Source organism: Vibrio sp. H11 (assembly GCF_004804295.1).
GTDB lineage: Bacteria > Pseudomonadota > Gammaproteobacteria > Enterobacterales > Vibrionaceae > Vibrio > Vibrio ostreae.
On sequence record NZ_SSHN01000007.1, the window covers coordinates 57,672 to 115,342 of the forward strand.

Sequence of the window (57,671 nt, forward strand, 5' to 3'; positions counted from 1 at the left end):
TTCATTAAAGAGCCAATTTTAAAAATATGTAATAATGAGATATTCGATAGTCATGAATGTTTAAAAGATGATCAAGTTCCGATTTATGATCAAGATATGGCTCTAAAATTATTTTATTCTCAGAGTGTTCCAAGTGGTTTTGTGGTTTTTCAAGATAGAATTGAAGATGAAGTTTCTAAGTTTTCTTTAAATGAAAGCTATGATGAGGCCGAGAATTATATAAATGATGTTACTCAGTATCGAACTAAGATATTTAGTGATTTAATGGTAAAATATAGAAAGAAAAAAGTAAAAAAAATAAACAATAAAAGTGAGGACTTTTACTTCGAAGTAATAGATGATTTATACTATATAATGAAAATGTTATCTATTCAAAGATATATAATTGGTTTTGATGAAAATAGCTTGTTAGAAAGGTTTTATGATGTGATCTGTACAGGCTATTTTCCATGTGGGTTGACACAAGAAAATAAATTGTGTGTTTTTGATTTTAAAAATATAAAATAATACCCATTTAAATTTTTGGTGATTACTATTTTCTTTAACTTTTATATTAAGTGCTAAGTATTATTTTTCATGAAGTACAGAGTATAAAAATCACTACGGCTATAATATTAGAAAGGAGCCATTAGGCTCCTTTACGCTTTGTTGTTTCTATCACGAACAGGCTCAGCAGAATAACTGAGCCTGTGTGAGTATCGCAATCAACGCTCTGTTGCTAAGCGGGACTGCGCAGTGAATTTGTGCAGGCGAATTGCCGCAGCGAGAACGACGATGGTTGGGATAATCCAACCCGCGTAGTAGCTGTACAGCGGCAGCCACTTGGTCAGAGTTGAGTCCGCTTGTTCAGGCATGCTGCCCAGGATGTGCAATGCATCCAGGCTGCCAAAGATCAGTGCAGTGGCTACGGTCACCAGAACGCCGGATACGGAAATGAAGCGCTTCAGCGGCGCAATCAGCAGCAGTGCGATCGCGATTGGGTGCAGTGCCACAACCGCTGGCAGGGTGATTTTCAGAAGCTGTTCCAGGCCCACGTTAGCCACCAGAGCAGCGATCACCATGCTGACAATCACGCTGTTACGGTAAGAGACTGACGGGAACGTTTTGCTGTAGAACTCACTACCGGCTGTCGTTACACCAATGATGGTGGTCAGACAGGCCAGAACCATGACCGCGCCCAGCAGAACCGTACCGAACACACCAAAGTGCATGGTCGTGAAGGCTGTCAGAATATCGCCGCCGTTGGTGAACGTGGTTGCACCGCCAGCGCTGGTTGCACCGATGTAGGCCAGCGCAATGTAGACTAAGGCCATCGCCACCGCGTACATACCGGCTGCAATCAGGGTGTATTTGGCAATCGCTTTCGGCTGGCTGACGCCCATGCTTTGAATCGCGCGGAAGATAACCCAGCCAAAGCCAATCGAACCTAGAGCATCCATGGTCATGTAACCCTGTGTGATACCTTCAGAGAACGCGTTATTAACGTACGTGCCGGTTGCCGTGCCAATTTCATGGGCAGGGAACAGCAGAGCGACCACAGACATCACAACCAGAATCGCCAGCAGAGCCGGCGTCAGCCATTTGCCCAGCGTGTCAATCAGTTTGCCTGGATAGAGCGAGAACAGAATCGCTGCGATACAGAACAGAACAGAGAACGGGATCAGGGCGCTGTCACCAAAGAACGGGCTGATGCCGAACTGGTAAGCGACGGTAATGGCGCGAGGTACCACGAACGCCGGACCAATTACGATAAATACCAGAATCCAGAAAGTGGTCGCAATCGGGCGTGGCAGTACAGAAGTCAGGTTATCAGAGCCGCCGACCAGCGCGACGATGACCAGAGCAAAGGCAGGTAAACCTACACCTGCCAGCAAAAAGCCAGCCATGCCCTGAAACAGATGTTCACCGGCCTGATAGCCCAAAAATGGTGGGAAAATAAGGTTGCCCGCGCCTAAATACATGGCGAAGGTCATAAAGCCCAAAGCGGCAATGTTGCGTGCACTTAACATACTCTTCCTCAACATGTCGGATGGGAAGCGGCTGCTGAGTGAGCGTGGAGGCGTCTCTGCCAGCAACTTCGACCGACAGAAAAATAAATGGCCTGTCAGCTCCGGTGTAATAGACCCAGAGAGAGCAGGAGGAGCCGATCAGACGCAATCGCTTGTTTGCAACGGTGCAACAGACAAATTGTGGTAGCGGCGAATGACATACTCAGTCCTGGCTGACAGTAAGTTCCGGAGAGTTAATCTCTCCTGTGTGGCGCCGTTATAAACGTATACCCTATAACGTGGCAACCCTTTAACCAGTAAATGGTGGATATTTCTAATTATTTGATTTTGGTTGGAATAATTAACTGATTATCGACTAATTAACCAAAACGAACAACTTAACACTTTTGCAATATTATCTACTTTCCATTCACGCCTGTGCGCAGCAAAAGCAACAGATATTGCTAAGCTTGTGTGATTACATCGGGTTTTATTCTCGAAATGATGAAATTAGGTGCATGTTTTATCGTATTGATTGTAGTCTGTTTTTTGGGCAAAAGGACGTTACCATGACAGAAAAGGTATTCTGGACCAATCCCTATTTAGCTGAGCTCACCTCGCATGTGTCGCGGGTGGACGGCAGTGAAGTAGAGCTGTCACACACCATTTTTTATGCAGAATCCGGTGGTCAGGAGAGTGACCAGGGCACCATCGGCGGTATCGATGTGGTTAAGGCAAGTAAATCCGGCACGCGGATTATTTATCAGCTAGCGTCGCAGCCGACCTTTACTGTCGGTGACAAGGTTGTGACCGTAATTGACTGGCCAAGACGTTATGCGTTGATGAAGTTACATTTTGCGGCTGAAGTGGTACTTGAAATCTTCACGCAGCGTTTTGCTGATTTCGATAAAATTGGCGCTCATATTTCAGCCGATAAAAGCCGGATTGATTTTGCCTGTCCGCACAGTATCACGCCATTGCTGAACGACATTCGGGCCGAGGCACAGCAATTGATTGATGCTGATCTGGCTATCGAAAGTCAGTTTTCCGATCCTCTGGTTGAACGTCGGTTTTGGAAAGTCGCGGGATTCGCCCAGGTTCCTTGTGGCGGAACCCATCTGCGCCGTACATCAGAAGTGGGTAGGATTGCTCTTAAACGTAAGAACGTCGGTAAAGGCAAGGAGCGGGTAGAGATCCTGCTGGCCGATTGATTTCGACCGAAAAAAACAAAGCCAGCGTGGTTGCGCTGACACGGCGGTGTTTATTTGCTGCAGTGAAGAGTACTCTTTGTTATGCACAGTGTTTACTGTGCATATTTTTTTTCAATGCTGAAGGAAAGCCATGATGAACATGAAACAGTTCTCGCATCAGGTCGGGCTGTCGCCGCATACCCTGCGTTATTATGAAAAAATCGGTCTGCTGAAAAACATCCGGCGCGACGCAAGCGGACACCGGAGCTACACTGCCAAAGATATCGACTGGATAACCTTTATCATCCGCCTCAAAGTAACCGGCATGCCGCTGGAAGGCATACTCGAGTATGCCAATTATCGTGACCAGGGATCTGCCACGGTCGGCGAGCGTCAGCACCTTCTAGAGCAGCACCGCAGCGCGCTGCAACAGCATATCGAGCAACAGACTCAACACCTGTTGGCGCTGGAAGCCAAAATTGAATTGTACAAAAACGGAAAAGTAGCTTGACTTAGAGTTCTCTCTAACTTGTAAGGTGCCTGGGTCGTTAACCACAGGAGAAGGCCTTAATGGAAACCACACGATTTGAACGCGGACTGCAACAACTGACCAAGATCGACGGAGAAGCCGGGCAGAAGGTCATTGAAAGCCTGCAAGACATTTGCCCGGATCTTGCCCGCTACACCATTGAGTATCCGTTCGGTGATATTTACTCACGCCCGGGACTGGATCTGAAAACACGTGAAATCGCTACCGTGGCTGCGTTAACCGCGATGGGTAACTGCGCGCCGCAATTAAAGGTGCACTTACATGCGGCACTCAATGTCGGGTGCAGTGAAGAGGAGTTGAAAGAGGTGATTATCCAGATGTCAGGTTACGCAGGTTTCCCGGCAGCACTGAACGGGATGTTTGCTTTGAAAGAGGTTTTAAAGTCCTGAGCGTTAGACGTTCTGTTTTTGTGGAAGTGGGGTGATATGTCCCGCCTTGGATCTCTGTTTTTGGGGAAGTGGGATAGTATGTCCGTATGTCCCGCTTTTACTTTCGATGTTCTTTCTGGGTTGGTGCAAGCGGTCCAGTCCCTCTTTGCTGGCATTAATGATTTCGTGGCGTTGTATGTCACGCTTTTGCTTTCTCGGTTTCTATGAGCTTAGTGTCAGCGTGCCAGTCACTCTTTGTCTTGCCAAAGAGTAACCAGAAAGGCGCTTGGTTACTTTGATGTGGTCCGGCCGGTTTTAGGCGTTCCCGACGCCGAAAACCTAAAAAATCGTCCTGATTTTTTGCCTATGATATTGATTTTCTGAGATTGGTGAGATCGTTGTTGATTTAAACTCATTGATCAAAGTGATACCTTGATGCTTTAGAAATTAGGACAGAACCCGTTAGTGGTTGAGTCTTAGCGTGCGTCACTATTTCTGCCTTATACTTGTGGTAGCATTCAGGCTTAAATTGCAATTAGATATGTAACCATGTCATCAGATTACTACGGCAGCAGTGCCAGTTATGCTCGCAAAGAGGCGGGCTATCGTGAGAAAGCGCTCAAGCTTTATCCTTGGGTGTGCGGCCGCTGCGCCCGTGAGTTTGTCTATTCCAACCTGCGTGAATTAACCGTTCACCACAAAGATCATGACCATACCAATAACCCGGAAGACGGCAGCAACTGGGAGTTGTTGTGTCTTTACTACCATGATCATGAGAACAGTAAATACCTGGAACACGAACGTTACGGCAGCGAAATCAAACCGGGTGAGGATGAGCATCAAGGCGCGACCTACAATCCGTTTGCTGATTTAGCCAAGAAGATGAAGAAGTGAGTTTCGCTTGTGGCGGGTTTCGGCTCGCCGCTATTTTGTGATCCATATTTTATTATTTGGCGCTGGTCGTTAAAAAAGTTCACTCATATAAAAAACTGAGTATGTTCTAGTGATAAGTTACCTCTGAATATTTTCACGATATCTAATTCTTGGGTAGGTATAATCTTAGCGTTAGTAAATAGTGAGAATTATCGCATAATTTGAAATTTAGTAAGCAAATGGAGTGATTATGAACTAAGTATAATAAAAGTTCTCCAAAAGTGAGTAAGATAATGACGGAAAATCGTAAAAACCCATTTGATATTTTAGTTGAGCAGAGAAGTGATTTTATTGTGCTAGGTTTGACTGGAAGAACCGGTAGTGGATGTACAACCGCTTCAATGCTACTTAGTGGAAAGGGAAAGAACTTCCCTTCTTTAGAATCCTTGACGCATGTAGATGGATATAAGTTATCATCTCTTAGCCAAAAGAGATATAGCATTGCAAAATTTTATGCTCAGAAACATTTTCCATCGTTTCTTTCTATTAAAATTAGTGACTTAATTAGTGCTGTGATTTTAGAATCCTCTAAAAAAGAGTTAATTAATTTTATTTCTAAGGTCCTTTGCGTAGAAAAGTCAAAAGTAAGAACTGCTTTAGATGCAATTAATTTTAAAAATCGTGCTAAGAGAATCAGAAGATGGGAAGAAATTGTTTCTTATTGGCTTAAAGGTACGAAAATGCCGTCTCCCACGGGAAGGGATATTCAGAAGCTTTTACTAAAATACAAGCTGTTCTCGAAAGCGTTTAAGACTCAACTACAACTTGAATTTGGTGAGGGTGCATATACGAAGCTTTATCAACATGCCGGTAACTCCTTACGGATGCAAGGTAAACTTAAGCCAGCTCTAGAGAAGTCTTTCGATGTCAATAACCTACTAGAGATTCCTAGAGTTATTGATAGAGTGATCAAATCTGTCCGACGAGCGGATAAGTTAATAAGAAGACCAACTTGCATCGTAATTGATGCCTTTAGAAATCCATACGAAGTAAGATATTTCAAAGATCGATATGCAGCGTTTTATCTTATGTCTATAAATGCGAGTAATGAAGACCGTGTCGAATACTTAACTAATGTACATAAATACACTGCTCAACAAATAAAAGATCTTGACTCGAAAGAGTCAGGGAACTGGGATTTATTTCATGATAGACAGCAAGAAGATATGTCAAAGGCACAGAAATTATTCGTCCAAAATGTACCTGCATGTTTAGAGTTGTCAGACATACATCTGTATAATCCGAGAAAAGAACCCGAGAACCATAATGCACTGTTAGCTCAATTAGCGTGGTACATTAGTTTGATGCAACATCCAGGGTTGATAACTCCAACATCTATGGAAAGAGTTATGCATATAGCCTATTCAGCAAAACTTAATTCAGGATGTGTTTCACGACAAGTAGGAGCTGTTATAACCAATCGTGACTATTCAGTTCAAGCAATTGGCTGGAATGATGTGGCTGAAGGACAGTTGCCGTGTAATTTACGTTCGCTAAGAGATCTAAATAATAATTTTGATAAAGTCGCTTATAGTGTATATGAGAGAAACAATAGAGAATTTAGACATATAGCTAAAGAGGAATACAAAAAATTAAAATCATTAGAAAATGAAGGTATTAATCCAACTTATTGTTTCAAATCGCTACAAAACGTTGTGGAGGGGGAAAGAAATCAGGTACATACTCGTTCTTTACACGCAGAAGAAAATGCCTTTATGCAATTAGCAAAATACGGGGGCACTGGTATTAAGGGAGGGAAACTATTTACCACTGCTAGCCCATGTGAACTTTGTGCGAAAAAAGCATATCAACTTGGAATAGAACAAATAGTATTTATTGATCCATATCCAGGAATAGCAAGAGACCATATTCTTTCAATAGGAATGCACCAACCTACCGTGACCCAATTCATAGGAGCTGTAGGTGATGCATATCACAGACTCTATACGCCTTTGATGCCAATGAAAGATGAACTAAGTCTAAGGAAAAACTAGGTATTTGAGTTACTGATTTTTTTAAATCAAATTCGAGATTAATTCCTTAAAGGAATAATGTTTTCGAACGATACTCAATCTTAACACTCAGCTATTCGCCAACAACTTAACACCCATAAACGCCATTAAGCTGCTGGAGCAGCGGCAGATGTGCTTTTTGAAGCGGGAGAATGTGGCTGGGTGGAAAGACCAAAAGCCACAATCGCGTACCATACCGTATCAATCAAAAATGCAGCCAGAGTGATCAATGCGAACGAATAGTCCGGAGTCGAGTGGGGAAGAAAAGTGGCGAATGCACTAGTAAAGACGATGGCGGTTTGTATATAACGGCGACTATGAAAATTGTTCAATCATCCTTAAAAAACAAAAAAAGAAGCCAACCCACTACAGGTTGGCTTCTTCACTTTACAACAACTCTCCATTCAATCAGGAAATCATCAGTTCATTTCCTGCAGTGCGGTTTGCCCTGCAATCCGGCCAAAGGTAAAGATATCGGCCAGCGCGTTACCGCCGAGGCGGTTACCGGCGTGGATACCACCGGCCACTTCACCTGCGGCGTACAGATGCTTGATTGGCTGGTTGTTGTCATCCAGTACGCGAGTTGCGGTGTCAATCTTGAGGCCGCCCATGGTGTGGTGAACGACTGGCTGTCTTGGGGTCGCGTAGAACGGCGCTTTTTCCACTTTTAAACTGAAGGTATCTTTGTGGAATTCAGGATCGAAACCGGCTTCAACATAGCTGTCGTATTTGTTGACGGTATCGACCAGCACGGCAGGCTCCATGCCGACTTTCAGCGCCAGTTCTTCCAGCGTATCGGCTCTGAACAGCGTCCCTTCGGCGACCTGACGATCAATTTTCTCCTGGCTGGTGTTGGCCGCGGTTTTCTTGATCTCGTCATCAGCAATCAGGTAGAACAGGCCGCTTTCAGCTCATCGCTGACCCTCACCGCGGATCAATCACTGGCTTGTGATTTATACACCACTAAGCTGTTTGGCCTCGATGCGAGAGAGATTCTGCAAACCGTCAATCGTATCGAGGGGATGGAAGCCATCGTCATAACCCAGGACGGGCAATTTGCCACCACGCCCAATCTGAGAGACAGGATTACGATGGCTTAGGTTTTAGGCGTTGCATACTATGACCCGAGTAACTGCTGCGAGTTATATATCACGCCGCCGCCAGCCACCAGCAATAAGAATCCGGCACATAACCCTTCAATCCAGCGTGAGCTGAAGGCTTGCGTCCACCATTTTGCGCCGAGGATATACAGCGACAGAATGGTCAGATCAAACAGCACCCAGATTGCTGACAGCGTCATCACGCTGGTGGAGAAATTGTGTGTCACGGCAATGAACTGTGGAAAAAACGAGACAAAAAACAGGATGTCTTTCGGGTTCGCAATGCCAATCACAAAGCCTTTGACCAAGCCGCTACGGTGAGCGTTTTGCCTGGCCGGATGTGTGGCTGCTGCGTTCCGGGCGCCTGCATTGTCTATCATTGCCAGCAAGTCACTGATGGCGGTATAGCCAATGTACAGCGAGCCGAGAATACCCAGTAAGTACAGGTAAGCGGGAGACAAATGAACCACGCCAGCCAGCATTAATACCGCGGTGGTCAGCAACAGCAGTGACGCGCCATTGGTGCCAAGCATGGTCATAAATGCTTTGCGCTGACCATGACGTGCCGCGGTAGAGGTGATTAAAGCCACTACAGGGCCGGGGCTGAGAATTAAAAGCAACACGGCCAGGCTGTAACTGGCGAGCAAAGAAAGGTTCATCGGGCGTGGTTTCCTGTGACTGAATCGGGCCGGGCGTACTTTTTATGAGCACATCTGTATGAGCAGCACTCACGATTATCAAGTGTGAGTACTAATCGGCTTGGGAATTAATGGGCTGATTATCCTCAATCAGTCCATTGGTGAAAAACGGAAAAATCTGTATATTATTGTGAGTTAAACTCACAATGGATGATTGCAGTGACCTTACCTCCACTGTACGCGCTGCGCGCATTTGAAGCGGCAGCCCGTTTAGGCTCGTTTTCTAAAGCTGCACAACTGCTCAACGTAACGCCAGGCGCGGTCAGCCGCCACGTGCGCACACTGGAAGAGTGGTTTGAATGTGAGCTGTTTCAGCGTCACGGCCCGAAAGTCACCATCACACCGGCTGGTAATACGCTGGCAACCCAACTGGCTGAAGGATTCCAGAGCCTGGAAAATGCCTGTTATCACTTTGGAAATAACAACCGCAAGCTGCGTTTAAAAGCGCCGTCTACACTGACCATGAGCTGGCTGCTGGATGTGTTGAGTCGTTTTCGTGCGCAGCACTCGGCGCCGCTGATTGAAACTGCCAGTGTGTGGATGGATGTCGACACGGTCGATTTTGTCCGTGAACCTTATGATTGCGCGATTTTGCTCGGTCAGGGCAGTTTTGGCGCCAATACCGAATGTCTGCCACTGTTCGCTGAATGGTTGATCCCGGTTTGTGCTCCGGATCTACTCACTGCAGCGCAGCAGGATCTGACCCGTTGCGAACTGATTCACCCGACCACGGACCGCCGTGACTGGCGGCGCTGGATTGCCCGTACCGGTCAGGTTAAATCTCTCAATCTCAATCAGGGCAAGGTGTTTGACACACTCGAGCAAGGCAATCTGGCCGCCATCAGTGGTCACGGTATCTCAGTCGGTGATTTGTTACTCAGCCTGAAAGCGATTGAAGCGGGGCTGCTGACATTGCCATTTAAGGAAGCGGTATCTACCGGAGAAAGTTATTATCTGGTGTGGCCGAAAGGCAGCGCCAAACGGCAAAACATCGATCTGCTGTATCAGTGGCTCAAGCTGGCAGTGCCGGGGCCGATGCCAGCTGAGGTTGTTTGTCTGGATTAAAAATGCCAGCGCGAACGCTGGCATTTTTGTATTTGCAGGACTACTGATCAGGTAGTGGCAAACTTATAGGTGCGGTAACCGCCAATCAGGTTGCGCGCTTGGTAACCGTTATTCACCAGTTGGCGGTAAGCCACGTTGCCGCGCAGGCCGACCTGACAATAGATGATGATCTCTTTATCTTTCGGCAATTCGTGCATGCGCTGGCGCAGCTGGTCGACCGGGATATTGACCGCGCCCGGCAGGTAGCCGACGTTGCTCAGTTCGCCCGGATTGCGCACATCCAGCAGCAGTTGATCTTCAGTCAGGTTGTCGATTTCATCAAAATGAATCGCTTTGCCGTCACCTTTCATCAGGTTGGTGGCAACAAAGGCGGCCTGGTTGATGACATCTTTTGCGCTGCCGTAAGGTGGCGCGTAGGTCAGTTCCAGATGTTGCAGTTGCTCGACGGTCATCCCGGCGCGCTGGGCGACCGCGAGAATATCAATGCGTTTATCCACGCCATCTTTACCGACCGCCTGAGCGCCGAAAATTTTGCCGTTTTGCGGATCAAACAGCAGCTTGAGTGACACGGTTTCCGCGCCAGGGTAGTAACTGGCGTGGCTCGCGGTGTGGACATACACTTTTTCATAAGTGATGCCGTCACGTTTAAGCTGCTTCTCATTTTTGCCGGTGGAAGCGACCGCCAGGTCGAATACTTTACAAATTGCGGTGCCTTGTGTGCCCTGATAGCTTTCGCTGCGTCCCAACATGTTGTCGGCGGCCATACGGCCCTGACGGTTGGCAGGACCGGCGAGGGGAACCAAAGTCGGTTGGCCGGTCACGAAATCTGTTTCTTCGACTGCATCGCCGACGGCGTAGATACTCGGATCGCTGGTCTGCATCATGGCATTGATTTTGATGCCGCCCAACTGACCGATTTCCAGCCCTGCTAGCTGCGCCAGGCGAGTTTCCGGTTTGACACCGATGGCCATGATTAGAATATCTGTGGTCAGGGTTTCACCATTGCTGAGAGACAATTTCAGCTCACCTTCAAGGTGTTGGTGTTCATCGCTTTCGCCCGCACCAAAGCTGGCGATGTGGTCATTCGGCACGTACTCGACCGCGCTGAGTGCGGTGCCCAGTTTGAGGTCGATGCCTTGGTCACGGATTTCAGCATGGACAAAACCTGCCATCTCACGGTCGACCGGTGTCATCACCTGGTCAGCCATCTCAAGCAGGGTCGTTTTAATGCCCAGTTGCTGGAATGCTTCCATCATCTCCAGGCCGATGAAGCCGCCTCCGACCACGGTCGCGTGCTCGGGTTTGTTCATCTGCAGGGTTTTAATGATGCGATCCATATCCGGAATGTTACGCAGTGAATGGGTCAGCGGGTTATTGATGCCCGGAATTGGGGGTACTACCGCGGCTGCCCCCGGGCTGAGCAGCAGAAAGTCGTAGCTTTCTGTGTATTCACTGTCATCGAGCAGGTTTTTTACTGTCACTGTTTTGTCCTGGCGGTTGATGGCAATGACTTCATTCATCACCCGCACATCGACATTAAAGCGTGCCAGGAAGCTTTCTGGGGTTTGCAGCAGCAGTTTGCTTCTGTCCTGAATATCGCCGCCGATATGGTAAGGCAAGCCACAGTTGGCGAATGAAACAAACTCGCCGCGTTCAAACATGATGATCTGTGCTTCTTCACTTAAACGGCGCGCACGGGCTGCGGCCGATGCACCGCCCGCGACGCCGCCGATAATCACAATTTTAGTCATCATTTCACTCCAATTTTTAGCCCAACTGACAGTTTATACTGGGCGTACTATTTAAAACCAAGCTTTTTCAGCACGTAAGCTGCCGGACAGATGCCTGTGTAAGCACTTTGTATAAGGTTTGCACCGATAAATACGGTTAACCAGATGAAATTAGGATGCACCAGTGTGGTTAATATTACAGAGAGTAACACCATTGCCCCTGCCACTACTCGAACGCCATTGTCGACTGTCATGACCGTTTCCTCCGTCAATAAACTGTTGTTACTATAGAACCATTATTTAGGTAAGTCTAATATTGTTTTATCTAAATAAGTTTTGACTAATTTATGTTTATTAGTATTATCTGATTTAAGTGGTTTTGAGATTGGTCTCTTTGAGGGGGAGTGATGGCAATGGTTGATATAGAGCAGATGAAATCCAGTGCGCTGGAAGTCTCTGAGCTGCTGCGCATTATGGCGCACCCGGAGCGCTTGATGGTGTTGTGCCAACTGACGCAGGGTGAGATTGGTGTCGGGCAACTTCAGAAAAATTCATCACTCAGTCAGTCGGCATTCTCACAGCATTTAACGCTGCTGAGAACGCATCAACTGATCAAAGCCCGTAAAGAATCACAACAAGTGTTTTACTCCCTGGCCGATGGCCGGGTTGCACAGTTGATCGGTAGCCTGCAGCACATTTTTTGCGGCGCGTGAGCAACTCATTGGAATAAGAGGACAATATGACATTTTCCATACCATGGGCGTCTCTGTTGGGAGGCATGTTACTCGGTATTTCTGCCACTTTATTACTCCTGATGAACGGTAAAATCGCCGGTATCAGCGGGATTCTCTCAGGACTGCTCAAGCCTGAGCGGGGCGATTTTTCGTGGCGGATGCTGTTTGCGGCAGGGGTTGTCGCCGGCGGGGTACTCGGTGCTCTGACGCTGTCGGATAATCTGGTTATCGACTATCCGCCGAACGGAGGACTTCTGGCCGCGGCCGGTCTACTGGTCGGTTTAGGAACCCGCTTGGGCAATGGCTGTACCAGCGGCCATGGTATTTGCGGCATCGGCCGTCTGTCGCGTCGCTCACTGGTCGCCACGGCTGTTTTCATGCTGGTTGCGGTGCTGACCGTTTTTGTGCGTTTACATCTGATTTAGCGGGCTGAGCAGGATAGAAAAATGAATAACGTATTGTTTCGGTTAACGTCTCTGGTTTGTGGCCTGCTGTTTGGCCTTGGCATGGTGATCTCCGGTATGGCTGACCCGGCTAAGGTCATCGGATTTCTGAATGTGGCGGCACTTTTTGATGCTCAGACTTCGTGGGACCCAAGCCTGCTGTTTGTGATGGGCGGCGCCTTGCTGGTGTTTATGCCGGCGTATTTCTTGGTGATCAGGCCCCGTCGCCGGCCGGTGAATGCGCAGCAGTTTAGTCTGGCGAGTTCGCTCCAGATCGATGGCCGTTTAATCGGCGGCGCCGCACTGTTTGGTCTCGGCTGGGGCTTGGCGGGAGTCTGCCCGGGCCCGGCATTGGCAAGTCTGGCGCTCGGAAACGCTGATGTGTGGGGATTTTTTATCGCCATGCTGGCCGGACTCGGAGTAGGTAATGTATTTATATGGGCCAAAAATGCTCGATAGAGTAAAACGCATGCCCGCTAACCTCGTTACGCTTTGTTGATGCGGATGTCAACGATCATGTCAGTCAGGGGCAGATGTTATTAGAAATCAGTGCAGCCAGGGGGCAGAGTTTGGCGAAGCTGTCATACAGTCAGCGGCCGTACGGGCCAAGCCCATCATGCTCACTGCATTGGCTGCGATGATCGGCGCGATGTTTATACTCGACGATCCTATCTTTAATGGCTTGGCTATCAGTCTGATTTTCGGAATTTTTATTTCAACAATATTAACCTTGTTGGTTATTCCGGTTCTATACTATGTAGTGATGAGAAAACGCTTGGTACCCGCCGTTAACGATAAGACCGAATGACGCAAGCGTTGACACGATAAATCATAAAAACAGAGTACACTTCTTTTACTTGTGTCTGCCCCGCCATTCTGGCGGGGCTTTTTTTCACCTTAGTATCTCGTCGCTCAGTTTGTTGCGATGCTGAGGGTTAGCTCATCTGCGACTTAGCGGGTTAACACCGCCCGCACCGGACAGTGATCACTGAGCTTGTATGTCAGGACCAGCTGCGGGTCAAACGTGATCTGTTGTGGTTGCGGTAGCGCAAGATCCGGGCTGGCGATGACGTGATCGATCAGTGAGCGGAACTGATGCAGCTTGTTGGTTTGGTTACGTGAGCGCACTTTGCACTCTGCGCGCGTTTGCCTGGTGGTCAGTTGTGGTGCTTGTGGTAGCCCGGCTCCGATTTCCTGCCAAAGCCAGTCACCCTGATAGGCCAGGTTGTGGTTGAAATCACCGACGATCAGGTAACTTTGTTGGAGCCCTGCTCGGGCGCTCAACCATTGATTGAGCGCTTCGCCCTGCTGCCGTATGGTGCGGCAACTGCGGTTCGATGCGGAAAACTTGCCGCTGCAACCGGCTTTGAGGTGCACATTAAGAACATGCAGCGGCTGTTTGCTGTCTGGATACAGCACGATATAAGTAGCAAAGCGTAATTTGTTGTGTTGCTGTGGCGTCAGGTCGATATCGGCCGGATCGGCAAACGGCACACCACGGCGTATTGCAAATCCGGTGTATTGATTGCTATCTGAAAACTGACGCTTCTGATTGCGAGCCAGGCTGCGATCCGACATGACTATCTGGTAATGATTACCGGCGATGCGCTGCATCGCTTGCGCACTGTCGACTTCCTGAAAGGCAACCACGTCGCTGTTGAGTCGTGAAAAATGGCCGGCCAGAGCGTCGAGATCCTGCGCGGTTCGTTTACCACGATTGGCAGAAACGGCCGGGTTAAGCGTCAGCCACTCCAGATTCCAGCTGCTGATCACGGTATTTTCGGCCTGAGCGGTTACTGAGGATCCCAACAATATCAGTGCCAGCAGGCGTGATGTGACAAGTTTTAGTCTCATATCGGTCGGTTATCGGAAGAATGATACGTTGAGTGTTTCACATAAAAGTCACGCAAGGGGGCATAAATTTGCTTTCTTAGCGGTTTTTTTCTCTCTTTGCGATCGGTTCTACAGATCGATTTGTTTCTGCTCATAGACGGATTTTGCTTGATCCAAATCAATACGGATATGTAGGGCATCTCGTTTAATACCGTACTATATATAGTGTTGTTGGTCGCTAGGTTGACCCAATATGGTGTATTTGCAGATAACTCTGTGAGTATGCTGGGTAAGGAGAAAAAGTGAAACCTGTCGTAATCAAGCGTGACGGCTCCAAAGCCCCGTTTAGCCGTGATCGTATCCAGTCTGCAGTAGAAAGCGCTGCACAAGAAGTCAGCAGTGAAATGGCTATATACGCGCTTAATGTGGCGCTGGCCGTCGAGCTGAAGCTTAAAGAGCACCAAGAAGTTCACATTGCCGAGATCCAGACTCTGGTAGAGAACGAGCTAATGCAAGGCCCATATAAAGCATTAGCTCGTTCATACATTGAATACCGCCATGACCGCGATATTGCGCGTGAAAAGCAAAGTAAGCTGACGCACGAAATTGAAGGTTTGATTCAGGAGAGCAACGCCGACTTACTCAATGAAAACGCCAATAAAGATGGTAAGGTGATCCCGACCCAGCGTGACCTGCTGGCCGGTATTGTCGCCAAGCATTATGCCAAAACCCGTATTCTGCCACGCGATGTGGTGCAGGCCCATGAAGAGGGCGATCTGCATTATCACGATCTGGACTACGCACCGTTCTTCCCGATGTTTAACTGCATGCTGATTGATCTGCAGGGCATGCTGACTCACGGTTTCAAGATGGGGAATGCGGAGATTGATACACCGAAATCCATCTCTACTGCCACCGCGGTTACTGCCCAGATCATTGCTCAGGTTGCGAGCCATATTTACGGTGGCACGACTATCAACCGCATTGATGAAGTGCTGGCACCCTATGTCACCGCCAGTTACCTCAAACACCTTAATGTTGCACGTGAGTGGGACATTCACGACCCGCGTGCGTTTGCTAAAGCGCGCACCGAGAAAGAGTGTTTTGATGCCTTTCAATCGCTCGAATATGAAGTGAATACTCTGCATACCGCCAACGGACAAACGCCGTTCGTGACACTGGGCTTTGGCCTGGGAACCAGTTGGGAATCACGCCTGATCCAGACCTCGATTCTGAAAAACCGGATTGCCGGCTTGGGCAAGAACCACAAAACCGCGGTCTTTCCGAAGCTGGTGTTCGCGATTAAAGACGGCCTTAACCATCGCGTCGGGGATCCTAACTACGACATCAAACAACTGGCGCTGGAATGTGCGTCGAAACGCATGTATCCGGATATCCTCAACTACGACAAAGTGGTGGAAGTAACCGGCTCATTCAAAACGCCGATGGGCTGTCGCAGTTTCCTTAATACCTATGAAGAAAAAGGCGAGTTAATTCACGAAGGGCGCAATAACCTCGGAGTGGTCAGCCTCAACCTGCCGCGCATTGCGCTCAAGGCTGAAGGTAATCTCGAGCGCTTTTACCAGTTGCTGGATGAAAAGCTCAAGCTGGCACGCCGCGCGCTGGAAACGCGAATTCACCGTCTGGAGAACGTTAAAGCCCGTGTGGCGCCGATCTTATACATGGAAGGGGCCTGTGGCGTAAGGCTGAAAGCCAATGATTCCATTGCCGACATCTTCAAAAACGGCCGCGCGTCGATTTCGCTTGGTTACATCGGCGTGCACGAAACCATTAATGCCCTGTTTGGTGCGCAGCAGCATGTTTATGACAGCAATGAACTGCGTGAGCAGGCGGTGAAAATCATCGCTAAGCTGCGTGAAGCGGTCGATTGCTGGAAAGCGGAAACCGGTTATGCGTTCAGCCTGTACGGTACACCAAGCGAAAACCTGTGTAGCCGTTTTTGCCGGATTGACGCCACCGAGTTTGGCGTGATTGAGGGCGTCACAGACAAAGGCTACTACACCAATAGTTTTCATCTCGATGTCGAAAAGAAGGTCAATCCGTACGACAAGATTGATTTTGAAATGCCGTATCCGGATGTATCGAACGGCGGATTTATCTGTTACGGCGAGTTCCCGAATATGCAGCGCAATGTAGAAGCACTGGAAAATGTCTGGGATTACAGTTACAGCCGGGTGCCTTATTACGGGACTAATACACCGATTGATGAGTGCTACGAATGTGGCTTCAGCGGTGAGTTTGATTGTACCAGTAAAGGATTTACCTGCCCGAAATGCGGTAATCACGACTCCAGTAAGGTATCGGTTACACGCCGTGTGTGCGGCTATCTTGGCAGCCCGGATGCGCGTCCGTTTAACTTCGGTAAGCAGGAAGAGGTCAAACGCCGGGTGAAGCACTTATGATGCACACGAGCCAACCATGAATTATCAGCAATATTATCCGGTCGATGTGGTCAACGGGCCGGGAACACGCTGCACACTGTTTGTTTCCGGCTGCGAACATCAGTGTCGCGGCTGTTACAATCAGAGTACCTGGCGTTTGGACTCTGGTCATCTGTTCACGCCGCAACTCGCAGACCAAATCATTGCTGATTTGAATGACAGCCGTATTTATCGGCGCGGCTTGTCCTTGTCGGGGGGCGATCCGCTGCACCCGGCGAATCTGAGCGGGGTGCTCAAACTGGTAAAGCGAGTGCGTGCCGAGTGCCCGGATAAAGACATCTGGCTATGGAGTGGCTATCAACTGAGTGAGCTGACGGACGCTCAGCGCGACATCGTCAGGCTGGTGGATGTGCTGATTGACGGTAAGTTTGAGCAAGCGCTGGCCGACCCGGCACTCGAGTGGCGTGGCAGTAGTAACCAGGTAATTCATCGCTTTGCACTCTAAGCCGTTATTCAACAGGCATAATACAGGTATTCGAAAGGCGACAAGTGCCTGACAGGGCCGGATGTTGTCATTGCTGCCGTAAACCCTGCACGAGCAGGCTGGCACAGCAAAAATCCCTTTCGGTTTGAGCCTGATTGGTGTTTACTGAAAGCCACATATGAATTTCAAAGGGTTGTGGCTTTCATGTTATCCCAATTACCAACACCAGTTTTAGATCCCATTCTTTCTCTCTCCGTTGCTTATCGTAACGATCCTCGTCCGGAAAAAGTCGATCTTGGTATCGGCGTTTACAAAAACAGCGCTGGCGTTACGCCAATTATGCAGGCTGTAAAACAGGCTCAGGATATCGTGGTCGCGACTCAGACCAGCAAATCTTATGTCGGCCTTGCCGGGTGTGAAGAGTTCAATCGTGGCATGCTGAATCTGGTGATGGGTGAGGCTGCCCAACTTGAGCGTACTATTGCGATTCAGACCCCTGGCGCCAGCGGCGCGCTGCGTATGCTGGGCGATCTGATTCAGGTTGCCCAGCCGGGCAGTACCATTTGGCTGACTGACCCGAGCTATGTTAACCACAAGCCAGTAATGGAAGCGGCGGGTCTGACAGTGAAATTCTATTCTTACTTCAGTCGCGACAGCAAAATGGTGGATACCGAGCGCATGCTGGCCGATTTATCCAAGGCAGGGCCAAAGGATGTCGTTTTGCTGCATGGCTGCTGTCATAACCCGACCGGTGCTGATATCGATTTCGCGGCTTGGCAGGCCATCACCGAACTGGCGTTGAAAAATGGTTTCACACCTTTTGTCGATATTGCTTACCAGGGTTTTGGTGAAGGACTGGAACAAGACGCTCAAGGCCTGCGTTATATGGCAGATCAGGTAGAAGAAATGCTGGTTACGGCATCGTGTTCGAAGAACTTTGGCCTCTACCGTGAACGCACCGGTGTGGCGATCGTGATGGGCAAAAATGCCCGTGAAGCCGCCAATGCAAAAGGTAAGTTACTGACCCTGGCACGTTCCACGTACACCATGCCGCCTGACCACGGTGCAGCGCTGGTGAAGACCGTGCTGCAGGACCAAACGTTGACCGCTTTATGGAAACAAGAGCTGTCAGAGATGCAACAGCGTTTGTTAAACCTTCGTCAAACCTTATGCAATGAGTTGAGAAATCAACACAATACGGCACAATTTGATTTCATCAAAAGTCACAAAGGGATGTTTACTGTGTTAGGCTTCGCTCCGGAGCAAATGACACGTTTACGTGAAGAGTATGGAATTTATGGAGTTGGCGATGGTCGTATCAATATCGCCGGTCTGACAGAGAAAGATATTCCTTACGTGGCAGATGCGATTGTTAACGTCTCATAAAGTTAGAGCACCCGTTTTTAAACAGAGATCCAGCAAGTTGATTAGGTGAATGCATGAAACAACAATGGAAAATCCTGATTCCTTTAATGCTTAGTGGCGGTATCGTGGCTTGTGCCTCGTCTCCGGCAGATAAGGAAGCCGCGACTCAAGTTGAACAACCTACAAACTCGCAGGAAGCGAATAATAGTGCAAAGGATAGCAATACGCCAAAACAAGACACAGTTGTGCTCAAAGCCACCAAAACATCGGATGGCAAACTGATTCTTGGCTCTCAGGAGTGGGTTTATGTCCCTGGTGTAAAAGAGAATTTCCGTGCCCGGGTTGATACTGGGGCGACGACATCATCGATTAGTGCGGTGGATATTGAACCGTTTGAACGCGACGGCAAAGACTGGGTTAAGTTTCGTATCGAGCACGAAGGGATTAAAAGTGAAGAAATGAGTGTACCGGTTGAGCGTTGGGTTAAGATCCGCCAGTCGACCTCAGACACCACTCACCGCCGTCCGGTCATCCTGTCCTGGATTCAAATCGGTGACGTGAAAGAGCAGACCGAGTTTACGCTGGCAGACCGTACTCATCTGAGTTATCCGCTGCTACTGGGACGCAGTTTCTTCAAAGATGTGGCTGTGGTCGATGTTGGTCGTAAATACGTGCAGGAAAAGCACAAAAAGGACTGATTATGCTCGAGGAATGAACATCTTCCGGATACGATCCTTATCCAGGTAATTAACAAAAAGCCAGCACATGCTGGCTTTTACTTTGGCTGCGATTCAACAGCCTGAATCGAAAGTCATATAAAAAAGCCAGTGAGAATACACTCACTGGCAAGAGTCACGGGGGACTTTACGAGGGGAGCCAAGATCGGTAGTTAGCTCCAATTTGCTTTCGCAATTTATTACTTTCGTAATTTACTACTTTAGTAACTTACTACCTGCGTAACTTATGCGGTCACAGCTTGTTTGCTCTGTGCACGTGATTTCAGGAATGCGTAGCTGACACCTGTCACGACAGTACCTACCGCGATAGCAACCAGGTACATCAGTACCGGAGTGATAGCGTTAGGAATCAGCAGTACAAACAGACCGCCGTGTGGCGCCATCAGTTTTGCACCGAACAGCATCGACAGGGCACCAGTCAGTGCACCACCAATCATACAAGACGGAATAACACGCATCGGGTCTTTCGCTGCGAATGGAATCGCACCTTCAGAGATGAAGCACAGGCCCAGTACGAATGATGCTTTACCTGCTTCACGCTCACCTTGTTCAAACTTGTCTTTTGCCAGGAATGTTGCCAGACCCATACCCAGAGCCGGTACCATACCTGCTGCCATGATAGCGGCCATTGGCGCATAAGTTTGCGATGCCAGCAGACCAACACCGAAGGTGTACGCAGCTTTGTTAATCGGACCACCCAGGTCGAAACACATCATAGCGCCCAGGATAACACCCAGCAGAACCGCGTTGGCCGAACCCATGTTGTTAAGGAATTCAGTCATTGCTGACATGATGCCGGCAACCGGGCCACCAACGATGTAAATCATCACCAGGCCAGTGATTAAGCTGGCAACGAATGGAATGATCAGAATCGGTTTTAGTGCTGCCATTGAAGCAGGCAGGGCGACTTTATCGGCAATGAATTTTGCTGAGTAACCGGCAATGAAACCCGCTGCGATACCACCCAGGAAGCCTGAGCCGATTGAGCTTGCCAGCATACCACCGATTAGGCCAGGGGCCAGACCCGGACGGTCAGCGATAGAGAACGCGATGTAGCCCGCCAGCACCGGAATCATCAGAGCGAATGCAGAGCCGCCGCCGATAGACATCAGAGCCGCAGCCAGAGTACCTTCTTCTTTAAATGCTTCAATACCAAATACAAACGACAGCGCGATGATAAGACCACCGGCGACCACCACTGGCAGCATGTGAGATACACCGGTCATCAGATGCTTGTAGACGCCTTTCTTCTCTTCCGTTTCTGCACCGGATTTCTGCGCAGCACCTGAATGTTGGTACACTGAACCCTGAGCGATCGCTTTATCCATCTCTTCTGATGTTTTCTTCAGCGCAGGGCCGGTTTTGGTACGGTACATTTTTTTACCGTTGAAACGCTCCAGCGGTACTTCAATGTCAGCCGCGATGATAACCAGATCCGCATCGGCGATGTCTTGTTCAGTCAGAGCGTTACCTGCACCGACTGAGCCACGGGTTTCCACTTTGATCTGGTAACCACGACGTTTGCCTTCTTCTTCCAGTGCTTCAGCTGCCATAAAGGTGTGTGCAACACCAGTCGGGCACGCAGTCACAGCAACGACTTTTTTCACGCCGTCTGTGGCTGCGGCTACAGGCGCAGTAAAAGTGGTTGCGGCAGCGGCTGACAGTTCAGTCGCTTGTTCGGTTGCCGCTTTCAGGTAAGCAACCGGATCAGCGGTAAGGGCGGAGATTTCGCTCTGGTAAACTTTTTTACCCACGAAGCGTGTGGTATCAACCGGAGTGTTTGTAGCAACAATCACCACCTCGGCTGTGTTGATTTCAGCGTCAGTCAGGGTTTTACCCGCCAGAACGGATGAGTGGCACTCAACACTGGCCGTCCAGTTTAGTGATTTCGCCGCTTGTTCAAGTAGACCAGCAGCGATAATGCTATTTGCAACGCCGCTTGGGCATGCAGTAATAATGGCAATATTCATAGATGCGACCTTCTGTCCTTATTGGTTAGTTTCTGCGCTAACCGGTTGTAATTGGATTTGTTGTTGTAGGGTGTTTAATTGCTCAATGTCTGGTACGCCGACACCAACCTGCGTGACCGCAAGGGCGGAAAGGGCAGTAGCAAACGTAATCAGTGGTTGTTTATCCATCTCTTGCATGTGGCCCCAGCAAAGTCCGGCCACCAGCGTATCACCGGCACCGACTGTGCTGACCACATTCATACGTGGTGGCTGGGCGTGCAGCCATTCACCGTTATTCAGCCACATGGTGCCTTCGGCACCCATGGATACAACGATGTTCTCAATACCTTTGTCAGCCAGTTGTTGGGCGGCCTCGCGGCATTGTGCCGGTGAGGTTAATTCGCGTCCGACAAACTGAGACAGCTCTTCATCATTAGGTTTGATCAGCCAAGGCCGGGCGTTCAGGCCGGCGGCCAGTGCGTCACGGCTGCTGTCGAACAGCACTTTTTTACCCAGGCCGTGCAGTTTTTCGATCCAGGACGCACACAGCTCCGGTGACACGCCCGTTGGCAGGCTGCCAGCCAGTACGAAAAATTCATGATCTTCGGCCAGTGCCAGTAGGGTAGCTTCAAACTCTGCAATGTTTGCCGGCGAAACCTGAATGCCCGGGAAGTTCACGTCGCTGACTTCGCCGTTGGCCTCAACCAGCTTTACGTTGATGCGGGTTGCGCCGTCGATGCGGACAAACTTGTCTGTTGCGCCCATGTCAGCAAACAACTGGCAGAACATTTCCTGGTTATCACGGCCCAGAAAGCCGGTAACCGTCACGTCGGCACCTAAGTCACTCAGTACTTTCGCCACGTTGACGCCTTTACCAGCAGCATGCAAATTGCCTTCTTTGACCAGGCTGACTGAGCCAACATTTAACGTGCTCAGGCTGCCGGTCAGATCGAGTGCCGGGTTAAGCGTAATGGTGACAACTTTATTGGTCATATCGCGCTCCTTAACCTTCACCCAGGCCAGCGTTGATCGCTGCACCGATAGATTCCAGAGCTTGCGATGCATCAGGACCTTCGGCAGTAAACTGCAGTTGGTGACCGTGTTTGACGCCCAGCGCGATAACTTTCATCAGGCTTTTCGCGTTCACAACTTTGCCGTCACCATCCAGATTGGATACCTTGATGCTGGATTCAAATTTCTTCGCTTCAGCAACCAGCATTGCGCCAGGGCGTGCGTGCAGGCCGTGTGAGTTTCTGATTTTGAAGACCGCTACGTTACCGTCAGCAGCAGGAGCCTGGGTTTCTTCTTCACCCTGAGTAAACAGATTGACCAAGGCTTGTGCGTCGGCATTAAGCAGTTTGTCTTGCTGCTGGGCAAATACCAGCTCAGAGATCTTAGCGAGGAACGCCTCGTGCGCGCTGTTGCAAGCGGCAAATGCGATTAACGCTTTGACCTTAACGCCGTTGTGTTCACAGTCATTGGCAGTTGAAACAAATGACATACCGGTGCGTTTGACGTTTTTATCGCTGCTGATTAACCACAGGCCTTTACCCAGGTGAGTCGGCTCTTTAGTGACTAAGTCTGCGACAAATTCAGCTTCTGCACAGCCTGTGTTCTTTAGCAGGCCGCCGGCGACGGCACTCATCTGAATCATGTCGCTGGCCGGGAATTGCAGTTGAATCAGTGACGCATCGAAATCGGCATCAAACTGAACTTCGCCGTTCAGCAGGGCGATGATGTCTTTCTCTGCTTTGGCTTCTTTCAGTTTTTGTTCAACACCATCGGCTGACAGCACTTTGGTGAGTTGTTTGAGAATTCCCAGGTGCTCGTCCGATTTAGCTGCGATACCGATAGCAACGTAAACCGTGTTACCGTCGCCCCAGTCAACGCCGGCAGGAAAGTGGTGAACAGCAACACCGGTTTGTTTCACCAGGTCGCGTGTATCTGTGGTTCCGTGAGGAATTGCGATGCCGTTACCCAAAAAAGTTGAGTTTTGCGCTTCGCGGTTCAGCATACCTTCAACATAGCCTTCATCAACCAGACCTTTGGCAGTCAGGTCGGCAGCAATAGAACGAATCGCATCCAGCTTGTTGGCCTGTGCTTGTTCCAGTTGAATGTCTTGAGTAGTAAGTTGCAGCATGTTTGGCCCCTTTCCAGCCAGCGAGTGGCTTTTTTGTTGTCACCGCACCTCAGGTGCGGCGCAAGGATTTACCCTGCTTTATCGTTGAGCTGAATCGTTTCAGCTTTAAGTTCTAAAAAATTCAGCAAAATCGTCGATTGGCGATATCATCGTTTGCTTGTTTTAAGGTTTAGTCCAAAAAACACGAGTTGGCTATCAATTTGAGACTTTGCTGAATCCTTTCAGCTTCAATACTGAATCGATTCAGCGTATAATTCAACTTCATCAAGGATCGGAAAGTTATTTCTATGATCATACGCACATTACAGAGTAGTTGATATGACACTAGATGAAGTGGCCAAGTTGGCGGGCGTCTCCAAAACAACCGCAAGTTATGTGATCAACGGTAAAGCACATAAATACCGAATTAGTGAGAAAACCCAGCAGAAAGTGATGGCCGTGGTTGATGAACACAACTACCGTCCGGATCATGCGGCCTCGGCACTGCGTGCCGGAAGCAGTCGTTCCTTCGGCTTGATCATCCCTGATTTAGAGAACACCAGTTACGCTCGTCTGGCCAAACTGCTGGAGCAGAATTCGCGTAAAGCGGGATATCAAATTCTGATTGCCTGTTCAGATGATAATCCAGAGACAGAAATGAGCGTGGCGGATGCCTTGGTGTCGCGCCGGATTGAAGCCTTGTTCGTGGCCAGTACCATGCCGGACGCCAATAGCTTCTATCTTAACATTCAGAAAAGCGGCACCCCGGTCATCGCCATAGACCGTCCTTTAGACGACGAGTACTTTGCCTGCGTGATCAGCGAAGACTTCGGCGCCGCTTTTGAGCTGACCGAATCCTTGTTGGATAAATCGGTGAAATCGGTTGGCCTTATCGGTGCGTTACCGGAGCTGAATATTTCCCAGGAGCGTCAGTTGGGTTTTGAATCGGCACTGAAAGAGAAGGGGATTGACGTCAAGGTTGACTATGGTCAGCACTTCCATCGTGATGACGGCCGGGAGGTGTTTGAGCGCTGGGTTGCCGAGAGCAGTGTGCCGGATGCGGTAGTGACCACATCTTATACCTTGTTAGAAGGGATTCTTGACGTGTTGTTAATGCATCCGGAACTCATGAAAACGATCCGTCTGGCTACTTTTGGTGATAACCGTTTGCTTGATTTTATTCCGACGAAAGTGAACTCGCTGCCTCAGCAGTTTGAGTTGATCGCGGACAGTGCGCTGGCTCTGGCACTCAACGCTTCCGCCAAACGTTATCAGTCAGGTGTTGAGCTGATACCACGTCGTTTAAAAGTGCGCTCCTGAGCCTAATGTGGACGACTTGATAAGCCAGATCCGTAAGTAACTAAATTAGCCGCTAATGCCTTAATGGGCACTACCGGCTAATTGTTGACTGATTGGTATCAATCGGTGGAATCTGGCTCGATCTTTTTCCTTCTCACATCGCAATTCCTGGCAAAACGAGTATCATAGTTTCAAAACACTCATAACTATTCGTTCAACAGGCTGGGAATGAAGTTTCTGCATACCTCTGATTGGCACCTGGGACGCCAGTTCCATAACGTGTCTCTTCTCGAAGACCAACGCGCTGTTCTTGATCATCTTATCCAATATCTGACCGAAAACCCGGTGCATGCGCTGGTGGTTGCTGGTGACATCTACGACCGTTCAGTACCGCCGACGATGGCGATTGAGCTACTGGACCAGGTCGTGTCGCGTATTTGTCACGAACTCGACACGCCGGTAATTATGATTCCCGGTAACCATGACGGCGCCAAACGTCTCGGGTTTGCCGCGCGCCAGATGAAAGGTTCCGGACTGCATATCATTAGTGATTTTGACCAGATGCTCGAACCGGTCGTACTGCGCTCTGATGAAGCTGGTGAGGTGGCCTTTTACGGCATGCCTTATAACGATCCTGAGCTGGTGCGTTATCACTATCAGCAGCCGGTTGCGACTCATGATGAAGCACACCAGTTGCTGTGTCAGCGCATCACAGAACAGTTTGATGCGTCACAACGTCACGTTTTGATCAGCCACTGTTTCGTTGACGGTGCGATGGAATCGGAATCGGAACGTCCGCTGTCAATTGGCGGCTCTGACCGGGTCGATCATCAGCACTTTTTGCCGTTTGACTATGTGGCGCTGGGGCATTTGCATCAGCCGCAAATGAAAGGTGAAGAGTTCATTCGTTATTCTGGCTCGCTGATGAAATACAGTTTCTCCGAGCAACATCAGAAGAAAGGCGTCACTCTGGTTGAATTGAATCAGGATGGATTTGTCAGCGCACAACATATCGATTTACCTTGCCCGCATGGCATGCGTATCGTTGAGGGTGAGCTTGAACAGCTGATTGAACAGGGCAAAACCGATCCGAATAACCACGATTATCTGCTGGTGCGATTGCAAGACAAACACGCCATTCTCGACCCGATGGAGAAACTGCGCAAAGTGTATCCGAATGTCCTGCATCTGGAGAAGCCGGGCATGTTGATCGGGGTTGACCAGGAAATGGGTCGTGCTCGCCTGGCGAGAGGCGAAATGGACATGTTCCGCGATTTCTTCTTAGAAGCGAAACAATCTCCGCTCAGCAGTGAACAAGAACAAGTTATGTCAGATGTGATTCAATCGATTAAACAGGCGGAGCAACACTAAATCATGCGTCCGATTCAATTAACAATCCAAGGTTTTGGCCCGTTTGCAACCCGCCAGGTCGTTGATTTTACCGAGCTTGGTCATGCGCCGTTGTTTCTGATTAATGGTCCGACCGGGGCCGGTAAAAGTTCGATTCTGGATGCTATCTGTTACGCCCTTTACGGTGAGACGACGGGCAGTGAGCGAACCGGTGATCAGATGCGTTGTGATTATGCTGATCCCGAACTGTTAACCGAAATCGAATTTCGCTTTGAACTAAATGGTCGTCAGTTTATGGTGACTCGCAGTCCGGATCAGGAAGTACCGAAAAAACGCGGCGAGGGCACCACCAAGAAAGCTCATTCCGCCACCTTGTGTGAGTGGATTGACGGTGAAGAAAAGCTGATCGCCAACCGGCCGAATCCGGTTGCTAAAGCTATGGTTGAACTGATTGGTCTGGATGTAAAACAGTTCCGTCAGGTGATGGTGATCCCGCAGGGTAAGTTTCGTGAATTGTTGATTGCTAACTCCAAAGATCGGGAGCAGATCTTCGGTCAACTGTTTCAAACCCATATTTATACCCAGATCGAAAAAGCCCTGTTTGAACGCGCTGCGGGTATTCGCAAAGAAAAAGATGAGTTTGATAACCAGATCAAAGGCGCGTTGGATGTGGTCTCTGTCAGTAGCGAAGAGGAGCTGCAGGCAGAGAAAAACACCTTGTCGCCGCAGCTCACTGAAGCGGAGCAACATTATCAGGCTCAGCTCAAATTGCGGGACGATTTGAAGCAGCAACACAGTGCGGCACTGGAACTGCAAAGCAAATTTGCAGAGAAAAGCCAGCTTGATGCGCAGTTAAAGGTGCAGGTTGCCAAGCAAACAGAAATCGACCAGTTGCGTCAGAAACGTCAGCAGGCGCAACAGGCGTCTCGCCTTGATTTACCCTACAACGAGTGGATCACCGCACAAAAGCAGAGCGCTGAAGCGCACACTGCATTGACAGCAAAAACGGAACAGTTGAGTAAGGCGCAAATACGCCTTAACCAGGCAAAGGAACAACACCAGCTTAGTGTGAACCGCTACGCACAAACGGAAGCTTTGTCGGCCCAATTACATCAGCTGGAGATGACCGGCAAAAAATTTGCGGCGCTCGACGAGCAGGTTAAACAGCTGAAATCGGCGGGTGATACGCTAAAGACGACGACTCTGGCTCTGCAACAGGCGGAGCAGCGGGTGCAACAGCTGGATAGTCAGATTCAGCTCAAGCGAACTGAACGCGAGACGGCACTGCAGCAGATCGCGACGCTGGATGGTAAGCGCCATTCGCTGCTTACCGTTAATGACCAGATTGAGCGCCGCTTACGCCAGCAAAAGCTGACTGAGCAACTCAACGTTAAAACACGGCAGCTCAAGCAAGCGAGTGACATTTATCAGCAGGCGCAGCAGCAGACACTGGCGGCAAAGCAGCAAGCTGATAAGCTGGAATATGTCTGGCACACCAATCAGGCCGCTGAACTGGCGCGCCTGCTCCAGCCGGGAGACGCCTGTCCGGTGTGCGGCAGTGACGCTCATCCGCAATTAGCGCAATTTTCAGGTGACGTTGTCACCAAAGAGCAGGTTCAGTCTGCCCGTGAGCAGCAGCAACTGGCCAGTCACGCTGAAATTGAGCGTTATAAAGCGCAGCAGGTACTGGAGAGTGACTGCCAGCATGTGCAACAGGACTTACAACAACTGACCGCTGAGATTGAGCAAAAATCCTTGCCGCAGTTAGACGAATTACAGCGTCAGCAACAAACACTCAACGATGAAATCAGCCGCTTATCGGCCATCAATCCGGCGCAGATTGATCAGCAGCTTAGTGCACTGGAAGTTCAATCTCAGCAAGCGAAGCTGGACTTAGAGTCCAGACTGGCCGCCAAGCAGGCGTGTGACAAGGCAGTGACAGAGGCTCAGACCCGGGTGGATGATCTGCAGCGGGACATTACCTCCGAATTCAGTCATGTTGATCAGGTCAGACAAAAATACAGTGAAGTGCAAAAGCAGATAAAAGTGCTGACGGATGCTGAATTACAAGCGCGTACAGCGTTAACTGAGGCGCAAAATCAGTATTCATCGGCACAGGCTTCGCTGACCAGTGCGAAAGAGCTGCTCGACTCCTGGCACAAAGAGCATGTACGTAGCGAGCAGCAGTGGCAACAGTCGCTGGCTGAAACCCGCTTCGCGGACAGTGCCGCTTACTTGGCAGCCCGTTTGGATGATAAGGCTTTATCGCTCATTGATGAGCAGATTCGTCTGTATGATGAAGGGCTGGCGACACTGCGTGGCAAACTGGAGAGTGTCACTCAGATTGTGGCCGATAAACAGCAGCCACAACCAGAGCTGACCGAAAAAGCGCTTGCCGAACAGCAACAAGTGGTGACGGACAGCTTTAACCGTCTGGCCGAATTACGTTCACGCATGGATAGCCTCAAGCAAGTGGAACAAAAACTGGCTAAGCTGTATGAGAAAAATGCTCAGCTTGAAAAAGAGTATCAGGTTTACGGTACCTTGAGCGACATCGCCAACGGTCGTACCGGTGCCAAAGTCAGTCTGCACCGTTTCGTGCTCGGGGTGCTGCTGGATGATGTATTGATCCAAGCATCACAACGTTTGCAAAAAATGAGTAAAGGTCGCTATCTGTTAAAGCGTAAAGAAGAGCGCGCCAAAGGTAACGCCGGTTCCGGCCTTGATTTGATGGTTGAAGATGGCTATACCTCAAAAGCACGCGATGTGGCGACGTTGTCGGGGGGGGAATCTTTTATGGCGGCACTCTCGCTGGCACTGGGTTTGTCTGATGTGGTGCAGTCTTATAGCGGTGGTATTCGTCTCGATACGCTGTTTATCGATGAAGGGTTCGGCAGCCTGGATCCGGAATCACTCGATCTGGCGATTCAGACCTTAGTTGACTTGCAACAGGGGGGGCGCACAATCGGGATCATCTCCCATGTTACTGAGCTCAAAGAACAGATTGCGTTGCGTCTTGATGTCGAAACCGAAGGGCGTGGCAGTAAAATTCGCCTGGTTACCTGACCTGACGGTAACGTTTTATGTGCAGCCAGTTTTTATCTCACGGTAAAGTTGGATGTCATGGTAAAGCTTGATGTCACCACAAGCTTTACCGTGACAGTAAGATCTGGTGCAACAAAAATGCGTAACGTACGATAAGTGCCTGTCGGAACACCAAATAGTGACGTGGGCAGATTGATACTATTGTGCTACCTATTTAGTAATCGAAATTGATATAAAAAGGTGGCATAAAAGTGATTCAATGAATGAATATCTGTGTATAAATTATTCAATTGTACGTATAATCCTAAGGTCTTTTTTCGGTAAGAGTGCATGGACGTAGTCAAGAAAATATACCAGTATGCTGAGCCAAACCTGACTCTGGTCGGTTGGATGGGGCTTGTCGGCTTTCCGGTGTACTACTACATCTGGGCGTTTTTATTCCCGCAGCCATATGAAAACATCTGGCTGCGGTTGTTCTGTTCCTGTCTGTTTGCCGGTATCGCATTTCGCAACAGTTTGCCCAAACTGATGCAGCGTTATATGCCTTGTTATTATCTGCTCAGCATCAGCTTCTGCTTACCGTTTTTCTTTGCTTACATGTTGCTGATGAACGATTGGTCGACGGTGTGGGCGATGTCGTTTATGGCGTCTATTTTTCTGCATATCCTGCTGGTGCATGAGACCAAGGTGATGCTGCTGCAGGCGTTGTTGTCTGTCCTCGCAGCCTACCTGGTGACGTATTGGGTACGCGATGAGTCTTTGACAGACTGGATCTTATGGCCTTACGTACCGATTTTTCTGTTTACCTATGTGTTTGGTAACCTGTTCTACTTCCGCAATCAGAGTTCGCATGAGTCCAAAGTGTCGATAGCGAAGTCATTTGGCGCGGGGATCGCGCACGAGATGCGTAATCCGTTGAGCGCCTTAAAGTCTTCTGTGGACGTTTTGCGTACCATCTTGCCAGCGCAGCCCACTGACCAACGTCAAGGCGCTCATATTGATGGTCAGGATCTGAGTCTGTTGTACGAGATTCTTAAAAATGCCGACGATGTGATTCATTCGGGTAATGAGACTATTGATTTACTGCTGACATCTATTGATGAGAACCGAGTTTCAACGTCGACGTTTAAAAAGCAGCGCGCAGAGCAAGTGGTCAGCCATGCGCTCAAATCGTTTTCGTACAAGCGATCGCTGGATCGTCAGGCGGTGAGCCTGAGCGTTGAGGCGGATTTTGATTTTTTTGGTAGCGATACGTTATTAAAATTCGCGTTATATAACTTACTCAAAAATGCGTTTTATTATCAGAATGGCGAACAGTTTGCGATTGATGTGACCCTGACCCGTGATGCGCAACACAACATGATCAAGGTGCGTGACAACGGAGTGGGTATTGCTCCGGACAGGCTGGAAGAAATTTTTAAAGACTTCTATACCTTTGGCAAAAATGGCAGCTATGGTCTCGGATTACCGTTTTGCCGCAAGGTCATGAAATCGTTTGGCGGTAATATCAGCTGTGAATCTGTGTTGGGCGAGTGGACGGAATTTATCCTCAGTTTTCCTGCCTATCACTCTGAAGTCGTCGGTCATATTAAGCTGGACCTGATGAAAACTAAAACGGTGCTCTACGTAGGCGATGACGGTTTGCTCAGCCGTCATTTAAGTGAACAGTCTTTTTATCAGGGCTTTCGTCTGCATTTATTGACCCTGGCGGAAGCGTTACAACGTGAAGAGTATGAGCTGGAATATGATCTGATTCTGATCGATCTGGAACAGGTCAACGGTCAGTGGCAGTCTATGGTGGAGTTGGAAACTAAGTTACACGCGACTGAAGCCAAAATCGCCTATCTGTACGACAAGCAGAATCGTTATCCAATCAACATAGAACGTCATCTCAAAGTCTTTCCGCTTGAGATACGCCAGCTGTTGATGGATACCAATCAGCAGCTTGATCATCTGTTTTTTGAGGCGGAACCGCTGTTGCCGGATCACAATGTGGTGCCGCTGAAAAAAAACAGATGTGAACGTCGTATTCTGGTGGTGGACGATAACCAGTCGCTGCGTACTTTCACCGCCTTGCTGCTGGAAAAGCAGGGCTATGAAGTGATTCAGGCCAATGACGGCCAGCAGGCGCTGGATGAGATGGAACACAATACTTTCGACTTGGTATTGATGGATATCGAGATGCCGGTTATTGATGGCCTCGCCGCGACCAAAGCGATTCGTGAATCTGATAAACCGTACCGTCATGTGCCGATTGTGGGTCACACCGGTGATAACAGCCCGCTGACGATTGAAAAGATTCAGCAATCCGGTATGAACGATTACATTGTTAAACCGGCTGATAAAGATAAGCTATTGGGTAAACTGGCCAATTGGATCTAGCTCCTTTATCAGGAGCCGGATCCTGTTGTATACCCGTCTGATTAACCGCACCAGGTTAATAAAAATAAACCTGAATAGTGCAACTATTATTTCGTAATGAAACGATTGCTTCTTAATGAAACTGTCGCTGCTTAATGAAACGGTTGCTGGTTAATGAAACAATTCCTGATTAATAGAAATAAACATCCCCGTTTTGTTGCGCCTGATGGCAGACAGACACGATTTTATCGATTTGCTGCTCGGTGACCGAACTGGTGACCGACAAACGGATAATGTTTCTGTTTTTGGCCGTTGCCGGCCGGCAAAATACCGCGCCAAAGATGCCGTGCCGTTCCAGATAGTCACGCACTTTTTCCGTATTACGTTCATCTCCGGTTTCCAGCGCAATAATTTGTGACTGGCTGCGTGTCGTTATCCCGATATTATTCAGCGCCTGATTTAGCATGCGGGCATTATTAAATAATTGCTCACGCTTTTTGTCGGCACTTTTTATCACGTCCAATGTAGCCTCAAGCGCCGCGATTTCATACGGCAGAATGGTCGAACTGAATATGGCCGGATAACCGACAAAAGGAATACACTGGTTCGCGCAATTGTTGGTCCAGATAACCCCGGCACGGTATGCGAACGTTTTTGCCAGGCTGGCAGTCATAAAATCGACCTGGGAAGAAAGGCCAAGCTCGGCAACTAATCCCGCTCCCTGAATACCGTGTGTGCCGATGGAATGCGATTCGTCGACCAGAATGGCGCACCCGGTTTCCTGCGCAATGGCTACGATATCCACCAAAGGCGCAACAGTGCCGAGGGTGCTGTAGACGGAGTCGACTGCGATCAGCCCTGGCCCGTTGCGCTGTATCAGCTTGCGCAGATGATCGCAGTTATTATGCATAAACGGATGTAGGTTCGCACTGGCGTAACGGGCACCTTCCCACAGTGACATATGAGCAAAAAAATCGATGTAAACGTGGCTGTCTGGTGGGCAAATAGTTTGCAATAGCGCTGTGTTGGCGTTCCAGCCGGACTGCGACAACAGACATGAATCAAAATGGACATAATCTGCCAACTGTTGTTCAAGACTGGGTTTGGACGCCTGGTCCTGGAGGAAAATGGCTGACATAAAAACACTGTCCTGTGTCTCATCGATAGCCTTTTTCAGCCGTGCTTTAATCAGAGGGTGGTTAGCCAGGCTGAGATAATCATTGCTTTGCAATACAATATCTCCGTCGTGCGGCCTTGTTCCCAATACCAGATGTTTACCGTTCTGGTTGGGATGAATTAAATCTTCAATAAAGAACTCTAACCGACGCTGAATAAAATCAGGCAGGTAATGGATTTTGGCATTGGTGTTCATCATCAATATCCTTGTTATGTGAAAATAATGCCAGCTGACAAGAGATATATGGATGATATTTGCAGCGACGTCACCTACGTAAATTGATTATTTTGGAAGCGATGGCAAACTGAGTTATATTGAGTTGTCTATTAAGAAAGAAACCTTACACTCAGAGAGTGTAAGGTGATTGTTTTCCGTTTCGGGCACAGTGATTTGGCCCTGCCAGACGTAATGGTCGTGGTCATTTTTTACTTAGGTAGACCGTTATTTGATGTGTTGTTCTTCGGCGGGAATAATTCAGGCCAGTACATTCTAACGTAACCGATAGAAACCCATAAAACTAATCCGCTCGCCACACTCAGTTCAAATAACCCAAATTTATGCAGCCAATGCCAGTGTGGAAAGTCGTGCTGAAAAAAAGTCGTCAGGCGGTGCATCGCAATGGCACTGATGACGGAAGGGAAGGTGACCGCTGCGATGGACGGCTGAAATTTCAGTTTCAGCAGGCGGAAGTAACATAAATAGATCAGCAGAGTCATCGTAATTGCTATCCCCGCCAGTGCGCCGGTCAGAATAGGATCCGGATGGGGAAAGTTCACCAGATAACTCGCCAGCGTCAGGTTGATCGGTGCCGCCATAATGGCCAGTGTTGGCCGGGCGCGCCGCGGCAGCATGCCTTCAAACACCAGTCGGTACAATACCAATGGCAACATGAAGAAATAGATCCCAATACAGACCGACACCAGGGTTTCGGAAAACAGAGTATGACCGAACTGGGTTCCAGCCAGCGAACTGCTTATCAGACCAACCGGATAGAGAAACCAGCTCGGCACAATGTGCGACATTCTGAAATTGAGCAGTTGGAAGCTGAAAAACAGCACCATCATGGTCAGGTGCAGTAGCAATGCAATAGCCCAGATAGGATAGGCGATCAGCGGTGAAATCAATGCCAGATAATCGCACAGAATCAACAGCGCCATACTCATAGGTGCCATCAGGCTGCCGGAAAGCGGATCGCGGATATCGCGCATGAATGTCGAATAACTGGTCAGGTATCGCGCCAGTACCGGCAGCAACAGAATGGCACCGGCAACTACCATGTAGGGGCGTAATACTGAGCCGATTTGTGGCAGATACAAATCCCATGCCTGGCCAAGCCCTATAAGTCCTAATGCCAGGGCCGCTTGGGAAGGAGGAACACTTTGTACCTGAATCAGCCTTTTCCAGTTCAACGCCAGACTCCGTTTAATTAAGGTCAAGTTGCGGCGAACGTGGAAGGAATGAAAAAATCGCCGCACAGCAAAGATTTAATGCGCGGCGATTCTATCAATTTTTAGCAATCAGTGTGTAACAATAGATGTATAACTGTCACAAAACCGTGAACAAGTAGCAATGAGTGGCATTATTACCTGAACCACTTTTATCTGAAAGCATTTAGTTATAGTCGTATATCAGGCTGATTCTGTGGCGGCTTCTTTTACCGGAGTTGCTTGTTGTGGTGGTAAGTCTTGCTGACGTAGTTTGTCGTTTTTCAGTGTTCGGTGCAGCAGTTGGCTGTAAATTGGCTGTCCGCCAAATAGCTGTGCGAAGGTACCTGCACCCAGACAAGTAATGATCAGTGGCAAAATCAGGTAGTAGTTATTGGTCATTTCAATCACCAGCAGGATACCAGTGATCGGCGCCCGCACCGTTGCTGCGAACAGTGCACCCATACCAGCAATCGCAAACATACCTGGCTCAATCCCAAGTTCCGGCAGCATGCTTTGCACGATAAGACCGAACGCATAACCGAACAGTGTACCCAGTGCTAGCATCGGCGCGAAGATACCGCCCGGAGCGCCGGAGCCGAAACAGATCAGAGTGGTCAGAATACGGCCCAGGAACAACAATAACAGCAGGCCAGCACCGTAACCGCCGTTAGTAATGGTCGGGATGAGTGCAATACCTCCGCCGGTCAGTTCAGGAATATACAGCAGAGTTAACCCAAAACACCCGCCCAGCAGTGAGCCGGTAATCAGATAGCGGCTACGGGTATTTTTATGAATTTTAACAAAAATATCCTGGGCTGTGGTGATCAGCTTATTGAACAGCACACCAAAAATGCCAAACAGAACACCAAGTAGTAAAAACAAACCTAACAAAGGTAAGTCCGGTGCGTGGTATTGCGGCATGGTGATCACGGCATCCTGGCTGTTGACGCTGCGAAAGACAATGTTGGCTGCGACCGACGAAATAATGACCGCACGCACGGATATCAGGGTATAGCGAAATTGCGGACGCATCTCTTCCATCACAAACATAATGCCAGCTAAAGGTGCGTTAAATGCCGCGGACAGACCACCGGCTGCGCCGGAAGCCAGCAGAGAATGGCGCGTATCGTCATTTTTGATGCGGAAAATGTCCGACACCATGCGACCGATGCAGCCACCCATCTGCACAGTTGGCCCTTCACGGCCAAGAACCATACCTGAACCCAGCGCGCCCATACCACCAAAGAACTTGACCGGCAGCACTCGCCACCAGCGTACAGGGCGCATGCCATCCATCGCACCTTCGATTTCCGGGATACCAGAGCCGGCAGCTTCCGGAGCAAAACGGTGCACGAGAAAATAGCCGATAAAGGCCAGGGCAGCACTGATCAAAAAGGCGGCCAGCCACAACGGCAACATGTTACCAATTTCACTGCGCAGCCAGTCGGTACGGGTTTCCGAGACAAAATGAACCGCTTGTTCGAAATAAGTACCGACGATGCCTGAAAGAATACCAACGATAAGGGAGAGGAACAGGACGGAAGCGGGGGTTTTTTCTTTAGAGAGAAATTGATTAATTGCATCTTTTGGAACTTTGGAAAGTAAACTGTACTTCAACTTCTCACTCTTCGTCATGAAAATAAGGCCTCAAGGGTTGGGAATTCAGGGGGTGGCCTTGAATTATACTCGCCACATCATTCAACTATAGCGACAAGAATGCAATATTGATTTTCATATATGATTGATTTCGCTAAAATTCTAAAAACCATGCAATGATCATCAAAAATATGCGAAAAAACTTGTCTTTTCAGCGTAATGAACCATATTTAAAGGGTAAGGCAGATTTGATTATTTCGAAATGGAGGAATTGAAAGGCCTTACCTACAATTTGGATGGATTCAAAAAGTACTTCAAATCAAATGTCCTCGCCAATGGTCAGTTTGGTACACAAAACAGACTGACTCGCAGACTCACGATTGAGTTCCGGGGAAAAGAGGCGCGCTATAGTCAGTGCGCCTTTTGCTATTTACGGTATCTGTTTCTATCTGACTCGTCGGTTTCTGTTACGGTATCTGTTTCTGGTTATTTCATTAGTACCTGAATTTTTTTGCCGCTTGCTATTCACTCTGTTTGTCTGTTTTATCTATGAAATATTGATAAGGTGTATCAATATTTTGTTTTGATGTCGAAAATTGAGTGGATATAAAAAGCGCGGCTAACTCGTTTATCTAGCAATAGTTTTTATCTCGTAATAGTTTTTTACTCGCAGCTGGTTTGAACGTTATACTATTACAAAAGGGAGTATAACCATGACTGCAAAAGTTCCGACCAACATAATTACCGGGTTTCTCGGTGTAGGTAAAACCACCAGCATACTTAACCTGCTTCGTACTAAACCCAGCGATGAAAAGTGGGCGGTACTAGTTAACGAGTTTGGTGAAATTGGTATCGACGGCGCTATGATGTCCGAGCAAGGGGCGCTGATAAAAGAAGTGCCGGGCGGCTGCATGTGTTGCACTGCCGGTGTGCCAATGTCCGTGGGAATCAACGCACTGCTGCGGCAAAAGCCGGATCGTTTGCTGATTGAACCGACCGGGCTCGGCCACCCGAAACAAGTGATTGCCACTCTGACGTCCGAGCAGTATCTGCCATATGTGGATTTGAAAGCGACGATTGCGCTGGTTGACCCGCGCAATCTGCGTAACGAAAAATACATCAGCAACCAGAACTTTAATGATCAGCTTGGCAGCGCCGAGGTGATCATTGGTAATAAAGTTGATGAATGCGATGTGGATGATATCGATGCGTTTAACGATTGGGTTACCGACCAGTCTCCGTCCAAAATCTTCCATAAGTTGGTATCGCGCGGGCAACTGCCGCTGGAAATACTGGATATTGAACGTTTGGTGCCGGAGCAAGTGGACGCGCGTGATGCCCATCATCACCATCACGCAGAGATGGAGCCACAGTTTGAACTGGATCCGAAGCAACCTTATGTACGCCGTGAAAATCAGGGGCAGGGCTATTTCAGTTGTGGCTGGCTGTTTGGCGCTGAATTTGCGTTTGGCTTTGATGAGCTGTTCTCTCTGTTCAGCGATCTTAAAGCGGAACGGATTAAGGCTGTGGTGAATACAGACCGTGGCTGCTATGCGTTCAATGTGTCTCAGGGTGTGGTTTCCGTCAATGAAATGAGCCTGGAAGGTTTTGAGTCGCGGATTGAATTGATTGACTCACAGCTGATGCCCTGGCAACAACTGGAAGATATTTTGGTGAAATTGGCGGGAATTAATCGCTAATGGGGAGATCTTCAGGAGTGAATGAGTTTTTAGCTTCCTGGCTGTGAACTGAATCAGTCTGTCAATCTCATTGATACCAATACGAAAAGGGCGCTTAGATAGCGCCCTTTGTCTTACAAAGTCAGTGTCATAAAAAGTCAGTCACAGGGATGGATAGCGCCATCTCTGCATGCGCGCTTAACGTTTGTTACGTAGGTAACGCTTGCGACGCTCTTCTTTGCGCTTTGCTTTCTCTTCTGCTTTACGAGCTTCTTCGATTTCAACCTCAATCAGCTCTTGCGTGATCATTTCCGGTAATTCGAGCGTGATTTGGCCAATCACTCCCTGGCGAAGTTCATGCAGCAGAATTTCTGATGCTTTATGCAGGTCAACGCGGCCACCGGCACGCAAGGCGCCACGCTTACGGCCAATCGCTTCCATCCATTCAACATCTGACTCAGGCGACTCATCGATTTGGTAACGCTCTTTGAGTTTTTCCGGATAGTGAGCGGCGAGATACTCCACCGTATAGAACGCCACTTCGTCATATTCCATCGCGGTATCTTTCACTGCACCTGTTGCGGCAAGGCGGAAACCGCTGTGCGGGTTTTCAACTTTTGGCCACAGAATTCCCGGAGTATCAGACAGTACGACGCCATTTTGCAGGTTGATACGCTGCTGACGGCGGGTTACCGCAGGCTGGTTACCCGTTTGCGCAATCACACGTCCGGCCAGGGTATTGATGATGGTGGACTTACCCACGTTGGGGATGCCCATGATCATGGTACGAATGTTCTTGCCGATCTCTTCACGGTGCGGTGCCAGCTTACGGCACAATTCCAGAATTTTATGCACTTCCTGCACGTTGGAGGTGGTGACCGCCATGGCTTTAACGCCTTGCTCTTTTTCCAGATGCTCAATCCAAAGTTGCGTCATTTCCGGGTCGGCCAGATCGCGTTTGTTAAGCACTTTAACGACCGGTTTATCACCACGCAGACGTGAAATCACCGGGTTCTCACTACTGAACGGGATACGTGCGTCCAGTACCTCGATGATGACGTCTACCTGAGGGATCGCTTCTTCGATTTCCTTGCTTGCTTTATGCATGTGGCCCGGAAACCATTGGATATTGTTGTTAACCATTTGAAGATATTGCCTTTTAATTTAATGGTTTTGTCTGTGGTAAAAAGCTGGAAATAACAGACGATTGGATGAGAATCGCAGGCCTGCCAAAAGAACAACCTGTGCTTACCCGCCGCCACAGCACGTTTTAATCTGGCAATATTACCACTTAATTGACCCTGCTGGAATCCGCTCTCCGCTTATGGGCGAGACTGTGATGACATTTGAGCGGTTTAGCATAGAGTGACTTTGTTCAAGCATCGACTTCGTCTTGTTTTAAGACACATTGAGCCGCGTGAAATTGAAACACGCTTTGACAAAGCCCAATCTGCCCAGGCAAAAATAAAAACGCCGCGTGGGATATGCGGCGTTAAAGGAGTTTTGGCTAATCTCTAAATTCTTCTCATCACCTAGCTTTGCCAAATAACTAGATGGGAACTGGATTAGCGGCGCGGAACAATCAGCACTGTTTTAAAACAACGGCTTGCAGACGGTTGCCCAGTACGCCACCGATCAACAATACAATCAGGAAAACCCAGCCTGAAAGAGAGAAGTTGACGATAGGCGTAAACAACGCGCCGACGTTACAGCCATTGGCAAAACGGGTACCAAAGCCCATCAGCAGGCCACCCAGTGCAAATAACGCATAGTGGCGAACGGAGTAATTGGTTTTCAGCGACAGGGAAAATTTACCCAGAAACAGCACTGCAACTAAAGTACCGATCATGATCGCCAGGTTCTGCACGCTGACGCCGTGTTCGAGAAACGGCAGGTTAAACAGCGCTTCCGGACGGTGAGTAAACGCAGCAATATCCGCTGAACTGACACCAAACACCATCAGCAGTTTACCAAACCAGATACCGAATGGCGTTGACGCCCCCCAGCCAGATCCGGTTGAGACCATCATGACACCAAACACCAGTGCGATAACCAGAGCAGAGGTATTCATTTGCCAAACGTTACCTAACCAGCGCTGGTAGTTTTCTTTGCTGAAAAGCGTCGCGTTAGTGCTTGGTTTTGGCTGTTGCGCGCTCTGTTCACGCAGCATTTCACCGTCTACACCATAGAAGGTACCGGCTTGCTCACGGCGCGCCTGATATTTACGCGCAGCCAGAATCACGATTGAAGCAAAAACAATGGTTACGACTACTGACATAAAGTAGCCATTCAGCGGATCCCAACTGAACAGATCTGGTAGGAATACCCCTTTACCGGCGTAGCTCGGGCTCGATATTACGGTGTGTGTAATCCATTCCTGAGTGGATTGCAGCGGGAATCCGAAGAAAACACCAGCACCGAAAAACAGCAGGGTAATCAGTGCGCGAGGGATGTCACCGACCATCTCGACCATTACCCCAGTGGCGCAGCAACTTGATAAGCTCATGCCAGCACCGAACATGACGCCGCCAACCAGCAGACCGATGTTGATTGGGTTAACCCAGAGGCGGTAGTCGCCAGCATCAGCATTAAACAGAATGCCTGCGTTGACCACAGCGGTAACCACAAACATAAACATCAGCGTTTGCAAAAGCTGGGTTGAGCCGCGGCGATAAGCACGATTGACACTGCCCGCAAACCCCAGTGAACCTTTGGTCAGGGCGAAGCCCAGCGCCAGACCCATGAGCAGGCGCATAAACAGTGATGCGTCTTTAAGAAGAGTTGCGCCAAGCAGCAGAGCTACGAAGGCAATCGCTGCTCCCCACCATGCTTGTACTTTATTCATATGTAAAACCTTACTTACCAACAAGTTGGAAATTGGAACAGAAAAGGCACGTAGACTAACATGGCGTGGTTTTGTGACGCAGGTCAATAATTAGAATGAATCGTTATAAGATAAACGATGATTAATAGGATTGTTACTATCTTGTCGCAGCAATTTACCCAACTGACCGGGCGCAGTCGTCAGGCCTGCATGGTCAGCGGACAGCCGCAAGTGGTCATGGTAGACACTTCATCCTGATAACAAAATAGAGAGCAGAACCTGGTGTTCTGCTCTCTGTCTGCTCTTGTTCCTGACTCGTTTATTGTTAAGTGACCTCTCCGTGAGTTCAAACCTGCTCGCGGTTGATCTCCGGCGTTAAGATCCACTCCGCGCTGTCATTAAGTACATCCATCTTGGTGATTTTACCATTCTTCACCTCAAAGCGGTCAGTATAGCGGTTGCCATTAAAGTGGCGGCCATCCGGCCATTGTCCGTACAGATAACCAATCGAATAGACGACGCAGTGATCGGCTTTCTGCACCGCGTCATACTGCATAATATCTTTCTTGATCCACTGATAGCGCTGTTGATTGAAGGCGGTGATGGCCTGTGCGTTGGCCATTTCTCTGCGCCCGGTAAAAGTGATCTTGACCTGCTCATCCATAAAAGTAGCGGCGGTTTCCGGATCCGGCTTCATTGAGGCCTCCAAAAACTGGCTGACGATTTCTACTGCTTTGTCTGTTTCTGACATGACGTCTCTCCTTGGTTGGTTATTAATGGTGCAAACGAATCTGATTTGGATCTTTTTTGTGCATATTTCTTGGCAAATTCCACGAAATTCGGTACTTTTCGTCTGGCACCTAAATTGCTAGCAATAATTATGCAATGGCTAGCAATTAATGAAAAGAGGGATCTTATGAAACGTTCAACAATCAACAAACTGGTTAAACACGGACTTTCGGTGGGTGTCACGGCAGCACTGTCCATGAGTACGTTGGCTGCATATGCTGCCGAACCGATCAAGGTCGGATTGGTCGCGGCGCTGTCAGGCCAGTCTGCCAAATCGGGTGAGGCGATTACCCGTGGTTTGGTTATCGCTATTGATGAAATTAATCAGGCAGGCGGGGTGTTGGGGCGCCCGCTGGAGCTGGTACGGCGTGATGATGAAAGCAATCCGTCGAAAGGGTTGCTGGCTGCCCGTGAGCTGATCCAGAAAGAAGATGTCGCTGTGCTGTTTGGCGGCTTAGATACTCCGGTTTCCCTTGCCATCGTGCCTGTTGCTAACCGAATGAAAATGCCGTTTATGGGTGTTTGGGCAGCCGGTACGCCAATCACCCAGAATGGCGCCAAAGAGAATTATGTATTCCGTGTTTCGGCGGTGGATGAAGTGGTTGATGAAGCGCTGGTGCAATATGGCATTGACAACTATGCCATGAAAAAACCAGGTATGTTGCTGATTAATAACCCTTGGGGAGAGTCAAATGAGAAGGGATTCCGCAAGGCATTGCAGGCGCGTGGTCTGCAATACAGCGGGATAGAACGTATTGAGTCTGGTGATGTTGACTTAGTACCACAACTTACCCGGCTGAAAGAAAAAGGCACCGATACCTTGCTGATGGTGGCTAACGTGGCACCTTCAGCCCAAGTGGTGAAATCACTCGAGCGTATGGGGTGGGACGTACCGGTTGTTTCTCACTGGGGCCCGGCAGGCGGGCGTTTTGGTGAACTTGCGGGGCCAACAGCGGATCGGGTGCATTTTATTCAGACCTTTACGTTTACCGATACGCAGTCGGGGAAAGGCGGGGAAGTGTTTGGCAAATTGCAGGCTAAATTCCCGGAAATCAAAAGTGTGGCTGATGTGACACCGGCTGTGGGCATTGCCAATGCGTACGATGCGATGCATCTCACCGCGCTGGCAATACAAAATGCCGGTTCTACGCAGGGTAGTGCCATTCGTGACGGTTTCTATCGTATCGATGATTATCAGGGCTTGATTAAAGATTTTAAACGGCCTTTCACCGAAACCCAACATGATGCGATTGGTGCCAAAGATTATGTTTTCACTCATTTCGTCAATGACCAAATCGTACCGGTTCAGTAACTCGCACCGAACGGTGGTAAGTCAATACTAATATTTGGTCAGTCAATACGGATAGGAGAGCGTTACGTCATGTTAACCGCTGCCATTATTACCGGGCTGGGTCTGGGGAGCATGTATGCTCTCCTTGCCCTCGGGTTTCATATTACTTATATCGTCAGCAAAACCGTTAATTTCTCCCAGGGCAGTGCCATGATGCTCGGGGCGGTGCTGGCTTACTCTTTTTGCATCACCTGGGGCATGCCTTACTGGGTTGCCTTCTGTGTCACTTTGCTGCTCAGTGCGTTATATGGCTTGGCTATTGAGCGCTTTCTGGTGCGCCCGTTTGCCAATAAAGGCTCTGATGCCTGGCTGATGGCGACGGTCGCCGGAGGCATTCTAATCGATAATGCGGTGTTGTTTACCTTCGGTAAAGAGCCGCGTCAGTTTACTAATGAATTTGCTACCACCAGTGTCGACTTGTTCGGCAGCGGAGTGTATGCACTGCAGGTCATGATTCCCGTGGTCGGTGTGATTATCGCGCTGTTACTGGCTGTGCTGGTACGCCGTACCCGTTTAGGAAAAGTGCTGCTCGCTTGTGTACAGAATCCGGATTCTGCCCGCCTGATGGGTATCAATGTCAGTCGCGTTGTGGCGGTCAGTTTTGCCATGTCGACGGTACTCGCCGCGATCGCCGGTATTCTCATCGCGCCACTGTTTGCGGTGCATTCAGACATGGGCACGCTGTTCGGACTCAAAGCCTTTGCGGTCGCCATTCTGGGCGGTATCACCAGTGCGTCCGGCGTGTTCAGTGCCGGGCTGATTTTTGGTTTAGCGGAGGCGATAGTCACCGTTTATTTTGGCTCCGCGTTCACTCAGATCATTACCTTCTCTCTGGTCATATTGGCATTAGCGGTCAAACCCAATGGCCTGTTCGTTAAAGGACAGGAGGTGAAAGTATGAATGTCACTCAGTCAAAATCCTGGTTGTGGATTACGCTTTTTACCCTGGCAGGTTCTGTGCTCTGTTTTCTGCTCGACAGCTATTCGTTACTGGTGTTTACCCTCTGTGCTATCACGGCACTGGTTGGCGTTGGTCTTAACATCCTGATGGGGATGAGTGGCCAGATAAGTTTTGGCCATATCGCTTTTTATGCGATTGGCGCTTATGTCAGCGGGTTGTTGCTGTTGAATGGCGTTCCTTTCGGGCTGGCCGTTGTGGCTGCTGCGCTGGTGTGCGGCGCCGTGGGTGGCTTGTTGGCTATCCCGGCCATGCGGGTTAGCGGGCCTTATCTGGCAATGGTGACCATCGCGTTCTCTTTCGTCGTCCATCACGGCTTGATGGAGTGGCGTGACGTAACTGGTGGTGCCAATGGGTTGATGGGGATCCCGATGCCGGAATTGGGCGAATTGGAACCGGAACGTCTGCTTGCGCTTATCGGTATGATGAGCCTCGGCGCGGCGCTAATTATGTATCAGCAGGTCTATTACAGTGGCTGGGGCAAAGCAATGCGTGCGGTAAAATCGAGTCCGGTTGCAGCGCGTTCACTCGGATTTAATCCACTGCATACACAAACCCTGGCTTTTGCTTTATCAGCGGCGTTTGCGGGGCTTGCCGGTGCAATGATCCCGCCACTGATGATGTACATCAGCCCAAGCACGTTTCCGTTTACTCAGTCGATTTTGTTTGTGCTGGTGGTGATCCTGGGCGGAACAGGCACGTTATGGGGACCGGTTCTGGGAGCCACGGTGGTAGTTTTATTGCCTGAGCTGCTGGCGCCGCTGGCGGAATACCGCCTGCTGATTTTTGCGGTATTGCTGCTCGCCGTGTTGTGGGGCGCTCCGCGCGGCCTGATCGGCGAAATGACCACACGATTGCGTAAAACGAGCATTCAGTTACCGCCCAAATCGGTCAACCGGCATCTGATTGCGACGTTTTACGATCGTGCGGATAACGGCCTCAGTGCACTAAAGGTCGACAATATCGGTATTACTTTTGGTGGTGTGGTCGCAGCGCAAGGGGTCAGTTTTGAAGCGCCGCTTGGCAAAGTGACCAGTATTATCGGCCCTAACGGGGCGGGTAAAACCACGGTCCTGAATATGATCAGCGGTTTTTATACCCCGGATCAGGGCAGGGTCAGCCTGAATGAAGAGCTTGTTGGCCTTAATGCTCATAGTATCGCCCGCTGCGGCATTTCACGCACCTATCAGACCAGCCAGTTGTTTGATGATATGTCAGTACTGGAAAATCTGTTGGCGGCGATGCAGCAAGGCAGTATCGGCCATCCGTTTTACGCCCGGCAGCCAGGACAGCGTGAACTGGCGCTGAATCTGCTGGCACTGGTCGGTTATCAGGGGGCCATCAATACTCCCGCGCAGGACTTACCCCATGTCGACCGTCGTCTGGTCGAGATAGCGCGTTCGCTGGCCACCTGTCCGTGGGTTTTGTTGCTGGATGAGCCAGCGGCAGGTCTGAGCCGGGAGGATACAGACAAGTTAGCCGGATTAATCAAGACCATCGCCGGATTTGGTATTGCGGTCATTCTGGTTGAGCATGATATGAAACTGGTGATGGGTGTCAGTGATCAGGTGCTGGTGCTGGATGCCGGTAAACCGATCGCTCTGGGTGAACCACTACAGATTCAACAGGATCCGGCGGTCATTGCTGCCTATCTGGGCGCGACCAGTTATAACGCCCCGCCACGGGCCAAGCAGTGGACTGCTGCCAAACAGTCAGTCCTGTTTACCAAACAACTGACCATAGACTACGGGGCGTCCCCTGTGGTGCATGAGGTTGATATTGAGGTTAATCCGGGCGAATGTGTCGCCATTTTAGGGGCCAATGGTGCCGGGAAAAGCAGCATCCTGCGCTGCCTGGCGGGGCTTAAGAAGCCCGCCAGCGGGACGATTGGCCTTGATGACAGCTACATCCATCACATGAATGCTGATCAGATTGCCGAACGTGGCCTGGCTTTGGTTCCCGAAGGGCGTCAGCTATTCGGTGATCTGTCTGTCAGAGACAACCTGCTGCTCGGCGCGTATTCACGTCAGGATGATGTCGATGAGGTAAACGAAATTGAAGCGATTTTACAGCGCTTTCCGCGCCTGCGCGATCGGATAGAGAGTCAGGCCGGACTGCTGTCTGGCGGAGAGCAGCAAATGGTCGCGGTCGGACGGGCGTTAATGGCCAAACCACGCATCCTGTTACTGGATGAACCGTCGCTTGGCCTTGCTCCTTCGATGATTGCTGAGCTCTATGATGCCTTGGCACAGCTCAGAGACGACGGCGTGACCATACTGCTCGTCGATCAAATGGCCAATCTTGCGCTGCAGGTTGCTGATCGGGCTTATGTACTCGAAACCGGCAAGATAGTGCAGGCAGGTACGGCACAACAATTATTAGCCGATTCGGAGTTAGAAAAAGCCTATATGGGAGCAAGTTAATGCAAGCAGATACCGTAGTGATAAATTGTCGTTTAGAAGGGCAGTCAACGCTTAGCTGCGCGTTTATCCGCGAGGGATATTTCACCGCTTTTCAGCCGCAAAACGAGACAGATGTGAGCTCATTTAGTGCAGCAAATGTGATTGATGCCCAAGGGCAACTCATGCTGCCAGGCCTGGTCGAAACTCATGTTCATCTCGATAAAGCGTGTACGGTGTCACGTTGCCGGCTGCAGCACGGCACGCTGCAAGAAGCGATTGAACAGACATCACAGCTGAAGAAAAGCTTTACCTACCAGGATGTGTACCAGCGAGGTAAACGGGTACTGGAAAAGGCCATCACCCAGGGCACCAGCTATATGCGGACCCATGTCGAGATAGACCCTGTCGTCGGCCTCACCGGGTTCGAGGCTATAAAGCAGCTCAAACAGGATTATGCCTGGGCGCTGAGCCTCGAGCTGTGTGTATTTCCTCAGGAGGGGCTGCATAATAATCCGGGGACTTACGAGTTGCTGGTGCAGGCGCTGGAGCAGGGCGCCGATTTGCTCGGTGGTTGCCCCTATACCGACAGTGATCCTGAGCAGCAAGTCAGAACGCTGTTTAGCCTGGCCACTCAGTATGATGTCGATCTCGATTTTCATCTCGATTTTGACCTCGACAGTTCAACCATGACACTACCATATGTGATGGAAATGACGCGTGAATTTGGTTATCAGGGCCGGGTAACGGTGGGCCATGTGACTAAGCTGTCGGCAGTCAAACCGGCTGAGTTACAAGAGCTGGCGCAGGAAATGGCACAAGCAGGCGTCCGGTTAACGGCGTTGCCGAGCACCGATTTATTTCTCAACGGACGCGAGTTTGACCATTTGGTGCCGCGTGGTGTTGCACCGCTGTTGCCGCTGAGTAAGCAGGGCGTGTGCTGTTCCATTTCGACCAATAACGTTGAGAACCCGTTTACGCCTTACGGTGATGCTTCTCAGGTCAGGCAGGCGAATCTGTATGCCAATGTCGCTCAGTTGGCGACACCCGCGGAGCTGAGTCAGTGTTTTGAATGGATTTCAGGGGATTCGGCAAAGCTGATGAAACTGCAACACTACGGGATCGGAGTCGGTAAGGTGGCCGATGCGGTCTTTTTTGACGCGCTCAGTCAAGCGGATGTGGTCGCAACTGTACAAGCACCCGTTATGGCGATCAAACGCGGCCGGATAACGTTTACTAGGCCGCAGGTGAATTTACATCATCCGCTTTAAATGTGTAGGGAGAAGAAACAGCGGGGAATAGCATTTTCCCCGCTGTTTCTCTTTATCGGCTGCTTAATCTGGCGTTACAGGCGCTTGGCTGAGTGCGTCACCAAGGTCAAGTTCTTGGTCATTACCCGGGCTCAACACCAATTCCGCTTCCAGATGATCAAGGTGCGCCAGCATAACAGCGACAGCCTGTGATTGATTACCAGCTTTTAATGCATCAATAAGCTGCTGGTGTTCATTGTGCTGACACGCCGGAACATCGTTTCGCTGATAAAGCGCAACAATCAGTGAACTGCGTACCATCAAATTATCAAACATCTCCATCAGGACACGATTCCCGCACAGGTTAGCCAGCAGGCGGTGAAAATCACACAAGGCACCGACAATGGCGCGGCGGTCGTTGGTCTGCACCGCGGCTTGTTCAGCTTGCATGTGCGCCTCAATTTGCGGCCAGTGTTCGGCCATTTTCTGCGCCGTAATATCTTCAACAATACCGCGTTCGATTACCCGTCTGGCAGCAAAAACTTCGCGCGCTTCTTGTGCCGTCGGTTGAGAAACCATCGCGCCGCGATTGGGTTCGATGGTGACAATGTGCTGCAGCGCAAGACGCTGCAGAGCTGTCTGCACATGGTTACGGTTGGCTTGCAGAGCAGTAACGATCTGCGCTTCGACCAGACGCTGACCCGGTTTAAGTTTGTGCTGGGCTATTGCGGCCGAAAGGGCGGCCATAATGCGTTGTACTTCTTGTTGTTTATGCGTCGATGCGGTTGGGCGCGGCGTAACCATTGCTGAGAAAACCTTATATTTCTTATTGCTAGCACTCAGTTTACCCTTGATAGACTCAGTGAGACAACAACAAAGGGACAGATGAAAGCGCGGCAATATAGCGCCTGGCCTGGCGCATGAGGTATTGAACAAAGTTCGACCATAAAAAAAGCGACCATATGTGGCCGCTTGGAGAGTTGTACTGATGTTACCTACACCCGGTACAGCGAGAGCTGATGGTGCAGATTATCGGCCAGTTGCTTAAGCGTCTGACAGGCTTGCTGAGTTTCGCTGTTCAGGTTTAGATTCTGATCACTGGCTTCACGGATCTGATTGATGTTTTTACTCACATCTTCTGCGACATACCGCTGTTGTTCCACAGCACTGGCGATTTCGGCATTAAGCTGCGAAATGTTGGCTACTGATGCAAGCACGGTTTTCAGTACATCATCAGCAATCTGTGCCTGCTGGACATTATCTGCGGCGATGCGGCTGCTCAATGTCATCTGCTCTGAGGCTTCTTCACCGCTGGTCTGCAAACGCGCCACCATCGCGCGGATTTCTTCTGTTGATTTCTGGGTTCTGCTCGCCAGTAAACGGACCTCATCAGCGACTACGGCAAAGCCGCGTCCCTGTTCGCCAGCTCGAGCTGCTTCAATAGCGGCATTCAGTGCCAGCAGGTTGGTTTGATCAGCGATGTCATTAATCACTCCCAGCACGTTGCCAATGCTGTGGCTCGCATCAACCAGTTCTCCTACCACCGCAGTGGATTTTTGAATCGTATCCGCCTGATGCTGGATACTGTTAATGGTCTGAGTCAAAGTCTCACCGACGCGACTCACGTCTTGATTCGCCTGGTTAGCGTTGTGTTCCGCATTGGTGGTATTTTTCGCAATATCTTGCGCCGAAAGGCTCATTTCATGCGATGCTGCAGCAACCTGTTCGGTATCCTTATTCTGCGCTTCTGACGCTGCATAAGATTGGGTTGCGATAGCCATCAACTGAGCGGCAGACTGATTGACAGCTTCTGCAGCGCTTTTTGACTGTTTGATTGTGGTATGGATGCGATCCAACAACTTATTAAAACCCTTAGCCATGGTGGCGAGTTCATCATTACCACGCAGGTCGAAACGTTGCGTGAGATCACCTTCGCCATCCGCCAGGTTATGAATTGCATCAACATAAACGGCTAACGGTCTGCCTACGATGCGTCTTACCAGCAGAGTAATAAACCCTATCATGACTAAACTGATCACCAATACAGTCGCGGCTCCCTGGATGGAAATTTTCCAGATCATGGCTGAGATTTCAGCTTTCGGGTAAGCGGTTACGATCTGATAGTTCCACGGTGCATAGTCTGAACGTGTAATCACCCAATCATCAGGCTGGTCGAGCGCGGCTTTGATTTGGGCGTCACTGAGGTTGTCAGAATGCATACGCAATTGGCCTGTACCGTCGTATAACGCGACGAATCCCTGATTGAGAATGCGCGACTGTGCAATGGAGTCAGTGACAATGCTCATGTTAGCGGGGTATCCCACATACCAGATGCCAAGGGTCTGATTATCCTCAATGATTGGCTCGTAGGCAGAAATATAAGGGTGGCCGAGGATATCAACCATGCCGTAATAGCTTTGACCGCTGGTGATCGCCGCCATCGCCTTACCATTGCGTGACAGTAAAGTGCCTACGGCGCGTTGATTGTCTTTTTTGACGTTGGTGGACACTCGAATAAAGTCGTTACCACTGCGCGCAAACAGCGTTGCCGTTCCGCCCATAATACCGGTAAGCCTGTCGACAAGATCGTAATTGTTCGATTGTTTAGTGTCACCAAAGTAGAGCGCCGGTGCGTTTTGACCTGCGACTGCTTCTTGTCCTTGCAATTGTGCAGGGCCCAACAGTTTGCTGCGCTCCTTGAGTAACTTCATGCTGCTCTCGACCCGCTGCATCATGATGTCATTGGTGGTGTTCAGTAAGCGAGTCGTCTCCTGAATCGCTTGCTCTTTTTGTCGGCTGGCCTGTTCGTTCACCTGATTAATGCTGGTTTGGATCTCATAACCAACCAAAACCAAAGCGATCAAGCATATTAAAACGGTAATGGTCAAAATGAATTTACGGTTAATGCTCATATAAATACCTTAAAAAGTGAGGTTCTGGTATCCGTCGATGATTATCAGATTGGTAAACGGATTGGTTCAGAAAAACAGGCAGCACTATTGTTGTGGACTCTTTACACCGCCTCTCAGTTGTACATTTTGTGGTATAAATTGATCTAAATCAAATTAACTACCATTAACAGTGATTTATGTATCATTAGTGTTGGAGTGTTATCGACGATGCATCTTCATTGTTATTGAGTTGCTGCCTTTCTGTTATAGCTCATATTGAAAGAGTGGGAGGTGGTAATTGTTGTGTGGTTGAACTGGAAGAGTCATCGCTGACTGAGGACGGTGAAATATCTATAAAAAGAGAAAAAGTTTCCCATATGTCGCAAATCGACCCCGTCGAGGCGTTAGCAAACAGCATGCACTTACCGACGCTGGCTAACATCATGTTCAACAAGGACGAATTAATCATCGGCTTTTATACTGCTGACCGCAAAGGCGGCCAGTCGAGCAAGGTAGTATTTAACCAAGCAGTATTTTACTAAGCAACAAGGTATGTGGCAGCCCGCTGAGCCTGTCATGTGCCTCTCACCAGCGGAAACGCTCAGCACCCTCTCAATTTGTCCTTAACGGTGCAAACGGTACAGATTAACGGGCTTTCTGTATTGTCGTAGCACCACTTGTGAAGTGATCCACTCACTCTTTCTTCACTCAATTCGGGAACCATCTGGTTCCCTTTTTTTTGCATCTTTTGTATACAATGTTTGCGCTAACTCACAATCATAAAAATAGCTAAAAACGACGCTTTTTTAATCTTGCGATTACAGCACAAAGTGTTAACATCTTTTCAACAATCACCAGTTTGGTTTCCCTCTCTTAGTGCTTGTGAACCAATGCAGTGCAGGGTGTCTGCACCGTTTTAAACGTGAGTTATTTATCATCGTATAAGAAAAATAAATTTTTAAAGGCAAAGTCACAAAAATAAGCGACATTTTCTGCAGATAACTTAGCAGTTTGCGACATGGTCGGTTGTTTGGATCATAGAAGATTTATTTTTGGGTACGGTTGTTGCTACTTTGTTACTGCTAAATGGGACAGTTAGCAAAGTGTTAAAATCTCCACAACGATGATTAGATATAATTGGAGTGCGCAATGTCGGTTTTACAAAACTCGCTCAGACAAGGATACGCGCAGAAAGAAGTCGGCCGAATCGGTTTTTTACTGCTGAATAACTTCACTATGCTTGCGCTGGCTTCAGCGGTTGAACCACTAAGAATGGCTAACCAGCTTAGCGGCAAAGAGCTGTACGATTGGTACACCATCACGGAAGACGGCGAGCCGGTTTCTGCCAGTGACGGTATCAAGATTACTCCCGATGCATCAATGAGTTCAGCGCCCAAGCTGGATACCTTGATCGTAGTCGGGGGGGTAAACATTACCCGCAGTTTCACTCGACGTCAGGTGAACTGGGTGCAATCTCTGGCACGTAAGCAATTGCGTTTGGGTGGCCTGTGTACTGGTCCTTACCTGTTGGCGGAAGCAGGCGTTTTGGATGGATACGAATGTGCGGCACACTGGGAGTGTATTGCGGCTTTACAGGAAGCCTACCCACGAGTTGTATGCTCAAACCATCTGTTCGTGATTGACCGCGATCGTATGACGTGTACCGGAGGTTCTGTACCGCTGGACATGATGATCAACATGATCAAACGGGACTACGGCCATGAGTTAGCGGCGAGCATTTCTGAAATGTTCATTTGCGACAGAATTCGTGGCGAAAATGATTTCCAGCGTGTACCTCTGCGTCACGTGCTGGGCACTGCTCAGCCGAAGCTGGTCGAAGCGATTACTTTGATGGAAGCAAACATTGAAGAGACCATCGAATTGGATGAGCTGGCTATGTACGTCGGTTTGTCGCGTCGTCAGTTAGAGCGCCTGTTCCAGAAATATCTGCAATGCCCGCCGTCAAAATATTACCTGAAGCTGCGCTTGTTCCGAGCACGTCAGTTACTGCGCCAGACCTCGATGTCGATTATCGACATCGCGACCGCATGTGGCTTTGTATCTTCTCCGCATTTCAGTAAATGTTATCGTATTCACATCGGCATTTCTCCGCGTGCAGAGCGCTTAGGCCACTACGATAATGAGCTGAATACAACCCTGTTGAGTGCCGAGTTGGAAGATGATCCAACCCAGGCAGATCTTGCCGCTCTGGCAGCGTCAGATCTGCAGTCGTCACGCTCGCTGTATGAGGCACAATATGAACCTACGTATGGGTCTGTAATGGTCTAATAAACCTCCAAATTCTCCTCAGCCGCTGCTTCTCTCGCAGCGGCTTTTTTTTTATCAAAAAACGACGTACACAGTTACGCAAAAGGTGTTTGGAGTGACGTTTTCAGAACACTACTCAATGACCGGAATACCTATTCTGAGCATACGCCCATAGAACAAATAACCAGGTGAGAAGATGAACGCAAAGGAACTGCATGATGACGCTATCGTCATTGACGGACTCGTGATTGCTAAATGGGATCGCGAGCTTTTTGAAGATATGCGTAAAGGCGGACTGACCGCTGCTAACTGCACGGTCTCAGTGTGGGAAGGTTTCCAGAACACTGTAAATAACATCGTTGAAATGAACAATCTGATCGAAGCGAACAACGACATCGTGACGAAAGTGAAAACGACCAGCGATATCCGCCGTGCAAAGCAGGAAGGTAAAACCGGCATCATGATGGGGTTCCAGAACGCGCACGCGTTCGAAGACCAATTAGGCTATGTACAAGTATTTAAAGACCTTGGCGTCGGTGTGGTACAGATGTGTTACAACACCCAGAACCTGGTCGGTACCGGTTGTTACGAGCGCGATGGCGGCTTGTCTGGCTTTGGCCATGAGATCGTGGCAGAAATGAACCGCGTCGGCATCATGTGTGACCTGTCACACGTCGGTGAAAAAACGTCACGTGAAGTGATTGAAGCGTCGAAAAAACCAGTTTGTTACTCCCACTGTCTGCCAAGCGGACTAAAAGATCATCCACGCAACAAATCCGATGAAGAATTGAAATTCATTGCCGATCACGGCGGCTTTGTTGGCGTCACTATGTTTGCCCCTTTCCTGAAGAACGGCATCAACTCAACAATCGAAGATTACGTCGAAGCAATCGACTACATATTTAATTTGGTTGGCGAAGACCAAATCGGTATCGGGACCGATTTTACTCAAGGTCATGGCCAGCCGTTTTTTGAATGGCTTACTCACGATAAAGGCTATGCACGCCGGTTGACGAACTTTGGCAAGATCATCAACCCGGAAGGCATCCGTACGTTGGGTGAGTTCCCTAACCTGACAGATGCACTGTTACGACACGGCTTCTCTGAAACTCAGGTTCGTAAAATCATGGGCGAGAACTGGCTTCGCGTCTTAGGTGACGTGTGGGGCGAATAAGCTCACACACTACATACAATCGATAACTGATCAAATTTTAAAATAACGGAGTATTTGAAATGAGTGTACATGCACCTGAAATGCCAATCCTGGTCGACGACGAAACCGGCGTTTGGACCACCGACGCTCTGCCGATGCTATATGTTCCTCGCCATTTCTTTGTCAATAACCACATGGCGATCGAAGAAGAGCTGGGTCCGGACCGCTACGCAGAGATTCTGTATAAAGCCGGTTACAAATCAGCTTACTACTGGTGTGAAAAAGAAGCTGAAGAGCATGGCCTGGTTGGTGAAGAGATCTTCGCTCACTACATGAAACGTCTGTCTCAGCGCGGTTGGGGTATCTTCACTACGGAAGAGCTGGATATCGCCGCAGGTGTTGCAAAAGTTCGTCTCGACAACTCAGCATTTGTATATCAGTACGGCAAAGTGAACCGCAAGGTTGACTATATGTTTACTGGTTGGTTCGCTGGCGCAATGGATCAAATTGCGCAAAGTCTTGGCTACGACGTTAAGACCAAGGCAGTTCAAACACAGAGTGCGGCAGAAGAAGGCTGTGACTTTGGTATGTTTGAAACAACGCCAGTGGCGTAACACATTACAATTACAACGATTAGTAAAAGCACAGTCAAGGAAGACAGTCATACTCTCTAGGGGAGTATGACTGGTACAGAGGTGAAGCATGTCCCAGTTCGATATTCTGTTCCAACCATTAAAAATCAATAAGCTGACGATTCGTAACCGCATCGTTAGTACCGCTCACGCAGAAGTTTATGCCACTGATGGTGGTATGACGACCGACCGTTACGTTAAATATTACGAAGAAAAAGCCAAAGGTGGCTGTGGTCTTTGTATTTGTGGCGGCTCAAGTGTGGTCTCAATCGACAGCCCACAAAGCTGGTGGAGTTCGGTTAACCTTTCTACCGACCGTATTATCCCGCACTTCCAGAATCTTGCTGATGCTGTGCACAAGCACGGCGGTAAGATCATGATTCAGATTACTCACATGGGACGTCGTTCTCGATGGGATGGTGAAAACTGGCCAAGCCTGATGTCCCCGTCTGGCATTCGTGAGCCGGTTCACCGCGCAACTTGTAAAACGATTGAAGAAGAAGAAATTTGGCGCGTTATCGGCGATTTCGCGAAAGCAGCCGTACGTGCAAAAGAAGGTGGCCTGGACGGTGTAGAACTGTCAGCAGTGCACCAGCACATGATTGACCAGTTCTGGTCTCCTCGTGTAAATAAACGTACTGACCAATGGGGTGGCACGTTTGAAAACCGCATGCGTTTTGGTATGGAAGTACTGAAAGCAGTGCGTGAAGCTGTTGGCCCGGACTTTGTTGTTGGTATGCGTATTACCGGTGACGAATTCCATCCGGACGGTCTGGCGCACGAAGACATGAAGCAAATCGCGGCTTATTATGACGCAACAGGTCTTATCGACTACTTCGGCGTAGTAGGTTCAGGTTGTGATACTCACAACACACTGGCCAACGTTATTCCGAACATGAGCTATCCGCCAGAACCATTCCTGCACCTGGCTGCAGGTATCAAAGAAGTGGTTTCTGTGCCGGTTATCCACGCTCAGAACATTAAAGATCCAAACCAGGCTAAACGTATCCTGGAAAATGGTTATGTCGATTTCGTCGGTATGACTCGTGCGCACATCGCCGATCCTCATATCATCGCTAAGATCAAACTGAACCAGACTGACCAAATCCGTCAGTGTGTTGGTGCGAACTACTGTATCGACCGTCAGTACATGGGGCTTGATGTTCTGTGTATCCAGAATGCGGCAACTTCACGTGAATACATGGGGCTGCCTCACATCATTGAAAAGACAACTGGTCCGGTACGTAATGTCGTGGTTGTCGGTGGCGGCCCTGGTGGTCTGGAAGCGGCGCGTGTTGCGGCAGAACGTGGCCATAAAGTGACTCTGATTGAAAAAGCCGGTGAGCTGGGTGGTCAGGTAAGTATTGCAGCCAAAGCCCCACAACGTGACCAGATGGCGGGTATTACTCGTTGGCTGGCGATGGAACTGGATCGTCTGGGTGTGGAAGTGATCCTAAATACTGCAGCAAGCGCAGATTCAATTCGTGAGCTTAAGCCTGACGTTTGTATTCTGGCGACCGGCGGTACGCCGTTTATCGAACAGAATCCAGAGTGGGGCGCGGATGAAGGTCTGGTTGTTTCTTCCTGGGACGTACTGAACGGTACGGTTGAACCCGGTAAAAACGTCCTGATTTACGACACGATTTGTGAATTCTCCGGTATGTCTGCCGCTGATTACCTGACGTCGAAAGGCGCGATGGTTGAAATCGTCACTGACGACATCAAACCAGGTGTCGGTATCGGTGGTACAACGTTCCCGACTTACTATCGTAGCCTGTATGAGAAAGAAGTCATCATGACCTCTGACTTACTACTGGAAAAAGTTTACCGTGAAGGCGACAACCTGGTGGCTGTCCTGGAAAACGAATATACCGGTCAGAAAGAAGAGCGCGTAGTAGATCAGATCGTGGTCGAGAACGGTGTTCGTCCGAACGAAGCACTGTACTACGAACTGAAAGCAGAATCTGTCAACAAAGGTCAGATCGACAACGAAACGCTGTTTGCTGCCAAGCCTCAGCCAGTTCTGTCTGAATCGAACGATGGCATGATCCTGTGGCGTCTGGGCGATTGCGTTTCTCAGCGCAACGTACACGCAGCCATCTACGACGCATTGCGTTTGTGCAAAGATCTCTGATCTGAGGAGGTGCCCATGAACCTGGAGTTCCTTAATCTGGAGTTGTTACTTCCGGTTTTAGTCTCAGCCGCCAGTGTCCTGGCGGTTATCGGGATGCTACGTCGGGTGCAGCTATGGCGTCAGGGACAGAAAGAGCCAGTGGCGATCATCGCTGGCTTAAAAGCGATGCCAAAACGCTACCTGGTGGATCTGCACCACGTTGTTGCCCGTGACAAAACTATGTCAAACACGCACGTTGCCACCGCCGGCGGCTTCGTGCTCTCCGTTGTTTTAATCTTTGCTGTTCACGTCTTCGGCCTGGCACCTCAGATTCTGTCTTGGGTGTTGCTGGGTTCGCTGGCGCTGATGCTGACTGGAGCGGCGTTTGTATGGCGTCGCCGCCTGAATCCGCCTTCGCGTCTGTCGAAAGGTCCTTGGATGCGTCTGCCAAAAAGCCTGTTTGCTTTTGCGATCAGCTTTTTCCTGGTGACTCTGCCGGTTTCTGGCATTCTGCCTGAAGCGTTTGGTGGTGTGGCACTGGCGGTGATTCTGATCGCCGGCATCATCTGGGGTCTGGGTGAAATGTTCTTTGGTATGGGTTGGGGTGGTCCGATGAAGCACGCTTTCGCTGGTGCGCTTCACCTGGCATTCCACCGTCGTCCGGAGCGTTTTGGCGGCGGCCGTTCAACGGGTCTAAAGCTGGTTGATCTCGATGCTGAAAAACTCGGTGTAGAGAAGCCATCTGACTTTAAATGGAATCAGCTGCTTGGCTTTGATGCCTGTGTGCAGTGCGGTAAATGTGAAGCAATGTGCCCTGCGTTTGCAGCGGGACAACCCCTGAACCCGAAAAAACTGATCCAGGATATGGTGGTGGGCCTGGCCGGCGGTAGCGATAAAAAGTACGCCGGTAGCCCGTACCCGGGTAAAGAAGTTGGCTGTGCTCAGGGTGGCGCGCACAACCCGATCGTTAATGGTCTGGTGAATGCCGAAACACTGTGGTCATGTACCACTTGTCGTGCCTGTGTGGAAGAGTGTCCGATGATGATCGAACACGTTGATGCCATCGTTGATATGCGTCGCTTCCTGACGCTGGAAAAAGGCCAAACGCCAGAGAAGGGTGTCGAGGTACTGGAAAACCTTATCTATACCGATAACCCGAATGGCTATGCGCCGCAGCGCCGTTCACACTGGGCTGCTGACCAAGAGCTTAACCTGATGGCAGACGTGAAACGCGCGGATGTGCTGTTCTGGGTCTCCGATGGTGCGTTTGACATGCGTAGCCAACGCATTCTGAAAGCGTTCGTCAAAGTTCTGAAAGCTGCCAACATCGATGTCGCGATTCTCGGTGACGAAGAGCTCGACTGTGGTGATGTGGCGCGCCGTCTTGGTGATGATGCGACCTTCCAGCGT

46 protein-coding genes and 1 pseudogene (2 of these 47 cut by a window edge) are annotated in these 57,671 nt (G+C 49.4%); 30 read left to right on the forward strand and 17 right to left on the reverse strand.

What is annotated here, in order from left to right:
• Window positions 1-507, forward strand: partial view of a hypothetical protein gene (locus E6C74_RS12355; RefSeq protein WP_136485615.1) — the 3' portion only. Its footprint begins 21 nt before the window's first position; 507 of the gene's 528 nt are visible here — the last part of the coding sequence; its start codon lies beyond the left edge, outside the window; it ends in the stop codon at window positions 505-507.
• A 197-nt stretch (window positions 508-704) separates the two neighbouring features.
• Here the strand turns inward: E6C74_RS12355 and brnQ are convergent, their stop codons facing one another.
• Window positions 705-2,009 (reverse strand): branched-chain amino acid transport system II carrier protein, encoded by a 1,305-nt coding sequence (gene brnQ, locus E6C74_RS12360; RefSeq protein WP_136485617.1) that lies wholly within the window; start codon window positions 2,007-2,009, stop codon window positions 705-707.
• A 497-nt stretch (window positions 2,010-2,506) separates the two neighbouring features.
• On the opposite strand from brnQ, the gene E6C74_RS12365 reads away from it, so the two are divergent.
• From E6C74_RS12365 to E6C74_RS12385, 5 genes are all read left to right on the forward strand, one after another.
• Window positions 2,507-3,199: an alanyl-tRNA editing protein gene (locus tag E6C74_RS12365; RefSeq protein WP_136485619.1), complete on the forward strand. Its 693-nt coding sequence runs from the start codon at window positions 2,507-2,509 to the stop codon at window positions 3,197-3,199.
• A 133-nt stretch (window positions 3,200-3,332) separates the two neighbouring features.
• The gene (locus E6C74_RS12370) at window positions 3,333-3,689 is read left to right on the forward strand and encodes a MerR family transcriptional regulator (RefSeq protein WP_136485951.1); all 357 of its coding nucleotides are present in this window, start codon (window positions 3,333-3,335) and stop codon (window positions 3,687-3,689) included.
• 59 nt (window positions 3,690-3,748) lie between these two features.
• Entirely contained in the window at window positions 3,749-4,117 is a 369-nt protein-coding gene (locus tag E6C74_RS12375) for a carboxymuconolactone decarboxylase family protein (RefSeq protein WP_136485621.1), read from the forward strand.
• 528 nt (window positions 4,118-4,645) lie between these two features.
• Window positions 4,646-4,990: a YajD family HNH nuclease gene (locus tag E6C74_RS12380; RefSeq protein ID WP_136485623.1), complete on the forward strand. Its 345-nt coding sequence runs from the start codon at window positions 4,646-4,648 to the stop codon at window positions 4,988-4,990.
• Window positions 4,991-5,262: 272 nt separating this feature from the next.
• Complete coding sequence (locus tag E6C74_RS12385; protein ID WP_136485625.1) at window positions 5,263-7,023, forward strand: anti-phage dCTP deaminase; 1,761 nt, start codon at window positions 5,263-5,265, stop codon at window positions 7,021-7,023.
• A 437-nt stretch (window positions 7,024-7,460) separates the two neighbouring features.
• On the opposite strand, the gene E6C74_RS12390 is transcribed toward E6C74_RS12385, so the two are convergent.
• Together E6C74_RS12390 and E6C74_RS12395 are read right to left on the reverse strand one after the other, a co-directional pair.
• Window positions 7,461-7,940, reverse strand: a complete 480-nt coding sequence (locus E6C74_RS12390; protein ID WP_206208411.1) for an FAD-binding protein — start codon at window positions 7,938-7,940, stop codon at window positions 7,461-7,463.
• Between the two features lie 218 nt (window positions 7,941-8,158).
• The gene (locus E6C74_RS12395) at window positions 8,159-8,800 is read right to left on the reverse strand and encodes a LysE family translocator (protein ID WP_136485627.1); all 642 of its coding nucleotides are present in this window, start codon (window positions 8,798-8,800) and stop codon (window positions 8,159-8,161) included.
• 189 nt (window positions 8,801-8,989) lie between these two features.
• On the opposite strand from E6C74_RS12395, the gene E6C74_RS12400 reads away from it, so the two are divergent.
• Complete coding sequence (locus tag E6C74_RS12400) at window positions 8,990-9,904, forward strand: LysR substrate-binding domain-containing protein (RefSeq protein ID WP_240798181.1); 915 nt, start codon at window positions 8,990-8,992, stop codon at window positions 9,902-9,904.
• Between the two features lie 47 nt (window positions 9,905-9,951).
• On the opposite strand, the gene E6C74_RS12405 is transcribed toward E6C74_RS12400, so the two are convergent.
• Window positions 9,952-11,655, reverse strand: coding sequence for an FAD-dependent oxidoreductase (locus tag E6C74_RS12405; protein WP_136485954.1), 1,704 nt, complete (start codon window positions 11,653-11,655; stop codon window positions 9,952-9,954).
• 47 nt (window positions 11,656-11,702) lie between these two features.
• On the reverse strand, window positions 11,703-11,888 hold the full coding sequence (locus E6C74_RS12410) for a DUF2892 domain-containing protein (protein ID WP_136485631.1): 186 nt from the start codon (window positions 11,886-11,888) through the stop codon (window positions 11,703-11,705).
• Window positions 11,889-12,041: 153 nt separating this feature from the next.
• Here E6C74_RS12410 and E6C74_RS12415 point away from each other — a divergent pair, with 153 nt between their 5' ends.
• The 4 genes and pseudogenes from E6C74_RS12415 to E6C74_RS12430 form a co-directional block, all read left to right on the forward strand.
• Window positions 12,042-12,347, forward strand: coding sequence for a metalloregulator ArsR/SmtB family transcription factor (locus E6C74_RS12415; protein ID WP_136485633.1), 306 nt, complete (start codon window positions 12,042-12,044; stop codon window positions 12,345-12,347).
• Between the two features lie 26 nt (window positions 12,348-12,373).
• Window positions 12,374-12,793 (forward strand): YeeE/YedE thiosulfate transporter family protein, encoded by a 420-nt coding sequence (locus E6C74_RS12420; protein ID WP_136485635.1) that lies wholly within the window; start codon window positions 12,374-12,376, stop codon window positions 12,791-12,793.
• A 21-nt stretch (window positions 12,794-12,814) separates the two neighbouring features.
• Window positions 12,815-13,270: a YeeE/YedE family protein gene (locus tag E6C74_RS12425; protein ID WP_136485637.1), complete on the forward strand. Its 456-nt coding sequence runs from the start codon at window positions 12,815-12,817 to the stop codon at window positions 13,268-13,270.
• A gap of 97 nt (window positions 13,271-13,367) precedes the next feature.
• Window positions 13,368-13,619 (forward strand): annotated as a pseudogene (locus E6C74_RS12430) (efflux RND transporter permease subunit); the annotation flags it as partial.
• Between the two features lie 143 nt (window positions 13,620-13,762).
• Here the strand turns inward: E6C74_RS12430 and E6C74_RS12435 are convergent.
• A complete protein-coding gene (locus E6C74_RS12435) occupies window positions 13,763-14,665 on the reverse strand; it encodes an endonuclease/exonuclease/phosphatase family protein (RefSeq protein WP_136485639.1) in 903 nt (300 codons plus the stop codon).
• Window positions 14,666-14,946: 281 nt separating this feature from the next.
• Here E6C74_RS12435 and nrdD point away from each other — a divergent pair, with 281 nt between their 5' ends.
• From nrdD to E6C74_RS12455, 4 genes are all read left to right on the forward strand, one after another.
• Window positions 14,947-17,067, forward strand: a complete 2,121-nt coding sequence (gene nrdD, locus E6C74_RS12440; RefSeq protein WP_136485641.1) for an anaerobic ribonucleoside-triphosphate reductase — start codon at window positions 14,947-14,949, stop codon at window positions 17,065-17,067.
• A 16-nt stretch (window positions 17,068-17,083) separates the two neighbouring features.
• On the forward strand, window positions 17,084-17,551 hold the full coding sequence (nrdG, locus tag E6C74_RS12445; protein WP_136485643.1) for an anaerobic ribonucleoside-triphosphate reductase-activating protein: 468 nt from the start codon (window positions 17,084-17,086) through the stop codon (window positions 17,549-17,551).
• A gap of 183 nt (window positions 17,552-17,734) precedes the next feature.
• Window positions 17,735-18,916: an amino acid aminotransferase gene (locus E6C74_RS12450; protein WP_136485645.1), complete on the forward strand. Its 1,182-nt coding sequence runs from the start codon at window positions 17,735-17,737 to the stop codon at window positions 18,914-18,916.
• Window positions 18,917-18,969: 53 nt separating this feature from the next.
• A complete protein-coding gene (locus E6C74_RS12455; RefSeq protein ID WP_136485647.1) occupies window positions 18,970-19,593 on the forward strand; it encodes an ATP-dependent zinc protease in 624 nt (207 codons plus the stop codon).
• A gap of 263 nt (window positions 19,594-19,856) precedes the next feature.
• Here the strand turns inward: E6C74_RS12455 and fruA are convergent, their stop codons facing one another.
• The 3 genes from fruA to fruB are packed head-to-tail and all read right to left on the reverse strand — an operon-like array spanning window position 19,857 to window position 23,721.
• A complete protein-coding gene (fruA, locus tag E6C74_RS12460) occupies window positions 19,857-21,602 on the reverse strand; it encodes a PTS fructose transporter subunit IIBC (protein ID WP_136485649.1) in 1,746 nt (581 codons plus the stop codon).
• Between the two features lie 18 nt (window positions 21,603-21,620).
• Window positions 21,621-22,574: a 1-phosphofructokinase gene (pfkB, locus tag E6C74_RS12465; RefSeq protein WP_136485651.1), complete on the reverse strand. Its 954-nt coding sequence runs from the start codon at window positions 22,572-22,574 to the stop codon at window positions 21,621-21,623.
• Between the two features lie 10 nt (window positions 22,575-22,584).
• Entirely contained in the window at window positions 22,585-23,721 is a 1,137-nt protein-coding gene (gene fruB / locus E6C74_RS12470; RefSeq protein WP_136485653.1) for a fused PTS fructose transporter subunit IIA/HPr protein, read from the reverse strand.
• Between the two features lie 318 nt (window positions 23,722-24,039).
• On the opposite strand from fruB, the gene cra reads away from it, so the two are divergent.
• From cra to E6C74_RS12490, 4 genes are all read left to right on the forward strand, one after another.
• The gene (cra, locus tag E6C74_RS12475) at window positions 24,040-25,020 is read left to right on the forward strand and encodes a catabolite repressor/activator (protein ID WP_136485655.1); all 981 of its coding nucleotides are present in this window, start codon (window positions 24,040-24,042) and stop codon (window positions 25,018-25,020) included.
• A gap of 207 nt (window positions 25,021-25,227) precedes the next feature.
• Window positions 25,228-26,370, forward strand: a complete 1,143-nt coding sequence (locus E6C74_RS12480; RefSeq protein ID WP_136485657.1) for an exonuclease SbcCD subunit D — start codon at window positions 25,228-25,230, stop codon at window positions 26,368-26,370.
• Between the two features lie 3 nt (window positions 26,371-26,373).
• Window positions 26,374-29,415: an SMC family ATPase gene (locus tag E6C74_RS12485; protein ID WP_136485659.1), complete on the forward strand. Its 3,042-nt coding sequence runs from the start codon at window positions 26,374-26,376 to the stop codon at window positions 29,413-29,415.
• Between the two features lie 309 nt (window positions 29,416-29,724).
• Window positions 29,725-31,776: a hybrid sensor histidine kinase/response regulator gene (locus E6C74_RS12490; protein ID WP_136485661.1), complete on the forward strand. Its 2,052-nt coding sequence runs from the start codon at window positions 29,725-29,727 to the stop codon at window positions 31,774-31,776.
• A 169-nt stretch (window positions 31,777-31,945) separates the two neighbouring features.
• Here E6C74_RS12490 and cqsA read toward each other — a convergent pair whose 3' ends face one another.
• The 3 genes from cqsA to clcA all read right to left on the reverse strand — a co-directional run bounded on the left by cqsA (window position 31,946) and on the right by clcA (window position 35,994).
• Window positions 31,946-33,127: an alpha-hydroxyketone-type quorum-sensing autoinducer synthase gene (gene cqsA / locus E6C74_RS12495; protein WP_136485956.1), complete on the reverse strand. Its 1,182-nt coding sequence runs from the start codon at window positions 33,125-33,127 to the stop codon at window positions 31,946-31,948.
• Window positions 33,128-33,357: 230 nt separating this feature from the next.
• Window positions 33,358-34,341, reverse strand: a complete 984-nt coding sequence (locus tag E6C74_RS12500; protein ID WP_136485663.1) for a TDT family transporter — start codon at window positions 34,339-34,341, stop codon at window positions 33,358-33,360.
• A gap of 219 nt (window positions 34,342-34,560) precedes the next feature.
• Window positions 34,561-35,994: a H(+)/Cl(-) exchange transporter ClcA gene (clcA, locus tag E6C74_RS12505; RefSeq protein WP_136485665.1), complete on the reverse strand. Its 1,434-nt coding sequence runs from the start codon at window positions 35,992-35,994 to the stop codon at window positions 34,561-34,563.
• A 674-nt stretch (window positions 35,995-36,668) separates the two neighbouring features.
• Between clcA and E6C74_RS12510 the strand changes: the two genes are divergently transcribed.
• Window positions 36,669-37,655 carry a GTP-binding protein gene (locus tag E6C74_RS12510; protein ID WP_136485667.1) on the forward strand — a complete coding sequence of 329 codons (987 nt, stop codon included), beginning with the start codon at window positions 36,669-36,671 and terminating at the stop codon, window positions 37,653-37,655.
• Window positions 37,656-37,832: 177 nt separating this feature from the next.
• Here the strand turns inward: E6C74_RS12510 and ylqF are convergent, their stop codons facing one another.
• The 3 genes from ylqF to E6C74_RS12525 form a co-directional block, all read right to left on the reverse strand.
• Window positions 37,833-38,777: a ribosome biogenesis GTPase YlqF gene (gene ylqF, locus E6C74_RS12515; protein ID WP_136485669.1), complete on the reverse strand. Its 945-nt coding sequence runs from the start codon at window positions 38,775-38,777 to the stop codon at window positions 37,833-37,835.
• Between the two features lie 439 nt (window positions 38,778-39,216).
• Window positions 39,217-40,479, reverse strand: coding sequence for a YeeE/YedE family protein (locus tag E6C74_RS12520; RefSeq protein WP_136485671.1), 1,263 nt, complete (start codon window positions 40,477-40,479; stop codon window positions 39,217-39,219).
• A 325-nt stretch (window positions 40,480-40,804) separates the two neighbouring features.
• Window positions 40,805-41,209 carry a nuclear transport factor 2 family protein gene (locus tag E6C74_RS12525; RefSeq protein WP_136485673.1) on the reverse strand — a complete coding sequence of 135 codons (405 nt, stop codon included), beginning with the start codon at window positions 41,207-41,209 and terminating at the stop codon, window positions 40,805-40,807.
• Between the two features lie 165 nt (window positions 41,210-41,374).
• On the opposite strand from E6C74_RS12525, the gene E6C74_RS12530 reads away from it, so the two are divergent.
• The 4 genes from E6C74_RS12530 to E6C74_RS12545 all read left to right on the forward strand — a co-directional run bounded on the left by E6C74_RS12530 (window position 41,375) and on the right by E6C74_RS12545 (window position 47,225).
• Window positions 41,375-42,559 (forward strand): ABC transporter substrate-binding protein, encoded by a 1,185-nt coding sequence (locus tag E6C74_RS12530; RefSeq protein ID WP_136485675.1) that lies wholly within the window; start codon window positions 41,375-41,377, stop codon window positions 42,557-42,559.
• 69 nt (window positions 42,560-42,628) lie between these two features.
• Window positions 42,629-43,498 carry a branched-chain amino acid ABC transporter permease gene (locus E6C74_RS12535; RefSeq protein ID WP_136485677.1) on the forward strand — a complete coding sequence of 290 codons (870 nt, stop codon included), beginning with the start codon at window positions 42,629-42,631 and terminating at the stop codon, window positions 43,496-43,498.
• Window positions 43,495-45,978 (forward strand): branched-chain amino acid ABC transporter ATP-binding protein/permease, encoded by a 2,484-nt coding sequence (locus E6C74_RS12540; protein WP_136485679.1) that lies wholly within the window; start codon window positions 43,495-43,497, stop codon window positions 45,976-45,978. The genes E6C74_RS12535 and E6C74_RS12540 overlap by 4 nt, the downstream gene beginning before the upstream one ends.
• Before the next feature lie 113 nt (window positions 45,979-46,091).
• Window positions 46,092-47,225, forward strand: a complete 1,134-nt coding sequence (locus tag E6C74_RS12545; protein WP_240798182.1) for an amidohydrolase family protein — start codon at window positions 46,092-46,094, stop codon at window positions 47,223-47,225.
• Between the two features lie 63 nt (window positions 47,226-47,288).
• On the opposite strand, the gene E6C74_RS12550 is transcribed toward E6C74_RS12545, so the two are convergent.
• Together E6C74_RS12550 and E6C74_RS12555 are read right to left on the reverse strand one after the other, a co-directional pair.
• A complete protein-coding gene (locus tag E6C74_RS12550; protein WP_136485683.1) occupies window positions 47,289-48,008 on the reverse strand; it encodes a GntR family transcriptional regulator in 720 nt (239 codons plus the stop codon).
• A 191-nt stretch (window positions 48,009-48,199) separates the two neighbouring features.
• Window positions 48,200-50,116, reverse strand: a complete 1,917-nt coding sequence (locus E6C74_RS12555; RefSeq protein ID WP_136485685.1) for a Cache 3/Cache 2 fusion domain-containing protein — start codon at window positions 50,114-50,116, stop codon at window positions 48,200-48,202.
• A 284-nt stretch (window positions 50,117-50,400) separates the two neighbouring features.
• On the opposite strand from E6C74_RS12555, the gene E6C74_RS12560 reads away from it, so the two are divergent.
• The 6 genes from E6C74_RS12560 to E6C74_RS12585 form a co-directional block, all read left to right on the forward strand.
• Window positions 50,401-50,637, forward strand: coding sequence for a hypothetical protein (locus E6C74_RS12560; protein ID WP_136485687.1), 237 nt, complete (start codon window positions 50,401-50,403; stop codon window positions 50,635-50,637).
• 607 nt (window positions 50,638-51,244) lie between these two features.
• Window positions 51,245-52,384 carry a GlxA family transcriptional regulator gene (locus E6C74_RS12565; protein WP_136485689.1) on the forward strand — a complete coding sequence of 380 codons (1,140 nt, stop codon included), beginning with the start codon at window positions 51,245-51,247 and terminating at the stop codon, window positions 52,382-52,384.
• 175 nt (window positions 52,385-52,559) lie between these two features.
• Window positions 52,560-53,537, forward strand: a complete 978-nt coding sequence (locus E6C74_RS12570; RefSeq protein WP_136485691.1) for a dipeptidase — start codon at window positions 52,560-52,562, stop codon at window positions 53,535-53,537.
• A 59-nt stretch (window positions 53,538-53,596) separates the two neighbouring features.
• Entirely contained in the window at window positions 53,597-54,130 is a 534-nt protein-coding gene (locus E6C74_RS12575) for a DUF5943 domain-containing protein (RefSeq protein WP_136485693.1), read from the forward strand.
• An 88-nt stretch (window positions 54,131-54,218) separates the two neighbouring features.
• Window positions 54,219-56,282 (forward strand): dimethylglycine demethylation protein DgcA, encoded by a 2,064-nt coding sequence (gene dgcA / locus E6C74_RS12580; protein WP_136485695.1) that lies wholly within the window; start codon window positions 54,219-54,221, stop codon window positions 56,280-56,282.
• 15 nt (window positions 56,283-56,297) lie between these two features.
• Window positions 56,298-57,671 carry the 5' portion of a (Fe-S)-binding protein gene (locus tag E6C74_RS12585; protein WP_136485697.1) on the forward strand. 612 nt of this gene lie beyond the right edge of the window, so only the first 1,374 of its 1,986 coding nucleotides appear in the window; it begins with the start codon at window positions 56,298-56,300; the stop codon falls past the right edge of the window.

Excerpts from the sequence above, each read along its gene's own strand:
- nrdG (WP_136485643.1), top strand. The coding sequence starts at position 17,084 with ATGAATTATCAGCAATATTATCCGGTCGATGTGGTCAACGGGCCGGGA.
- E6C74_RS12365 (WP_136485619.1), top strand. The coding sequence starts at position 2,507 with ATGTTTTATCGTATTGATTGTAGTCTGTTTTTTGGGCAAAAGGACGTT.
- clcA (WP_136485665.1), bottom strand. The coding sequence starts at position 35,994 with ATGACGAAGAGTGAGAAGTTGAAGTACAGTTTACTTTCCAAAGTTCCA.
- E6C74_RS12425 (WP_136485637.1), top strand. The coding sequence starts at position 12,815 with ATGAATAACGTATTGTTTCGGTTAACGTCTCTGGTTTGTGGCCTGCTG.
- E6C74_RS12385 (WP_136485625.1), top strand. The coding sequence starts at position 5,263 with ATGACGGAAAATCGTAAAAACCCATTTGATATTTTAGTTGAGCAGAGA.
- E6C74_RS12480 (WP_136485657.1), top strand. The coding sequence starts at position 25,228 with ATGAAGTTTCTGCATACCTCTGATTGGCACCTGGGACGCCAGTTCCAT.
- pfkB (WP_136485651.1), bottom strand. The coding sequence starts at position 22,574 with ATGACCAATAAAGTTGTCACCATTACGCTTAACCCGGCACTCGATCTG.
- fruB (WP_136485653.1), bottom strand. The coding sequence starts at position 23,721 with ATGCTGCAACTTACTACTCAAGACATTCAACTGGAACAAGCACAGGCC.
- E6C74_RS12530 (WP_136485675.1), top strand. The coding sequence starts at position 41,375 with ATGAAACGTTCAACAATCAACAAACTGGTTAAACACGGACTTTCGGTG.
- E6C74_RS12490 (WP_136485661.1), top strand. The coding sequence starts at position 29,725 with ATGGACGTAGTCAAGAAAATATACCAGTATGCTGAGCCAAACCTGACT.
- E6C74_RS12395 (WP_136485627.1), bottom strand. The coding sequence starts at position 8,800 with ATGAACCTTTCTTTGCTCGCCAGTTACAGCCTGGCCGTGTTGCTTTTA.
- E6C74_RS12375 (WP_136485621.1), top strand. The coding sequence starts at position 3,749 with ATGGAAACCACACGATTTGAACGCGGACTGCAACAACTGACCAAGATC.
- E6C74_RS12540 (WP_136485679.1), top strand. The coding sequence starts at position 43,495 with ATGAATGTCACTCAGTCAAAATCCTGGTTGTGGATTACGCTTTTTACC.
- E6C74_RS12405 (WP_136485954.1), bottom strand. The coding sequence starts at position 11,655 with ATGACTAAAATTGTGATTATCGGCGGCGTCGCGGGCGGTGCATCGGCC.
- E6C74_RS12535 (WP_136485677.1), top strand. The coding sequence starts at position 42,629 with ATGTTAACCGCTGCCATTATTACCGGGCTGGGTCTGGGGAGCATGTAT.
- E6C74_RS12420 (WP_136485635.1), top strand. The coding sequence starts at position 12,374 with ATGACATTTTCCATACCATGGGCGTCTCTGTTGGGAGGCATGTTACTC.
- cqsA (WP_136485956.1), bottom strand. The coding sequence starts at position 33,127 with ATGAACACCAATGCCAAAATCCATTACCTGCCTGATTTTATTCAGCGT.
- E6C74_RS12370 (WP_136485951.1), top strand. The coding sequence starts at position 3,333 with ATGAACATGAAACAGTTCTCGCATCAGGTCGGGCTGTCGCCGCATACC.
- brnQ (WP_136485617.1), bottom strand. The coding sequence starts at position 2,009 with ATGTTAAGTGCACGCAACATTGCCGCTTTGGGCTTTATGACCTTCGCC.
- fruA (WP_136485649.1), bottom strand. The coding sequence starts at position 21,602 with ATGAATATTGCCATTATTACTGCATGCCCAAGCGGCGTTGCAAATAGC.
- E6C74_RS12410 (WP_136485631.1), bottom strand. The coding sequence starts at position 11,888 with ATGACAGTCGACAATGGCGTTCGAGTAGTGGCAGGGGCAATGGTGTTA.
- cra (WP_136485655.1), top strand. The coding sequence starts at position 24,040 with ATGACACTAGATGAAGTGGCCAAGTTGGCGGGCGTCTCCAAAACAACC.
- dgcA (WP_136485695.1), top strand. The coding sequence starts at position 54,219 with ATGTCCCAGTTCGATATTCTGTTCCAACCATTAAAAATCAATAAGCTG.
- E6C74_RS12510 (WP_136485667.1), top strand. The coding sequence starts at position 36,669 with ATGACTGCAAAAGTTCCGACCAACATAATTACCGGGTTTCTCGGTGTA.
- ylqF (WP_136485669.1), bottom strand. The coding sequence starts at position 38,777 with ATGGTTAACAACAATATCCAATGGTTTCCGGGCCACATGCATAAAGCA.
- E6C74_RS12455 (WP_136485647.1), top strand. The coding sequence starts at position 18,970 with ATGAAACAACAATGGAAAATCCTGATTCCTTTAATGCTTAGTGGCGGT.
- E6C74_RS12555 (WP_136485685.1), bottom strand. The coding sequence starts at position 50,116 with ATGAGCATTAACCGTAAATTCATTTTGACCATTACCGTTTTAATATGC.
- E6C74_RS12435 (WP_136485639.1), bottom strand. The coding sequence starts at position 14,665 with ATGAGACTAAAACTTGTCACATCACGCCTGCTGGCACTGATATTGTTG.
- E6C74_RS12565 (WP_136485689.1), top strand. The coding sequence starts at position 51,245 with ATGTCGGTTTTACAAAACTCGCTCAGACAAGGATACGCGCAGAAAGAA.
- E6C74_RS12525 (WP_136485673.1), bottom strand. The coding sequence starts at position 41,209 with ATGTCAGAAACAGACAAAGCAGTAGAAATCGTCAGCCAGTTTTTGGAG.
- E6C74_RS12450 (WP_136485645.1), top strand. The coding sequence starts at position 17,735 with ATGTTATCCCAATTACCAACACCAGTTTTAGATCCCATTCTTTCTCTC.
- E6C74_RS12550 (WP_136485683.1), bottom strand. The coding sequence starts at position 48,008 with ATGGTTACGCCGCGCCCAACCGCATCGACGCATAAACAACAAGAAGTA.
- E6C74_RS12520 (WP_136485671.1), bottom strand. The coding sequence starts at position 40,479 with ATGAATAAAGTACAAGCATGGTGGGGAGCAGCGATTGCCTTCGTAGCT.
- E6C74_RS12400 (WP_240798181.1), top strand. The coding sequence starts at position 8,990 with ATGATTGCAGTGACCTTACCTCCACTGTACGCGCTGCGCGCATTTGAA.
- E6C74_RS12380 (WP_136485623.1), top strand. The coding sequence starts at position 4,646 with ATGTCATCAGATTACTACGGCAGCAGTGCCAGTTATGCTCGCAAAGAG.
- E6C74_RS12575 (WP_136485693.1), top strand. The coding sequence starts at position 53,597 with ATGAGTGTACATGCACCTGAAATGCCAATCCTGGTCGACGACGAAACC.
- E6C74_RS12570 (WP_136485691.1), top strand. The coding sequence starts at position 52,560 with ATGAACGCAAAGGAACTGCATGATGACGCTATCGTCATTGACGGACTC.
- E6C74_RS12415 (WP_136485633.1), top strand. The coding sequence starts at position 12,042 with ATGGCAATGGTTGATATAGAGCAGATGAAATCCAGTGCGCTGGAAGTC.
- E6C74_RS12485 (WP_136485659.1), top strand. The coding sequence starts at position 26,374 with ATGCGTCCGATTCAATTAACAATCCAAGGTTTTGGCCCGTTTGCAACC.